Origin of the sequence: Nitriliruptor sp. (genome assembly GCF_040882075.1) — a bacterium.
Classification (GTDB): domain Bacteria; phylum Actinomycetota; class Nitriliruptoria; order Nitriliruptorales; family Nitriliruptoraceae; genus Nitriliruptor.
The window spans coordinates 60716-114518 of sequence record NZ_JBBEBZ010000092.1; the positions used below are offsets into that span (position 1 = coordinate 60716).

Here is a 53803-nt window from a genome sequence, read left to right on the forward strand (position 1 = left end):
CGAGGCGTGCGAACGCCATCCGGGTCAGCTCGTCGCGGGTGCGGGGGTGTCGCCGGGCCTCGTTGTCGCGGAGCCACCCGACACCGCCGGGTTGGCCGATCAGCAGCTCGCCGGCGACCTTCGAGGTACCGAGGAGCCGTCCGATGAGCTCCGCGGACGGGGGGTGGTCACGGAGGTGGCCCAGCAGCTCCGCCCGGTCGCCTTGCGCATCCACCAGGTCGCGGAAGGAACGCAGACCACCGTCGGGATCGGGGGTGTCCTGCAGCGCGTGCAGGACCGCGGGCAGGACGGCACGGACGGTCCGGGCTCGGCGTGACACCCCCGCCGTCAGGTGACGGACGTCGCGCATCGCGGCGGCACCGTCCGCGAACCCGAGGGCCGCGAGACGCTCACGGGCAGCGTCCTCACCGATGATCCGGACCTCGGTCGGGATCGACACCCCCGTGGCCGCCGCCGTGACCTCGGCGTAGGTCTCGAGCAGCGGGCGGAAGAACAGCTTCGCGTGCAGCTCGCTGACCCGGGACTGGGCGCGCTTCAGATCACGCTGGAAGGTGGTGCGGGCGGTCTCGCCCTCGCTGGGGCGGTAGCCCATGGCGCGGGCCAACCACTCCTGCCGGTCCTCGTCGTCGGGGATGGTGTGGGTCCGACGCTCGTGTGCGAGCTGGAGCCGGTGCTCGGCGGTGCGCAGCAGCCGGTAGGCGTCGGCGAAGGCCTCGGCGTCCTCGTCAGCCACGTAGCCGCCCCGGGCGAGCGCACGCAGCGCCGGCAGGGTGCCGGTCGAACGCAGGCTCCGATCGCCGCGTCCGTGCACGATCTGCAGCAGTTGGACGGCGAACTCGACGTCCCGGATCCCGCCCGGGCCGAGCTTGAGCTGGCGACCGCCGTGCCGTTGCACCTCGGGCTTGGTCGCGATGCGCGCCTTCATAGCACGCACCTCCGCGACCACCTCCGGGTCGAGCTGGTCGGGCCAGACGAACGGTTCGGCCGCGCGCATCAGCTCGGCGCCGAGCTGCCGATCCCCCGCGACCGGCCGCGCCTTGAGCATCGCCTGGAACTCCCAGGTCTTGGCCCACCGCTCCCAGTACGCGACGTAGGAGGCCACCCGTCGCGACAGCGGTCCCGACCGGCCCTCGGGCCGCAGGGTCGGATCGACCTCGTAGGCGCGCCCCATCGTCGTCGACGCGTTCAGAAGCTCGAGCAACCGCGACAGGACCGCCCTGGCCTCGCGCGCGGCGGCCTCGTCCGCGTCCGAGCCACCGTCGGGATCGACCGGTTCGTGCACGAAGACGACGTCCACGTCCGAGACGTAGTTCAGCTCGCGTCCACCGAGCTTGCCCATGCCGATGACGGCGATCCGAGCGGCGGGGTCACCGTCGGCGTGCTGCTGGTGGAGCGCGGCGAGCGTGCCGGTGAGCACCGCCTCGGCCAGGTTGGCGAGCTCGCCGGCCACCGCCTCGATGTCGTCGACCCCCGTCAGATCACGACCGGCGATGTCCGCCGTCGCGGCCCGTCGGATGGCGGCGACCCCGGCGGCCTCCTGTTCCGGTGTCTCGCCCTCGAGGACCGCCCGTTCGACGGCCGCCGCGGTGGTGTCGACGTCGACCCCGTCGAGCGTTCGCAGCGCCTCGACCGCGTCCTCGAAGCGTCCGAGGAGGTCACCGAGCGGTTGGGAGGTGCCACCGACGGCGATCACCCGCTGCAGCCAGGCGTCGTCGGCGCGGACCTGTTCGAGCAGGCCGGGCTGGTTCGTGGCGATGTCGGCGACGCAGCGCAGCGCGTCCTGCGGATCCGCCGCGCGCGACACCAGCGACAGCAACCGTTCGTCGATGTCGTCGTCCGTGGTGAGACCGGCCTCCTCGAGCCACGGGAAGGCCTGGTCCGGGTCGAGACCCGCCTTGGCGAGCCGCGCTCGGAGCGAGACGGGCCGGGAGACCACGGGCGCCCCCTACAGCAGCGGGAGGTAGCGCTCGAGCTCGAACTGGGTGACGTGCGCGGCGTACTCGTCCCACTCCTGGCGCTTGTTGGCCAGGAAGTGGGAGAAGAGGTGTTCGCCGAGCGTCTCGGCCACCAGCTCGGAGGACTCCATGATCCGCAACGCCTCGCCGAGCGAGGTGGGCAGCCGCTCGATGCTGTGGGCGGCACGCTCCGCGGGGGTCAGCTCGAAGGTGTTCTCCTCGAACTCGTCGGGCAGCTCGTAGCCCTCCTCGATGCCCTTGAGCCCCGCCGCCAGCAGCAACGCGAACGCGAGGTAGGGGTTGCACGCCGGGTCCGGTGCACGGTACTCGAGTCGGGTCGAGGCACCCTTGCGCGGCTTGTACATCGGCACACGGATGAGCGCGCTGCGGTTCGAGTGCCCCCACGACACGAAGATGGGCGCCTCGCCGGTCGGCAGCGGACCATGGAGCCGCGCCGTGAGCCGCTTGTAGGAGTTGACCCACTGGTTGGTGACCGCGGTGATCTCGCGGGCGTGCCGCATGAGCCCGGCGAGGAACTGCTTGGCGATCGGGGACAGCCGGTAGGGGTCGGAGGCGTCGTGGAAGGCGTTGTTGTCGCCCTCGAACAGCGACAGGTGCAGGTGCATCGAGCTGCCGAACTCGCCCTCGAGGGGCTTGGGCATGAACGAGGCGTAGACACCGCGCATGAGCGCGGTCTCCTTGACCACCAACCGGAAGGTCATGATGTTGTCGGCCATCGTCAGCGCATCGGCGTAGCGCAGGTCGATCTCGTGCTGCGACGGTGCAACCTCGTGGTGGCTGAACTCGACCGAGATGCCCATCTTCTCGAGCATGTTGATGGCCTGGCGGCGGAAGTCCTGCTGGACGTCGAGCGGCGTCATGTCGAAGTACGAGCCGTTGTCGAGCGGCACCGCGTGTTCGGCGTCCTCGAAGAGGAAGAACTCCATCTCGGGGTGGACGTAGAAGGTGAAGCCCATGTCGGCCGCACGTTCGAGGGTGCGCTTGAGCACCAACCGCGGGTCAGCGGCGAAGGGCTGGCCATCGGGGGTCACGATGTCGCAGAACATCCTGGCCACGCCCTGGGACTCGGGCCGCCACGGCAGGACCTGGAAGGTCGAGGCGTCCGGGACGGCCAGCATGTCGGCCTCCTGGACGCGGGCGAACCCGTCGATGGCCGCCCCGTCGAAGCCGATGCCCTCGCTGAAAGCGTTCTCGAGCTCGGCGGCGGTGATCGCCACCGACTTGAGGAACCCGAGCACGTCGGTGAACCACAGCCGGATGAAGCGGACGTCCCGCTCCTCGACGGTGCGGAGGACGTACTCCTGTTGCTTGTCCACGGGGGCGCTCCTCGGGAGGTGGGGCCGGCGACGTGAGGCACCGCGCCTCGGCAGCGTAGTGAGCGGGACGCGGGTGATCCCCGACCGGAGCTCGTGCTCCGGTCGGGGATCTGGAGGTCCGGGGACGGTGACCGACGTGACCGGCCCCGGACCGGTCGCTCCGCGGTCAGTCGGTGGCGGCCACCGGTCGCGTCCGCGGTGCCGGCGCCGTGCCGGAGGAACCGGGTACGAACCCGCTCGGCGAGGACCCCGACCCGTACACCAGCTCCGGGTAGCCGGGGACGCCGTGCTCGTGGATGTCGAGCCCCTCGATCTCCTCCTGCTCGGGTACCCGCAGGAACCCGGCGGCCTTCAGGGCGACGAAGAGGACGCCGCTGGTGATGGCCACCCACGCGACCGTGGCCACGACCCCAGCCACCTGGTAGCCGAGCTGCGCCGCGCCGCCGCCGTAGAACAGGCCGTTCTCGACGTGGGCGAGCCCGACCCAGACGGTGCCGAGGATGCCGCACACACCGTGGACGGCGCTCGCGCCGACCACGTCGTCGATACCGATCCGGTCGATGGCCGCGACCGCCACCGCGACGAGGACACCGGCGATGAGGCCGACCAGCAGGGCCATCAGGTGGGAGGTGACGTCCGCCCCGGCGGTGATGCCGACCAGGCCCGCCAGGATGCCGTTGGCGGTCATGGCGACGTCGAACTTGCCGTTCTTGAGGCGGGTGTAGAACGCCGCGGTGATCCCGCCACCGGCGCCGGCCAGCGACGTGGTGACGATCACGTGGGCGAGCACGGGACCGTCCAGGGCGAGGACCGAGCCACCGTTGAAGCCGAACCAGCCGAAGAACAGCAGCAGGGTGCCGAGCGCCACGAACGCGATGTTGTGCCCGGGGATGGCGCGCGGCTTGCCGTCCTTGCCGTACTTGCCGATGCGTGGGCCCAGGATCGCGGCACCGACGAGGGCCGCCACACCACCGGTGAGGTGGACGATCGTGGAGCCGGCGAAGTCGTGGAACCCGAGCGCGGACAGCCAGCCGCCACCCCACTGCCAGGCACCCACGACCGGGTAGATGAACCCGGTCAGGACGATGGCGATCACGACGTAGGCACCGAACTTGATGCGCTCGGCGACGGCACCGGAGACGATGGTCGCCGCGGTGGCCGCGAACATCGCCTGGAAGGCGAAGTCGATCTCGGTGGTGATGAGCTCACCCGCACCGCCGGTGGCTCCCGACAGGAAGAACCCGGAGGTCCCGATGAACCCGCCGACGAGGTCGCCGTACATCACGGCGTACCCGACGATGTAGTACACGGTGATACCGAGCGCGATCGTCATCAGGTTCTTGCCGATGATGTTCGCGGTGTTCTTCTGACGCGTCAGGCCGGCCTCCAGCATGGAGAAACCGGCGTGCATCAGGAAGACCAGACCGGTCGCGAAGACGAGGTACAGCGTCATCGCGAAGACGTTGAGCGTCTCGAGATCGACGGTGCCCTCGATCTGCGCGATCGCGGGGACGGCGGACCCGGCCAGGATGGCCGCGGTCATCACCCCCAGCTTGAGTGCTCGCTTCACGGGTTCCTCCAGGTTCTTCGTCCAGGTGACCGACGCGTCGGTACGCCGGCCCACGCACCGGGTGGCGGTTGCACCGTCCGGGCGGTGCGAGGAACGTCGCAGCCACCTGTGTCCCGCTCGTCGCCCGATCGTTTCGAGCACGTGTCGGACCCCACGGCGTGTGTGAACACTCCGTTTCATCGCGTCCGGTGAACCCCGCCCACGTGGGCGGGCGGGACGCTCGGCGCCGCCGCTAGCGTCCGACGCGACCCATCTCCCGCTCCCGGAGGGCCCTGGCCGTGACGCTCCGCATCGCGCTCGCGCAGATCGCCGCCCGTGTGGGCGACATCGACGGCAACGTCGATCGTGTGCTCGACGCCTGGCGCCGCGCGGCCGACCAGGGCGCTGACCTCGTGGTCTTCACCGAGCTGACCACCACCGGGTACCCGCCCGAGGATCTGCTACTGAAGCCGGAGTTCGTGGCGGCGAACCTCGACGCGGTCCACCGGATGGCGGCCGAGGGGCCCCGCGGCACCGCGGCGATCGTCGGGTACGTCGGCACCGCGGAGGGCGACCTGGTCCACGAGGATCCGGCCGTCTCCGCGGGACCGGCGGTCGCGTCGGCCGCGGACCAGGAGCTGACCAACAGCGCCGCGGTCCTGTGCGACGGTGAGGTGGTCGCGACCTACGACAAGCTGCGGCTCCCCAACTACGGCGTGTTCGACGAGGCGCGCTACTTCACGCCCGTCGACCGGCCCCTGGTGGTGTCCATCGCCGGGGTGCCCGTCGGGGTCACCGTGTGCGAGGACCTGTGGATCGAACCTGGGCCGCTCGGTCGGGCCGCCGACGCCGGCGCCCGCGTCATCGCCAACCTCAACGCCTCGCCCTACCACCGCGGCAAGCGCGCCGATCGGGAACGGTGGGCCGCGACCCACGCCGAACGTGACGGCACGTGGGTGGCGTACGTCAACGTCGTCGGCGGACAGGACGACGTCGTCTTCGACGGTGACTCATTCCTGATCGGACCCGATGGGCGGGTCCGGGCCCGCGCAGCGCAGTTCCGCGAGGACCTCGTCGTCGTGGACGTCCCCGTCGACCCCATCGAGGTCGACGCCGAGGTCGCGGTCCGCGGCGCCGGCGATGCGTCGCGCCCGGTGGTCCGCCACGAGGATCTCCCGCGGCTCGACCCGGTCGGCGAGGTCTGGCACGCCCTGGTCCGCGCCACGCGCGACTACTGCCACGAGAACGGGTTCCGGGACGCCCTGATCGGGCTCTCCGGCGGGATCGACTCCGCCGTGGTCGCTGCCGTGGCCGCGGACGCGCTCGGAGCCGATCACGTCACGGGCGTCCTGATGCCGTCGCCGTACTCGTCCGACCACTCCGTGAGCGACGCCGAAGCGCTCGCCGGAGCGCTCGGGATGCCGACCGAGACGCTGCACATCGGACGACCGCTCGAGGCCGTCGGGGACGTGCTCGGCGACCTCGTCATCACCGGCTTCGACCGCGAGGACGGCCAGCAGCCAGGGGTCGCGTACGAGAACCTGCAGGCCCGGCTGCGTGGCCTGCTCCTGATGGCGCTGTCCAACGAGACCGGCGCGATCGTGCTCACGACGGGGAACAAGTCCGAGTACGCCGTCGGGTACGCGACGCTGTACGGCGACATGGCCGGCGGTTTCGCACCGCTCAAGGACGTCCCGAAGCTCCTGGTCTACGAGCTCGCCAGGTGGCGCAACGCCAACCCCGCGCCCTTCGACGGCGACGCCGACGGTGAGGTCATCCCCGTCTCGACGATCGACAAGCCGCCGTCGGCCGAGCTGCGACCGGACCAGCGCGACGACGACTCCCTGCCCCCCTACGAGGTGCTCGACGCCATCGTCGAGGGGTACGTCGAACAGCTGCGCTCCATCGCCGACATCGTGGCCGAGGGCATCGCCGACGAGGACGTGGTCCGTCGGATCGTCCAGCTCATCGAGCGTGCCGAGTTCAAGCGGCGGCAGGCCGCTCCCGGCCCGAAGGTGACGACCCGAGCGTTCGGCCGCGACCGCCGCGTCCCGATGACCTCCGGCTGGAACAACTGACGGCGCGTCAGCCGTCGGCACCCGCTTCCACCTCGGTGACCAGGTCACGCACGTGCCGAGCGACGCGCTCCGGGTGGGTCCGCGGGAGCCAGTGCCCACCATCGACCTCGGTGACCGTGACGTGGGGCAGCGACGCGAGGTCATCGAAGACGCGCGGGGACACGAACGGGTCACGGCGGCCGGCGATGATCCGCACGGGCAGCCCCGTGGGGACCGGCGCCCGTGTGGCCTCCCCGCTCCGGTTGGCGCGGTAGAGGCCGAGACCCCGCACGGCGTCCTCCACACCTCCCGTGCCGATGGGCAGGTCACCCATCGTCCGCAGCGCCAGCTCGGGGAGCACGGGCACCTGGAACGCGGCGAGGTACCACGACCGCCCCAGCTGGCCCGCGAGCTCCACGAGGTGGCGCGGTGACGGCTCGGCGAGCCGGCGCGCCACCCACGCGCGCGCCGTCCCGAGCCCCGGCGCGGCGATCGCGGTGAACGAGGCCAACCGTGGGCTCAGCGACTCGTCGGAGGCGGCCGCGAAGCCCTGGATGGCGCCCCAGTCGTGACCGACGAGGTGCACGCGTCGGGTCGGTGCGACCGCGTCGAGGACCGCGCGGAGGTCGTCGAGGAGGTGGCTCATCGCGTACCCGGACCGGTCGGCGGGCGCGGTGGAACGCCCCGCTCCGCGGACGTCGTAGACGACGACGCGGAGCTCGTCGGCGAGCACCGCGACCACGTCGTCCCACAGCTGCAAGGTGTCGGGGTAGCCGTGCACGAGCACGACGGTCGGCGCGTCAGCCGGACCACGTTCGCTCAACTGCAACCGCACGCCCGACGAACCGACCTGCGTGCTCGTCACCGGGGCTCCTCACCGGGCCTCCTCGCCGTCACGGCCCGTCGAGGAGCGTCGCACGGCGCCGCCGGGTCGGGTTCCCTCCCCTCGGCCGTCGGCACCCCGTCCGGTCCGAGGAGTCGCCCGTGGGTCTGCGCACCGGTCTCCCCGACCTCGTGGTCGTCCACGCCGACGCCCGCGGGGCCCGCCGGTGCATCGAGCGGCTGTCCCGAGCCGGGGTCGATGGTGGGGCCATCGAGCTGCTCGGTCGCATCGAGGTCACCACCGCCGGCCGGGCCGGCGACCGCCAGACCGACCGTGGTAGCTCGCTCGCCGTCGGGGGGCGAGCGCTGCGGGGCGCGCTCTGGGGCGTGCCGCCGGGAGCGGTCTTCGGGGCCGCGCTGCTCGTCGTGACCTCGGGGCAGGGCATCGCCGTGCTCGCGGCGGGGCTCGCCGGGGGCGCCGCCTTCGGGGCTGGCGTCGGGGTGCTGACGGCGCTCCTGACGCTGCCGACGATGGCCAGCTCGTGGGAGCGCACCTTCGCGCCGCTCGTCCCGGGCGGGGTGGCCGTCGGCGTCCGCGGGCTCGACGCCCGGACGCTGCGACGCGCGCGTCGGGTGCTCCGTGGGCTCGACGCCCGCACCGTCCACGAGGTCGCCGATCTCGACGATCTGCCCGACGGGTCGGTGGCCGAGCTCGAGCACCCCGAGCCCGCAGGTGGGGACGGGCCCGTCGACGATCCGATCTGACCCGGTCACCATCCACCGATGTGCACGCCACCGGAACGCTGCCGTACCCTCCCTCCGTCACACCGATCCGGTCGACCGCTGGACCCCAGTTCGTGACCCGACGTGAGAGCGTCGGGACGACCGCGGGCCGGCAGGAGGAGCCCCACGGTGTCCGTTCACGCTGCCGATCAACACGGCGCGGCCAGCCCGGCGCGTCCCGTCTCGATCCACGACCTGCGCGCGTCCAAGGAGCGTGGTGAGCGCTTCGCGATGCTCACCGCCTACGACGCGTCGTCCGCTGCCCTGCTCGACGAGCTCGGCGTCCCGGTCCTGCTCGTCGGTGACTCGCTCGGCATGGTCGCGCTCGGCTACGACTCGACCGTGCCGGTCACCCTCGAGGAGATGCTCCACCACACCGCCGCGGTGTCGCGCGGCGCACCGAACAGCCTGGTCGTCGGGGACCTGCCGTTCGGGACCTACCAGGACGGCCCCTCGCAGGCGTTCGCGTCGGCGGTCCGGATGCTGAAGGAGGGCGGCGCGAACGCCGTCAAGCTCGAGGGTGGCGGTCCGATGGTCGAGGTCACCGCGCACCTCGTGCGCGCCGGGATCCCCGTGATGGGCCACCTCGGACTCACCCCACAGTCGGTGAACCAGTTCGGCGGCTTCAAGGTCCAGGGGCGCGACGACGCAGCGGCGGATGCGCTCGTCGCGGACGCCATCGCGCTCGCCGATGCCGGCGCCTTCGCGATCGTCCTCGAGTGCATCCCCGAGGAGCTGGCCCGTCGGGTCACCGATGCGATCGCGGTGCCCACGATCGGGATCGGAGCCGGCCTGCACTGCGACGCGCAGGTCCTCGTGTGGCACGACCTGCTCGGCCTCACCACCGGCCGGCTCCCGCGGTTCGTCAAGCAGTACGTCGACCTGCGCAGCGAGATGGCCGGTGCGATCAAGGCGTACGTGAGCGAGGTCGCCGACGGTGAGTACCCGGGTCCGGAACACACCTACCGCTGAACGCTCCTCAGGGCACCGCGCGCGCCTGGCGTGGTGTTCCTACCCGCGCCTATCCCTGACGATCGCTGACGCCGACCATCGAACGGGGTGATCGCTTCGCCCTGAACCCCGGACCCCCGGCGGCGGTCGAGGCTGCGCTTGCGAGCCACACCTGCAGGACCGAACATCGGTGGGGCCCGCCGTTCGCTCAGCCAGCACGCTGCCGTCCTCGGTGCCTTCGACGCGTGGATCGACCGCTCCGAGCCGGGGACGACTACCTGGCGGCGTACGACGTCGCGGCGGACGATCCGGACACCGCCGCGATCGGCGATGGTCTGCGTGCCGTGCTCGGCGGTGATCGGGAGGACTTCCACCACGAGTACCCCTGTCGGACGTCGGGAGCCGAACGGTGGTGCGAGCTGACCGTTCGACGTTTCCCCCTGGACGGCGCGACCGGGCTCCTCGTGATCCACGCCGACATCACCGCTCGCCGCACGGGGATCGAGGAGGGTCGGATCCGCGGTCGCCTGCTCGACGAGGTGGATGCCGCCGTGACCGCGACCGACCTGCGGGGCGTGGTCACCTGGTGGAGCCACGGCGCCGAACGCCTCTACGGCACGCCGGCCGCGGCGGAGATCGGCCGGCCGATCTCCGATCTGGTCGTCGCGCCGGACGTCAGGGAGCAGGCTGCTTCGTTCGTCGCGCACCTCACGACGGGCGACGGGTGGGAGGGCGACTTCACCGCGACGCGACCCGACGGCACCACCGTCCCCGTCCACCTCCGCAGCTCGATCGTGGTGGGGCCGGATGGACGCCCCGTTGCGATGGTCGCCATCGCCGTCGATCGCACCCACGACATCGCGTTGGAGGGCCGCTTGCAGGCGATCGCCGACAGCATCGGTGACGGCCTCTGCACCCTGGACCCGGCGGGCTACATCACCTACGTCAACCCCCGGGACGGCGGATGCTCCGTGCCTCGCTCACCGAACCCATCGGGGGGTCCTTCCTCCGCTGGGTCCACGGTGCCGAGGGGGTCGGACCGTTCGCGGACTCGGTCACGCACGCCTCCGGTAGCACCCACCCGGTCGCCTGCGAGCTGGTCCGGCGGGACGGGAGCGAGCTGCCCATCGAGTACGTGGCGACGCCGCTGCGCTCCGACCTGACCGCCGCTGCCACCGGGTACGTGATCGTCTTCCGCGACGTCAGCTACCGACGGGACGCCGAGGACCGGCTCGCCGAGGGGGTCGCGGAGGTCGAGTGCCTGCAACGGATCCGCGGGGCGCTCGACCACGACGGTCTGGTCCTGTACGCCCAGCCGATCGTGCGGTTCCCGCTCGACTTCCTGAAGATCGACATCGAGTTCGTGCGCGACGCCCTCCACGACGCGTCGAGCCGGGCCGTCATCGAGGCGGTCGTGAGCCTCGCAGGGGCCTTCGACCTACGGACGGTCGCCGAGGGCGTCGAGGACGACGCGACCCTCGCGCTGCTCGGCGAGCTCGGCGTGGATCTCGCAACCGGGCCATCTCCGACCTCGGGCAGGCGGTCGCCGACCGTGATCAGCAGTCGAGCGACCTCGAGCAGGACCGCACCGACCGCATCCGCGACGAGCTCGGGTCGGACCCGGACGACGGGCGGGGAGGACGGACGCTCGACGGGTCGGCCATCCGGGCCGCCCAGGAGCGCCGGGACGCGCACCAGGAGCTGCTCGACGACGCGCAGGACGCCCGAGATCGGGAGCAATCCACGTTCGACGACCAACAGGACGAACTCGATGCCAGGGCGGACGCCGGGGTCATCGCGACGGCTGAGCGGCGCTTCCGGACGGCCGAGATCCGAGCGGCGGCAGCCGAGGAACGCGCCCTCGCGGCGTTGCAGCGGGCTCGGCTGGCTCGCGAACGCGCCGCGGCCATCGCGCGCCTGGACGCCGCTCCCGACTGACGCGCCGGGGGCTGCCGCAGCCGGTCAGCCTCGCCGGATCGCCCGGTGCAGGTGGCGAGCGAGGCGACGGAGGTCGGCGACCGTCGCCGGAGTGCGCGGCCCCCACCAGAACAGCCCGGTGCCGTCCACCGCGCGGACCCGGAACCCCGGTAGGTCGGCGCGATCCACCTCCCCGAAGGCGTAGGGCTCATCGGTGAGCAGCACGGCATCGAGGTCGGCCGCGAGGACGTCGTCGAACCCGACCGTCGGGTAGCGCTCCCCCGGCGTGTCCGGCCAGACGGCGAAACCCGCTGACGCCAGCACGTCCGCGGCGATGGTCGCCGATCCGACCGCCATCCAGGTCTCATCGTCGCGACCGCCCACGGGCGGGAGGCCGCGCCAGATCGGCACGAAGACCCGGAGCGGCGGGCCGGCCGGGGCGCTCGCCTGCAGGCGTGCCAACGCATCGGTGGTGTCCCGTTCGGCACCCGGCACCCCGAGGGCGGCGGCGAGCCGTTCGAGGCTCGCGGTTGCATCGCTGAGGGTGCGGACCCGCGTCACCCAGACGGCGACACCGGCGTCACGGAGCCGCGCGACGTCGATCTCGCGGTTCTCCTCCTCGTTGGCGATGACCAGGTCCGGCGCCAGGTCGACGATCGTGGCGACGTCCGGGTTCTTGGTCCCCCGCACGACGGTGGCGTCCGGGAAGGCTCCGGGTGGGGCGGTGCACCACTGCGTCCGTCCGACGACGTGGTCGGCCAGGTGCCACCACCACAGGGTCTCGGTGAGGTTCGGCACGAGCGAGACGATCCGCGACGGGGCGCCGCCGGCGGGCGCGACCTCGGTGCCGAGGTCGTCGACGTGCACGGCCGGCGCGACGATCAGGCGTCCTCGCGCGACGCGAGGTGGGTGCCCTCGACCTCACGGGCGAGCACGTAGAGCTCGTCGGCGACGCGGTTCAGGTAGCGCAGCGGTGCCTCGTCGGGCAGCAGACCGGCGCGCTGCATCGCGACGACCTCGCGTTCGGCGCGTCGGCACACCGTCCGGGCCAGGTCCAGCGCCGCTGCCGCCCGGTTGCCGCCCGGCACCACGAAGTGCTGCGGCAGCGGGTGCCGTGCGACGCACGCGTCGATCCGGACATCGATGGCGTCGACCATCGCGTCGTCCACCTTGGAGATGCCGACCTCGAGCTTGGCCCAGTGCTCCTCGAGCGTGGCCAGCTGCGCGCCGACCACGAACAGCTCGCGCTGGATGGTGAGCACCTGCTGGTGGAGGTGGGCGCCGTCGCCTTCGGCGGGGAGCTCGGCGCGCGCCAGACCGAGCGCGCTGCAGGTCTCGTCCACGGTGCCGTAGGCGTGCGTCCGCAGGTCGTCCTTCGGCACCCGCCCGCCGTACAGCAGCCCGGTCGTGCCGTCGTCACCGCGCTTGGTGTAGACCTTCACGGGACAGACGCCTCCTCGGGCCGGAGCCCGGGCTCGGTGGACGTTGCGAAGCCCGCGGACGGGACCGCACGAGCCTACCGGCGCGTTGCTGCCCTCCCCGGTGCGCCGGTACCGTCCGGCTCCGCGCCAGCGCGCGGTCCCCCATCCACACCTCTCGAGGTCCCGCGTGCCCGACCGCACCCCCCGCCAAGACTTCCGGGTCCTCACCCGCCGGCGTGGCGGGTACGACGGCGCGGTCATGTACGACGTCCAGCTGCAGGTCGCGGCGACCGGCGCGCTCGTGTGGGCCCAGACGTTCTCCGACGAGGACCAGGCGGACGCGTTCGAGTCCCAGCTCGATACCGATCTCGATGAGCTCGACGACGGGGACTTCCGCCGCAAGTACGGCGTGCCTGCGAGCGTCTGAGCCGGTGGACGGCGCGAGCACAGCGCCGACCCCGGACCAGGATCGCTCCTCGGCCCCGGTCCGGATCACACCGCTGACCGATCTCCCCCGGGCACCGGACGGCCGCATCGACGTCGACGGCCTCGCCGCCGCCCTCGCCCCGGTCGACGTGCTCGAGACGGCGACCGGTGCGGCCGGCTGGAGCTACCTGGTGCCGACGATCGGTGCCCGGATCGTCGATGACGGCCACCGGACCGTGCTCGACCACGGGGGTGGGCGTCGCACCGATCTCGGCGCCGATCCGTTCGCAGCGATCGAGGGGTGGTGCTCCCGTGCGGGGGTCACCCCCGACGCTCCCCGCGATCCGCGACTGCCGCCGTTCACCGGCGGGTTGGTCGGGGCCTTCGCGTACGACCTCGGGCGACGCATCGAGCGGCTGCCGACGCTGGCGGTCGACGACCGGCAGCAGGCCCACCTCTCGCTCCGCATCGCGGAGGTGGTCGTGGCGGTGTCGCCCACGCGGTCCAGCGCCACGGTGCTCGGCCGGCCGCTCGTGAACGACCGAGCGGTCGTCCGCCGCCTGATGGCCGAGGTGACGAGGCGGTGCGCTGCGGCCACGCGGGCTCCGGCGGTGCCCGCGCCGGACCGACGGTCCGTGACGACCTCCCTGCCGCGGGACGAGTACCTGGCCGCCGTCCGATCGGTCCTCGAGCACATCGCGGCGGGCGACTGCTTCCAGGTCAACCTCGCCCAGCGTCTGACGACGACCTGGACGGGCACGCTGAGCGACCTGTACCGCCGGCTCCGCGCCGCATCACCCGCTCCGCACGCCGCGATGCTGGCCGACGTCGGGGTCGCGTCCATCTCGCCGGAGACCTTCCTCGAGGTCGACGGGCACGACGTCACCGTGCGTCCCATCAAGGGCACCCGGCCGCGCCACGCCGACCCCACCATCGATGCCGCCAACGCCGACGATCTGGCCACGAGCGCCAAGGACCGTGCCGAGAACGTGATGATCGTCGACCTCGAGCGCAACGACCTCGGGCGGGTCTGCGTCCCCGGCTCGGTCAGCGTCCCGCAGCTGTGCGTCATCGAGCCCCACCCGACGGTGTGGCACCTGGTCTCGGAGGTGATCGGGGAGCTGCGACCCGGCACGGGGTACGGCGAGCTGCTCCGGGCGACGTTCCCGTGCGGGTCCATCACGGGCGCCCCGAAGGTGCGGGCGATGGAGGTGATCGAAGCGCTGGAGCCCGTCCGTCGTGGGTGGTACTGCGGGGCGCTCGGGTTCCTGTCCCCCGGGGCCGCGTCCCTGTCCGTCGCGATCCGCACCGCCACCCGCCACCCGGACGGGACCGTCGATCACGGCGCCGGCGGCGGGATCGTCGCGGCGTCCGACCCGGCGCTCGAACACGAGGAGAGCCTCGCGAAGGCTGCGGCCTTCCTGAGCGCCGTCGCCGGCGAGCTGCGCTGAGTCGCCGTCACAGCCCGGTGACGCGCAGACCGGCGTGGGCTCGGTGCCGACGGTTGGTCGAGATCAGCACCGCGGTCGACGCCTCGAGCGCCACCGCGAGCCGGAGCGGCCCGACCACGACCGCCCGGGCCCCCTCGAGGTGGTCGTCGACGAGCGCAGCCACCTCGGCCAGTGCGTCCTCGTCGTCCCCGCACAGCAGCACGTCCTCGTCGAGCGCCCGCCCCAGGTCGGCGAGCGTCACCGCCGAGACGGTGTGGAAGCCCGCCACGACCCGCGCCGACGGTGCCGCAGCGGCGAGCAGCTCCGCTGCCGACCCGGCCTCGACACGACCCGGGCGAGGTCCGTCCGCGTCGAACTCGAGGGGCGAGAGCGTGCTCACGAGCACACCGCCGGCGAGCTGCTCGGACAGCGGAGCGACCAGCTCCCCAGCGCCCTCGGTCGGGATGGCCGCGACGACCACGGGAGCCGTGGCGGCATCGGCGTTGCTGCCACCGGTGAGCGATCCCGCCTCCGAGGGCAGATCCTGGCGGAGCTCGGCCGCGCGTGTCACCGCCCGCTCCGGGTCGCGTGACCCGATGACCACCCGCAGGCCAGCGCTCGACCAGCGCTGCGCGAGGGCGGCGCCGAGGTTGCCGGTGCCGCCGAGGATCCCGACGTCCGGCGTGTCCGCCGTGGTCGTGCTCTCGGTCACGCTGATCTCCTCGTCGTCGGGGTGGGGACGTCAGGCTGCCACGTCCGGAGCGTCGGGACGCCCGGTCGTCCTCGATCGGGGTCGGCCGGGGGCTGCGCGGTACCCTCACGGGTCGACGCGACCGCCGACCGGAGCTCCCCCGTGCCGAGACCCGCTGACGCGCGGTTGCGCTGGCACCGGACCACCCTGGACGGCCGGACCGTGGTCTACGGCGAAGCGGGCGACGGGCCGCCCGTGGTCTTCGTGCACGGCTGGGGCCTGTCGGCGAGGTCGTACGCCGACGCGTTGCCGCTGATCGCCGCCTCCGGCCACCGCGTCATCGCCCCGGCGCTGCCCGGCTTCGGACGCAGCGACCCGCTGCCGGGCGAGTACACCTTCGAGAAGCTCGCCAACTGGCTCGACACCCTGCTCGATCACCTCGGGGTCGACGAACCCGCGGCCCTCGTCGGCCACTCCTTCGGCGGTGGGGTGTCGACCGCGACCGCCTGGTACCACCCGGGCCGCGCTCGTTCGCTGACGCTGGTGAACTCGATCGGTGGTTCGGTGTGGAAGGACAGCACCAAGGGGCCACGCTCGCTGGCGGACCGACCGCTGTGGGACTGGGGCCTGCACCTGCCCGCGGAGTTCCGTCCGGCGGGTCTCGGTGGTCGCCTGCCGTGGCGCCAGAGCCGCACCCTCCCGGTGGTCGTGCGTGACGTGCTGACCAACGCGCTGACCAACCCGCGTGCCGTGTGGCGTGCGGCCGACCTCGCCCGGCGCGCTGACCTGCGCGACGAGTTGGCCGAGCTCGCCGAACGCGGTCTGCCGGTCTCGATCGTCTGGGGAGCGGAGGACACCGTGGTCCCCGAAGCGACGTTCCTGGCGATGTGCGACGCGGCGGGCGCGCAGGGCGACATCATCGAGGACGCCGGCCACTCCTGGTTGCTGCTCGACCCCGTCGGCTTCGGCGAGGTCGTCACCAACTCGATCGCGGTCCGCGACACCGTCGCCGACCGCACGCCCCGACCGGTCGACACCCGGACCTCGACCCTCGACCGGCCAGCGTGAACGCCCCATCGATCGGCGGACCTCCGCCGGCACCCCCGATCGACGGTGGGCGCGCCACCTGCGACGTCCTCATCATCGGCGCGGGGCTCGCCGGGCTGTACGCCGCGGTGTCGTTGCCCGACCACCTCGACGTGATCGTCGTGGACAAGGGGGTGCCCGGAGGCGATTCCGGGTCCTCGCCGTGGGCCCAGGGAGGGTTGGCCGCAGCGCTCGGCCCGGACGACTCCCCCGCCGCGCACGCCGAGGACACCATCATCGCCGGCGACGGCCTGTGCGACCCCGTCGCGGTCGACGTGCTGACCCGTGAGGCCCCGCAGCACGTGCTGCGGCTGCTCGAGCTCGGCGCGGTGCTCGACCGCCACCACGGCGGCGACGTCGGTGGCGTCCCGGTCGGGACCGAGGCGGCCGAGCTGTTGCCGACCCTCTCGCTCGCACGCGAGGGTGGCCAGCGGGTCGCCAGGTCGGTCCGCCGGGCCGACGCCACCGGAGCCGAGCTGATGCGTGTCCTGCGGCTCGCCGCCGCCCCACGCGTCAGCCGTCTGGCCGGCATCGTCCGGTCCCTGGCGCGGGACCCCGCCGGCTCGGTCACCGGAGCCCACGTCCTGACGCCGGACGGCCCGGTCGCGGTCCACGCTCGCGCGACCGTGCTCGCGACCGGCGGCTGCGGCGGGCTGTTCGCCGCGACGACCAACCCGGACAACGCCACGGGGGATGGACTCGCGCTCGCCGTCGCGGCCGGCGCCGCCGTCCGCGACGTCGAGTTCGTCCAGTTCCACCCGACCGGTCTGGCGGTCAGCGGCACCTGGCGCTTCCTGCTGACCGAAGCGCTGCGCGGCGCCGGCGCCACCCTCCACGCCGAGGACGGCACCCGGTTCCTGGTCGGTCGCCACCCCGACGCCGAGCTCGCACCGCGGCACGTGGTCGCCAAGGCGATCCTGGAACAGCCGGACGGGACCGCCTGGCTCGACGCCACCGGTCTCGGTCACGACGTGCTCGTCCACGAGTTCCCCACCGTGCTCGGCGGGGCCCGCCAGCACGGCTTCGACCTCGCGACCGAACGTGTCCCCGTCACGCCTGCGGCCCACTACCACGTCGGCGGGGTGCGCACGGACCTGCACGGCCGCACGTCGGTCCTCGGTCTCTACGCCTGTGGCGAGGTCGCGTCCACCGGTCTGCACGGCGCCAACCGCATGGCGTCGAACTCGCTCAGCGAGGCGGTGGTCTTCGGTGCTCGGACGGCCCGGGCACTCGCGGAAGAGCTGCCCGACGCGGTCGGTGACCTCGGTCCCGCGCCGCCGGTCGGCACCGGGTCGCGCTCCGATGTCGCCGAGCTCCGGCGGCAGCTCCGCGCGCTGATGTCGACCGGGGCTGGACCGGTGCGCGACGGCGCGGCGCTGGCGGCGACCGCGTCCCAGCTGGCCGCCTGGCGGACCGAGCTCGGCCACCCGGGCGAGAGCCCCGAGGAGATCGAGCTCCACCACGGCATCCGCACCTCGGAGCTGATCGTCGGGTCGGCGCGCCTACGGACCGAATCACGCGGGGGGCACTGGCGCGAGGACCACCCGCACCGCGATCCGGCCTGGGACGGCGTCCACCTCGAACGGACGCCCGCCACGCCGTAGTGCCGTCGGCCTAGAGCTCGTCGAGGTCCTCGAGGCCGAGCTCCACCATCCGCCGGCGGTGGCCGGACAGGACGGTGATGGCCAGCTCCTTGACGCGAGCCTCGCCGGACACGCCCTCCTCCTCGGCGTCGTGCTCGAGCAGGACCTTCAGGGCATCGGTGTCGGCGATGATCCCCTGGAAGACCGTCAGCGCCCGGCCCAGCACGTCGGCGGCGACGCGACCGGCCCGTTGCGTGGCCGCGTCGTCGGTGAGCAGCGCCCCGAGCCGGTCGATGGCGAACCGCTCGAAGGGGGCGCGGTCCGCGAGTGCGCCGACGACCACCACCGCGGTCTCGGGCGTCAACACGGGTGCGAGGCCGCGACCGAAGTCGGCCGCCATCGGCAACCCGACGGCGAAGAAGACGCAGGCGCCGAACCAGTCGTCGAGCGGCACGCGGTCGAAGTACGCGTCGAAGTGCGGCTTCTGGCGATCCATCACCGCCGTCGCGAGGTCGGTGCGTTCGGCGAGGTGGTCGCGCAGCGCCGCGTAGGCGGCGTGTTCCCGCACGGCGAGCTCCGCGAGCACGTCAGCTGTGCCGGCGTCCGGCGCGTGCCGGACGGCGCGGGCTGCCGACTCGAAGGAGCGCAGCTGTCCGTACGCGAGGGCGCCGAGCACCTCGACCGTCGCCAGCTCGAGCTCGCTCGCCACCGCACCTCCGACCCGCTCGTGTGGGACCAGCGTAGTGGTCCTCGGGTGGGTCGCCGGGCCGGCTCAGTCCTGCCAGCTGGCCCAGTAGTCACCGAGCTCGACGCCGCTGCCCGCAGGTGTGACCGCGAGGGGGTGGCGGGTGTCGAGCATGACCGCGATCTCGTCGGTGAAGTCCTTGGTCCCGGCGTTCGCGACCGCCTTCGGGTGCGGACCGTGGTGGATGCCCTGGGGGTGCCAGGTGAGCATCCCGGGCTCGATCCCGGCACGGCTGAAGAAGTCGCCGTGGTGGTAGAAGATGACCTCGTCGTAGTCGATGTTGCGGTGGTAGAACGGCACCTTCAGGGCGTCGGGGGCGGTCTCGAGCGGCCGCGGCACGAAGGTGCAGATGACGGCGCTGCCGGCCACGAAGGTGGTGTGGGCGCTCGGTGGCAGGTGGTAGCTGAACGAGCTGACCGGCTTGAGGTCGAGGACGTTCAGGGCGAAGGCCGTGAGGTCACCCTTCCACCCCACCACGTCCAGCGGGTGGAACGGGTAGCGGACGCTGGTCAGCTCGCCCTGCTGGCGGATGACCACCTCGAAGTCGCCCGCCTCATCGTGCGGGTCGATGTCCGGGATGCGGACGACCGACTCGTCCCACAGCGCGTGGCGTCCGAGCAGGCCCTTGTCGGGTGGCTCGATCTGGGCGGTCGTGGCGATGGTGAGCAGGAACGTCGGCGCCGAGGGGACCAAGCGGAAGGTCGTGCCGCGCGGCAGCACGACGTAGTCGCCCTCGCCGTAGGTGAGGGGCCCGAAGTCGGTCTCGACCACGCCCTCGCCGCGGTGGACGAACAGGGTCAGGTCACCGTCCCCGTCGCGGAGGAAGAACGGCAGCTCGGTGGTGCGGCTCCACACGCCGAGGGCCACGTCGTCGTTGACGAGCACGTCGGTCCACAGCACCCGATCGTCTCCCGGTTCGGGAAGCGAGCGCAGGTCCATCGCGTGTGGCCGCAGCGGCCCGTCGATGCTGGTCCAACCGGTGGGCGGGTGCAGGCGGTAGAGGTGGGTGGCCTGCCCGTAGAAGCCGCGGCGGCCGAACTCCTCCTCGACCGTGCCGTCGGGCAACCCGACGTGCGCCTGCTTCGTCGCTCGGCCCCGGACGTGCTGCGCCACCTCTGACCTCCCGGATCGTGTCCCGAGAGGCACTCTCGCAGCGCTTCGCGCGCGCCGCGCAGCTTCCGGCGCTCAGCGCACGCTGACGGCCTGACCGCTCAGGTGGCGCGGCGGGGACGCCAACCGAGCCGCTCGGAGATCTCACGGGCCGACCGCAGGACGCGGAGGGCGATGGCCTCGGGCTCGGGCAGCCGCGCGGTCGGCGCGACGATGCCGACGGCGGCGACGGCCTTGCCGGTGTGGTCGAAGACGGGTGCCGCGACACCGGACGCGCCGGGCTCGAGCTCGTCGCGGGTGTAGGCCACCCCGCGCTGACGGACGGCCTGCAGCGACGGGTCGCGCGCACCGTCCGGCAGGAAGGCCAGCAACGCCTTGCCGTGCGCGGCGACCCCGAGAGGGTGACGGAACCCGATGCGGTAGTTGACCTGCACGAAGCGATCGCCGGGCTCGATGACCTCGACGACCACGAGGTCGTCACGGTCACGCACGGCCAGGCACGCGGTCTCGTTGGTGTCCTCGGACAGCGCCCGGAGCGGCGGTCCGGCGAGCCGCCGGACCTCGAGCCCCTGGGCCGCGCGCACACCGAGCTCGAGCATCGACAGCCCGAGGCGGTACTTGCGGGTCTCCGGGTCACGGGTGACGAAGCCCTCGGCCGTCAGCGTGTCGAGCAGGCGGTAGAGCACCGCCCGGTCCAGGCCCGTCGCCTCGGCGAGCCCCGACACGGTCGCCCCGTCCCCGTGCTCCCCGAGCGCGGTCAGGAGGGCGAGCCCCCGCGACAGCGTCCGCGAGCCACTGGAGCGCCGACCTCGCTTGTCCTCGTCTGCGTCCGCCACGTCCCGAGCTCCCTGTTCGACCGGCGGGCGGAGTGTGCTGCGCGACCCGCGCACGGTCAAGCGCTGCTCCGGGCCGGCCGGCCGGGACCGGGACCGGCAGCGTGACCGTCACCACCCCGCCCCCCGGTCGTTGAGGTGAGCAGACCTGCCGTGCGCCCGCCCTCGTGGAGAGCGGGGGGACCGACGTCCCGAGGCCGGTGCTACGCCGATCGATCACCGCCCCGGCCGCGCAGACCGGACGGATGTGACCGGACGACGGGGTCCCGGTCTATCCTCCCGCGGCTGACCTTGGGAGAGGAAAGCTCCGTGCCGTCCGTTCGAGCCAGCGTCGCCCAGCTCGGTGGCGTGGCATCGATGGGCATCGACGGGACCCTCTCCATCCGCAAGGGCTTCCCCTTCGGCGAGTTCATCCAGCAGTGCTGGTTCATCGCCAAGGTGACCGCCATCCCGGTCGTGCTCATCTCGATCCCGTTCGGGGTCATCATCGCGCTGCACGTCGGCTCGTTCGCCCAGCAGCTCGGCGCGGAGTCCTCGATCGGCGCCGCGATGGTCCTCGCCATCGTGCGCGAATCGGCGCCGGTCGCCACGGCCCTGCTCATCGCGGGCGCCGGTGGGTCGGCGATGACCGCCGACCTCGGCTCGCGGCGCATCCGCAACGAGCTCGACGCGATGGAGGTCATGGGGATCGACCCGATCCACCGCCTGGTCCTGCCGCGGCTCGCCGCCGCCTCGCTCGTGGCGGTGCTGCTGAACGGTCTGGTCTCGGTCGCCGGTATCGCCGGCGGCTGGGTCATGGCGGTCCCGGTCCAGGACGGCACCTCCGGGGCCTACTTCGCCTCGTTCACCGAGCTGGCCCACCTCCCCGACCTCTGGTCGGCGATGATCAAGGCCACCCTGTTCGGCTTCCTCGCCGCATCGATCTCGTGCTGGTACGGCTACTCGGTCGTCGGTGGCCCGAAGTCGGTCGGCGACGCCGTCAACCGCGCCGTCGTCCTGACCTTCATCATCCTCTTCTTCACCAACTTCATCGGGACCGCCCTGTACTTCAACCTCGTGCCCCCGAAGTTCTGACGATGACCACCCAGGACGTCACCCGGCCGAGCGTCGAGACCCGAGCGCTGCGCACCGTCTCGCGGCCGCTGAAGCCGTTCGAGGAACTCGCCGACCAGATGAAGTTCTGGGGCGAGGCCGTCGGCGCCATGCCCTACAGCCTCAAGTGGTGGCGATCGGTCATCCTCCCGCAGATCTCCGACGTGGTGGTCGGTGCCGGCAGTCTCATCGTCGGCGGCGGCATGCTGTTCGTCATCGCGGCGCTGGCGTTCTTCACCGGCACCCAGGTCGGCCTCCAGGGCGTCGCGGCGCTCGACCAGATCGGGGCTCAGGCCTACGTCGGCCTGATCAGCTCGTTCGCCAACGTGCGTGAGATCACCCCGCTGATCGCCGGCATCGCGATCGCGGCCAAGATCGGCGCCGGGTACACCGCCGAGCTCGGCGCCATGCGCATCTCCGAGGAGATCGACGCGGCCGAGGTCATCGGGGTCCGCCCGATCCCCTACCTGGTGTCGACCCGCCTGTGGGCGGCGCTCATCCCCACCATCCCCCTGTACCTGCTGGCGCTCTTCAGCGCCTTCTTCGCCACACGACTGATCGTGACGGGCTTCTACACCGTCTCGCCCGGTGCCTACGACACCCGCCTCGACCTCTTCCTCCCACCGATCGACATCTTCTACTCGGTGATGAAGGCGGTCATCTTCGTGATCGTGGTCGTCCTCATCCACACCTACTACGGCTTCTACGCCAGGGGTGGACCCGCCGGCGTGGGCGTCGCCGTGGGGCGCGCCATCCGCGCGTCCATCACCGCGGTCGTCATCCTGAACATGGTCCTGTCGTTGGCGTTCTGGGCAGCTGGCGGCGAGACCATCAAGATCGCGGGGTGAGCGTGAAGACCATGGATCCGACGCTCGTCCGCCGCATCGTCGGCACGGCGACCGCCGTGCTGGTGATCGCGGTGTCGGCGGTCGTCCTCGAGGCGCGGTACGCGCCGCCTGCCGGCAGCTACGAGGTCGTGGCCGAGCTCGGCCGGGCCGGCTCCGGCGTCCGCCAGGGCACCGACGTCAAGGTCCGCGGCGTGGCGGTCGGCAAGGTGGCCGAGACGATGTACGAGGACGGCGTGGCGCTCGCCCGTCTGACCCTCGATCCCGAGCCGCGGCTGCCGGTCGCCGATCAGATCGACCTCGTGGTGACGCCGAAGACCCTCCTCGGCGAGAAACAGATCGACCTGTCCTTCCCGGAAGGCTCCCTCGGGGAGGGTCCCTACCTCGAGGCGGGCGACCACCTGGTGGCGTCGCGAGCACCGACCGAGATCACCGAGGCCATCGCCGCGCTGCAGCCGTTCCTCGAGTCGATCGACCCCGAGGACCTCGCCACGATCGTCGACACGCTCGGTGACCAGCGCGGCGAGGGCGAGGTCATCGCCGAGAACATCGAGCTCGGCCAGGAGCTCGCCGAGTTCGGGGCGCGGACGGCCCCCGACACCCTGGCTCGGCTCCGCGCGTTCACCGACGTCAGCGACGCGTTGACGCTGGCCGTCCCGGACCTGACCCGGATGAACACCGCCCTGCCCGAAGCCACCGCGGTGCTCGTCGAGCGGCAGGCGGACCTGCGCCGCAACCTCGACACCGTGTCGCGCTTCTCACGGAACTTCTCCGCGTTCCTCCAGGTCGAGGAGCCGGTCATCTCGCGCTTCTTGCGGACCTCGCAGCCCGTCGGTGACGTGCTGCAGCGCCAGCAGGACAACATCGGTAGCCTGGTCGACGGGATCTTCATGTACAGCCGGGCGCTGGGCTCCGGCGGTCTGCTGCTCGACGACGGCTCCGAGTGGGCACCGTTCCGCATCTTCATCACCGAGGATTCCTTCGACCCGGTCTACTTCCTGTGCCACGAGGCCGAGGTGGTCGGGCTGCCCGAGATCCCCGAGCTGTGCGCGGAGGGAGCCTCGTGAACGAGCGCTTCACGCTGCTGAAGTTCGGGCTCTTCGCGCTCGTCTGCCTGGCGTTCACCGGGCTGCTCGTGGTCGTGATCGGCAACATCTCCTTCGCGGACCGCGTCGAGTACGCCGCCACCTTCGAGGACATCGAAGGTCTGCTCGTCAACGACGACGTGAAGATCGCTGGCGTCACCCTCGGTCGCGTCGAGGACATCGCCCACCAGCCCGGAGGCGCCGTCCACGTCGACTTCTCCCTGGCCGAGGACATCGCGGTCCCCGAGGACTCGACCATCGCGATCCGGTGGCGCAACGTGACGGGGCTCCGCTACCTCTACGTCGAACCCGGCGAGGGCGCCCCGGTCGACCCTGACCACACCTTCCCGCGCGATCAGACCCGCTCCCCCGCCGACCTCGGCTCGCTGTTGCAGCGGCTGACACCGTTCATCGACGCCCTCGACCCGTCCCAGCAGAACGAGATCCTCGAGGCGCTGTCGACCGCGCTCGTCGGACGCGAGGGCGAGGTCCGCGACCTCATCCGTCAGGGTGGCGAACTGACCCAGACGATCGCATCCCGCGACACCGAGATCGAGCGGTTGCTGACGAACTCGGTGACCGTCCTCGACGCCTACGCGGCGCGTGAGGAGCAGCTGCGGGGGCTCATCGACTCGTTCGCCGAGGTCGCCTCGACGCTGCGTGAACGCAACGACGAGCTCGATTCAGCGATCATCTCGATCGCCGACGGCCAGGAGGAGCTGCGGCGCCTCGTCGAGGCCAACGACGACGAGATCCGCCTGACGCTCGACGCGCTCGAGGACGTCACCGCCGTCCTCAACGCCCAGCACGACGACCTCCAACGCGTGCTCGAGACCTCCCCCCGTGGCCTCGTCGGCTACCACCTGATCTCGCGGACCGGCCAGTGGTTCAACATCCGTGCCGTCGGCATGTCGGTCGGTGGCGAGGTCATCACCACCGAGCGAGGGGCCGCCAAGCCCAACGCCAGCGGCGGCTCGGACGGCGGCGGCGCCAGTTCCGACGCCCTCGCGGAGCTCTTCGGCGGAGGGGGTCGCTGATGCTGCTCGAACGCAACCAGGCCGTCATCGGGGTCATCGTCGCGGCGGTCGTGGCCGCCGGCACCGCCTTCGCGGTGCTCGCCACCGCGGGGTTGTTCGTCGACGGTGAACCCATGCAGGCCGCCTTCACCGACGCGGCCGGCCTCGAGGACGGCGACTTCGTCTACGTCGGCGGCCACCGGGCGGGCACCGTCACCGGGGTCGAGATCGACGGGGACCACGTGCTCGTCGACTTCACCCTCACGGTGCCCGAGATGCCCGCCGACTCGATGGCTGCGGTGACCTTGAACACCGCCCTCGGCCGCCGCGGGCTGACCGTCGTGCCCGGCACGTCGTCGCAGATGCTCGAAGCCGGCAGCCTCATCCCGCTCGACCGCACCACGACCCCGGTGGACCTGCCCGAGCTCGGGGACCGGTCCGCCGAGCTGCTCGGTGAGCTCGACGTGCCAGCCCTTCGCGAGCTGACCACCGCGCTCGCCGACGTCACCGACGACAGTCGCGAGGACGTCGAAGCCCTCCTCGAGGGTGTCGAAGCGGTGACCACCATCGTCTCGGACCGCCGCGATGAGATCGAGGACGTCCTCGACCGGGCCACGGTCGTCGTCGACGCCGTCGCCTCCAAGGACACCGAGCTGGTGGCGATCATCGACGACTTCGGGTCCGTGCTCGACCGCCTCGTCGACCGCCGTGCCGACATCACCCGGCTCCTGCGTGAGACCTCGCGGACCTCGACCCTCACCGCCGATCTGGTCGCCGAACGCCGAGCGCAGATCGACCGGGTCGTCGAATCCTTCAGCGAGGACCTCGCGGTGATCGACCGCCACCAGGTCGACCTCGCGCACACCCTGACCTACCTCGCGTCCGGGCTCGATGGCTTCTCGTCGATCGGCTACTCCGGTGGCGCCGCCCAGGTCGACAACCCGAGCTGGGGCAACGTCTTCGCCACCAACCTCGGCAGCATCGGCATCGGCTCGCTCCTCGAGTGTGGCGGCGCGCTCGACCAGCTCTTCACCGAGGTGCTCGCACCGGACCCACGCTGTGGTGAGGAGGGCGTCCCGTCCCAGGGCTCGGAGGACGGACCGCCAGCCGACGACGGCGGCCAGGACCAGGGCGGTCCCGCGCCGCTCATCGGGGACCTCGGCCGCGGGCTGACCGGTACCGACGCCGTCAGCCGCTTCCTCGGCGTCCCCACCACGCTCCAGGGAGGTGGCCAGTGATGACCACCGGACCCCGGCGACGCACCATCGCGGCGCTGCTCGTCCTCGCGCTCGCCACGTCGGCGTGTGGGATCTTCGGCAACAACGGCGCCTACACCGTGAGCGCCGAACTGACCCGCTCGTTCAACCTCTTCCCGGGCTCCCCCGTCAAGGTGCTCGGGGTGAACGTCGGCCAGATCACCGACATCGTCGTCCCCGACGGGGCCGAGGTGGTCGAGGTCATCATGCGTATCGACGGGGACGTCGACCTGCCCGCGGACTCGTCCGCGACGGTGGTCCCCGCCTCGCTGCTCGGCGAGCGCTACGTGCAGCTGCAGGCCTACACCGACGGCCCCCGGATGGCGGCGGACACCGTCATCCCGGTCGAGCGGACCCTCGTGCCCTTCGAGTTCGACGAGGTGCTGACCGGCCTCGAGAACTTCGTGGGGGGCCTCGAGGGGCCCGAGGTCGCCCGGTTCGTGACCAACCTGGCCGACACCCTCGATGGCCAGGGTGCCCAGCTCGGCCGCACCATCGACTCGGCCAGCGACGCGATCGGCGTGCTGCGCGACAACGATCAGGAGCTGATCGATCTCGCGGCACGGCTCGCCGACCTCAACCAGACCCTGTCGTCCCGGGATCAGGAGCTCGCGGCGATCCTCCAGGACTTCGACACCGTCGCCGCCTCGCTGGTCAACGACCGGGGCGACATCGACGCGGCGTTGACGGGGCTCGTGCGGGTGACCGCCGAGCTCGATGGGCTGCTCGCCGTCAACCGCACCCGCCTCGAGGACGACATCGCGGTCCTCACCCGCGTCGGGCGGACCGTCCAACGCAACCTGGACAACGTCTCGAACGCCATCCTGTCGTCGGCCGAGCTGTTCCGGCACGCGGAACGGGTCGTCGACCGCGAGCGCGGGTACCTGCCCCTGCAGGACCAGCTGTTCGCGCTCGGTGAGCCGCTGACCGAGGGGATCATCTTCCGCATCGGGGGCCTGTGCCTGCAAGCCGGCCTGCCGGGGGACCTGTGCGAGAACGCGGTCATCGCCGACCTGCTCGGCGGCGTCGTCTGCGCCGCGCCGATCGTCCCCTGCCGTGGTGACGCCGTCCCGATCGAGGAAGCGCTGCTGAACCTCGCGACCGCCTCGCCCGAGCTCGGTGAGGTCGTGATCGGTGAGATGCTCGAGAACCAGCAGGACGGCTCCGACGCCCCGAGCGACGCCGGTGGACCCGCGCCATCCGACGAGGATGCGCCCTCCGACGACGCCGGCTTGCTCGATGGACTCGGCGGGCTGACCGGCGGAGGTGACCGGTGAACACCTCCACGCGCACCTCACGTCGACGTCGGTGGTCGATCATGGCTCCCGTCGTCGCGCTGGCGACCCTCCTGGCGGCCTGCTCGCCCGCCGGGTCGGACCCCATCACCCTGACCGCGACCTTCGACGATGTCGGTGGCCTCGTCACCGACGCCCACGTCCGCGCCGGTGACGTTCCCGTCGGCGTCATCAAGGGCATCGAGCTGACCGACGACATGCGTGCCGAGGTCACCATGGAGGTCCAGAACGACCTCGGTCTGCCCGATGGCACCGAAGCCGTCCTCGGCCGCACCGCCCTGCTCGGCGAGATGTTCATCGACCTGCGCCCCATCGAGGACGGCGGGTCGCTGCAGGACGGCGACGTGATCGAGGACACGCGCGTCGTGACCGAGTTCGAGGAGCTGGTCGCCTCCGGTGACAACGCGCTCTCGGTCATCGCGTCCGATCAGCTCGCCGCAGCGGTCGAGACCGGTGCCATCGCCTTCGGTGGACGCGGCGGGTTGCTCGGCCGCTTCATCGACGACGTCAACGGCTTCGTCGGCACCTACAACGACAGCTCCGATGACCTGCTCGCGCTGATCGACTCGCTCGACGGCCTCGCCGCGGCGATGGCCCCCGATGCGGAGGTCAACGCCGGATCCCTGGCCGTCCTCGAGCGAGCGTCGCAGGTGCTCGAGGAGGAGGACGACCGCCTCCTCGACGCGCTCGCCGACCTCGACGAGCTGTCCACGGTCGGCAGCCGCATCCTGCGCGACCACCGCTCCGAGATCGACGACTCCATCCGGACCCTGCGGATCGTGCTCGCCCAGCTCACGCGCGTCGACGGTGCACTCAGCAACGTCCTGACGTGGTTGCCGCGTCACAACCTGCACGTCCCGAACGGCGTGGTCCTCGAGCAGGGCTCGGGGAGCCACTTCGGGCAGGTCTGGCTCGATTTCATCGTCTGCGGCGTCAACGACGATCCGAACAACCCGGCCGAGTCCTGCGACCTGCAGCACCCGGAGCCGGGCGAACCGATCGACAAGTCCCCGCGCAGCGAGGAGTGCTACGACGACCTCGAGGTGTGCCGCCAGGAGACCGACGAAGCGAACGCCCGATGACCGGTGACGTGCGGGAGGGTGGATCGTGAGAGGGCTATCGGCACGCGTCTCGACCAACGTCCTCGTGGTCGTCGGCCTGAGCATCCTGCTCGTCGCCGGTGCGTTCGCGACCTACGCCAGCGGCGTGGTGTTCGACGACAGCTACCCGCTCCGGGTGGCGCTGCCCGAGGCGGGCGGCATCCTGCCGGACCAGCAGGTCACCGTCATGGGCCGTGCGGTCGGGCAGGTGGATGACGTCGAGGTGACCGAGAACGGGGTGCTGCTCAGCCTGAGCATCCAGGGCGACCAGCAGATCCCCGACCCCGCACGGACCACGGTGCTACGTCGCTCCCCCATCGGTGAGCAGGCCATCGACCTGGCCCCGACGGAGGCCGACTGGACCGCGGCGGAGCCGGACTCGGAGGTCACCACCGAGGACATCACCATCGCTCCGGAGGTCGCCGGGCTGCTCGAGGAGACCGTCGAGCTGTTCTCGGCGCTCGAGGTCGACGACGTCACCATCGTGGTCGAGGAGCTCGCGCTCGCGCTCGACGGGCGCGGCGAACGACTGCGCCGGCTCGGTCGCGACAGCCTCGACCTGCAGCGCACGTTGGTCGGCGGTATCCCCGAGTTCGAGCGCCTGCTCGACGCCTCGGAGGCCACGCTCGCGGTCCTCCAAGAGCAGCGGGACACGCTGCGCTCCGCCATCCGCAACGGCGCGGACCTGACCGAGGTGTTCGCCGAGCAGCGACCGAACGTCGACGCGTTGCTCGACAACGCCACCCCGGCGCTCGACCAGCTCGACGCGTTCGTGCTGAACACCCGGCCGAACCTCGGCTGCCTCATGGGCGACCTGACGTCGCTGAACGACCTGCTGCTCGGACCGTCGACCTACGACGGCGCCAACGGACCGGGTCTGTACTCCTCCAAGCTCGACGAGTTCGAGCGCGGGCTCGTGCTCCACCGCTTCTTCTTCCAGCAGGGTTTCGCCCTCTTCGCGCAGCCGGACAGCAACACCGGGCTGCTCTGGCTCCGCGTCCAGCTCGTCGGCGACGAGCCGATGACGGCCGAGTTCTACCCCGAGTTCCGCCCGACGTACGCCACCACCCCTGGTGCCGCGTGTGTCAGCGAGGAGTTCGGCCGCGGCACCGACGCCGTCCGTCAACCGGGTGTGCAGGACGCCCACCCCACCTCACCAGGGATCGACTACGCGCCCCGCGTCGCCGCGTCCAACCCCCGGGTGGACCCGGACGGCAGCAGCTCGCGCCGCGAGGGTGACGAGGTGTCGCCCGTCCCCGCCTCCTCCGACCGTCCGGTGGGCGGGACCACGGTCGAGGGTCAAGACGGGTCGACCGAGCTCGTGGCCCGCGGCGACGACGACCTCGCACGCACGGGGACCCACATCGGCATCCTCATCGCGACGGGGATCGCCCTCATCGGCCTGCCTCTGCTTGGCTGGGCCGGCTGGCGGCTCCGCCGACGTGGGAGCGACACCTGATGGTGCAGGACGGCAGCACGACCGAGGCCCTCGACGCTCCGGGTGGCCCGGACGCCCCCGCTCCCGGGGATGACCTCGCCCCCGCGATGGGCGACGCTCGCCGCGGGTCGATGCTGCCCTGGATCATCGCTGCGATCGCCACGCTGGCCGCCATCGCGGCCGTGGTGTGGGCGGTGCTGACCATCCAGGAGGCGGACGCGCGGACCGCCGAGCTCGAACGCATCGAGACCGCAGCGGGCAGCTTCGCGCTCGAGCTGACCACCTGGGACGCCTCCGACGGGATGGCCGACACCCGCGAGTCGCTGCGTGCTGCCGGGACCGAGACCTTCGCCACGGACGTCGACCAGCTCTTCGGCGGCACCGATGACCTCGCCACGCTCGAGGAGATCGGCGCTCGCTCGCGGGGCGAGGTCGAGGACGTCCTCGTCCAGTCGCTCGACGGGGATCAGGCCGTCGCGCTGGCCGTCGTGGTCCAGGAGGTGACGACCGACATCACCGAGGGCACCGAGGTGTCGCTCCGGTACGCCCGGCTCGGGCTGGTCGACGACGGAGGCGAGTGGCGTATCGACTCCGTCGAGCTCGTGGTCGACGCCCTGCAGGAGACCGCCGACCGCACCGACGTGGTACCGCCGTCGGACGCCGGCGCCACCGTCGACGGAGAGGACGAGGGGTGAGCTACAGCCACGTGCTGGTCGGGACCGACGGGTCCGCCACGGCGGGTCGCGCCGTCGAGGTCGCCGCACGCGTCGCATCGGGCGTGGGCGCTCCCCTCGTGGTCATCACCGCCTGGCAGCGCCACCAGAGCGATCCCCCGGCGCTGTCCGAGGAAGCGAAGTTCCCGGGTGGCAGCGCCGCGGCGATGGACGCGCAGTGGGCGATCGAGACCACCTCCGACGCCGCCGGGACCGCCAGGCGCCTCGAGGTCGAGGACGTCCGGCAGATCCAGGCCATCGGCGCCCCGGTCGAGTCTCTGCTCGAGTCGGCTGGCACCCACCCCGACGGGCTGCTGGTGGTGGGGACCGTGGGGTTGACCCACCGCTCCGAGCGGCTGGTCGGCAACGTCCCCCACCAGCTCACCCACCACTCCCCCGTCGACCTGCTGCTGTGCACGCAGCGCGACACGGGGTGGGAACGGATCGCGCTCGCGACCGACGGGTCGCGGACCGCGGCACGCGCGGTGGAACGGGGTCTCGCCCTCGCCGACGCCATCGGCGCCGAGGCCACCCTCGTGACCGTCGCGCGCACGCAGGAGCGCGGGGAGGCCGTCCTCGACGACGCGGCGTCCCGAACCGAGGGACTCGCGGACCGACCGCGTCAGGTGATCGTCGACGGTGACGCCGTCAGCGGCCTCACCCGCGGTGGGCGGGACTACGACCTGCTCGTCATCGGTAACAAGGGCATGAGCGGACCCTCGCGCCTGCTCGGCTCGGTCTCCAACCGCATCACCCACGAGGTCCCGACGGACCTCCTGCTGGTCAACACCACCCGCTGAGCGGAGGCTCCACGTGAGCGAGGTCGTCAACTACGTCTCGAACTTCGAACCGGTCGGTGCCGGGATCGGCTTCGGTGGCAACCACCTGCACGGGCCGCCGGACGACTACGACAAGCTCGACGACCCGGTCTACCCGGGCAACACCGTCATCGATGATCCGGTCATCTCCGTGCGCAACCTGAGCAAGTCGTTCGGGAAGAACCAGGTCCTCGAGGACATCTCGATCGACTTCCCGCGCGGGAAGATCACCACGGTCATCGGCCCGTCCGGCACCGGCAAGTCGGTGTTCATGCGCAACCTCATCGGCCTGCTCACCCCCGACAGCGGTGAGGTCTGGGTCGGCGATGAGAACATCCCGACGCTCAGCCGCAAGCGCCTGCTCGAGGTCCGTAAGAAGTTCGGCGTGCTGTTCCAGGACGGCGCGCTGTTCGGGTCGATGACGGTGTACGACAACGCCGCGTTCCCCCTGCGTGAGCACACCAGCAAGGGTGAGAAGGAGATCCGCTCCATCGTCATGGAGAAGCTCGAGCTGGTGGGGCTCGAGGGTGCCGGGGACATGATGCCGGACGAGATCTCGGGTGGGATGCGCAAGCGCTGCGGGTTGGCCCGGGCCCTCGTCATGGAACCCGAGATCCTGCTCTTCGACGAACCGGACTCGGGGCTCGACCCGGTGCGTACCGCCTACCTCAACGACCTCGCCAAGGACATCGTCGCCGAGATCGGGTCGACGATCATCATCGTCACCCACCACATCCCGTCGGCGCAGCAGGTCGCCGACTACGTGGGGATGCTGTTCCGGCGCAACCTCGTCGCGTTCGGCAAGGTCGAGGACATGTTCAACTCCTGGTACGCGCCGTGCCAGCAGTTCCTGCACGGGATCACCGAGGGACCGATCGGTATGTCGGAGGAACGCGACCGTCCCGAGCTGCTCTGACACGCACCGACCGCACGATCGGATGCCGGTCTGAGTCGCCCTGACGCACGGGCGCTTGCCTACCGGAGGCCATCGCTACCATCGGCCGCCCGTCCACCGGCGGGCACCGTCCCCGAGTCGCCCACGCGAGGCGAGGAAGGCCCCACCGTGGCCGACGATCTCGAGCAGCTCATCGGCCAGTCGCGCCGCGCGACCGACCGTCTCTTCGAACAGCGCATCCTGTTCATGAACGGTCCGGTCGAGGACGACTCCTCGGACCGCCTCATCGCGCAGCTGCTGGCGCTCGACGCGGACGGGCACGACGACATCACGATGTACATCAACTCCCCCGGCGGGATCATCACCGGGATGTTCGCGATCTTCGACACCATCCAGCTGCTCAAGAGCGACGTGAACGTGCGCTGCATCGGCCTGGCCGCGTCCGCCGCTGCCTTCCTGTTGTGCACCGGCACGGGCACGCGCTCGGCCACCCAGAACGCCCGGATCATGATCCACCAGCCGCTCGGCGGCGCCCGGGGCACGGCCAAGGACATCGAGATCCAGGCCAAGAACATCGTCTGGATGCGCGAGCGCATCAACGAGATCATGGCCGCGCGCACCGGCAAGAGCGTCGAGCAGATCGCCGAGGACACCGACCGCGACTTCTGGATGACCGGCGAGGAGGCCGTCGAGTACGGGCTCATCGACGAGGTCGTCGAAAGCAGCCGCGGCGTCTGATTCCGCTGGGACGCCGGGGCGTCGTCCGCGTCAGCTCGCGGGGGCCTCGTCCTCGACGTAGAGGTAGTACTCCCCGTCGCCTTCCTCCCAGTCCATCTCGACGGCGTTCTTGGTGACCGCCGCCTTGCAGAACTGCAGGAACCCCGAGTAGCCGAGGTCCTTCTCGGAGAAGCCCTCTTCACGCTTGCGGAGCTGGTCTTTGAGGCCGGACAGCGGCGGGTCGCCGCCGAGTTCGACCATCAGCTCCTTGACGGTGCGGCGCAGCAACGCGAAGGCGGCATCCTCGCCGAGCCCCTCGGACGGCAGCTCCACCTCGGGATCGCCGGGCGCCGACCCCTCGGTCAGGGTGATCACACCGGCACCTTCGAGGTGACGCAGCAGCTCGCGGAACCCGCGGAAGCCCACGTCCTGCTCCGAGAAGGTGGGGTCCTTGCGGAGCAGAGCGCGCTTGAGGTTCGAGGCCTGGATCGAGCCCCCAGCCGAGGAGGACTGCAGGCCGGCCAGCGTGCGGGTGATCTGGCGCTCGAGCGCGCGCAGGTCCTGCTTCTGCGACTTCGAAGCGGGTGCGTCCGGCGTCGCCGACGTGTCGTCCGCAAGCTTCGACGGTCCGGTGGTCTTGGTCGACGTGGACCCGCGCCCACCGCCACGGCCGCCCTTGTGCGAGCCCTTCTTCTTGCTGCGCGAGGGACCGGGTGACGACGATCCGGAGCGGAGCGGGACCCCGTCGAGCCGATCGTAGAAGATGAACTCGTCGCACGCCGGCGGCAGCATCGCGGAGGTCGACCCCTTGAGGCCGACACCGATCACGCGCTTGTTCAGCTCGCGGAGCTTGCCGACGAGCGGGGTGAAGTCGCTGTCACCCGAGACGATGACGTACGTCGACACGAAGTCGCGGGTGAAGGCGAGCTCCATGGCGTCGACGGCCATCTGGATGTCCGCGGCGTTCTTGCGCACCGAATCGGAGCGCTGCGGGATCTCGATGAGCTCGACGTTGCCGTCGACCATCCCGCGCCGGTCCTCACGGAACAGGTTCCAGTCCGCGTAGGCCCGCCGGACCACGAGACGGCCGCGTTCGGCCAGCGCCTCGGTCAGCGGTGCGATGTCGAAGCGGTAGCCGATGTCCCGTGCGCCGATCGACACGTTCTCGTGGTCGATGAACAGCGCGAGACGTTCCTCGGTGGGGTCTGTGTTCGTCATGGTGCCACCCTAGCGGCCGTGGGAGCGCCCCTCGCGGCCGTCGACGCTGCAGCCGTCAGCGGCCGGCCTCGGTGGCAGCATCCGCCGCGCGTTCCGCGAGCTCGATGACGAGGCGACCGAAGGCCTCGAAACCCTCCGCGTCGCCGTACGCCCCCGCCGAGTAGCGCGTGAACACGCCCTCGAGGATGCACGCCAGCTTCCAGTACCCGAACGCCACGTAGTACGGCAGCTCCGACAGGTCCCGACCCGACACCGACGCGTAGCGCTCGGCGACCTCCGCGCGGGAGGGGAACCCCTCGACCAGCGTCGGGGCGTCGGGCAGCGGCACCGTGGCGTCGCCCGGCTGGGACCAGTAGACCTGCAGGAGCCCGGCGTCGGCCAGCGGATCACCGAGGGTCGCCAGCTCCCAGTCGAGCACCGCCTGCACCGCCCCGGTGGCCGGGTCCACGATGACGTTGTCCAGCCGGTAGTCGCCGTGCACGATCGTGGCTGGTCCCTGGTCAGGGATCGCCGCAGCGAGCCGAGCGTGGACCTCGTCGAGCACCGGCAGATCGCGGGTGCGGGCGGTGGTGAGCTGTCGGTGCCACCGCGACAGTTGCCGGGCGAGGTAGTCCTCCTTGCGCCCGAGCTCGCCGAGACCGACGTCGTCCGGATCGATCGCGTGCAGCCGGGCGAGCACGTCGACGACGTCCTCGCCCGTCGCGCGACGGACGTCGTGCGTGAGCGTGCGAGCGGCACCGGCGTCACGGACCACGAGGCCGTCCACGAACGCCATGACGTAGAACGGCGCCCCCGTGACGGACTCGTCGGGCTCGAGGCCGACCAGCGGAGGGACCGGGACGTCCGAGCCCGCGAGCGCAGCGACGATCCGGTGCTCGCGAGCCACGTCGTGCGCCGACTGGAGCACGCCGTGCAGCGGTGGGCGACGCAGGATGACGCGGCGACCGGTGGCGTCCGTGACGGTGTAGGTCAGGTTCGACCGGCCCCCCTCGATGACCTCGAAGGTGAGCGGAGGTTCGAGTTCGGTGCGCTCCCGTAGCCACGCGGTCACGCGGGCCGTGTCGATGCCGTCCGGGGTCGTCACGCAGGTCCTCGTCCGCCGTGGAGGGCCGGGACCCTAGCCTCGCCCCGTCCGCAGCTGACGAGGAGGACCGCGTGGAGCGCGACCCGACGCGCGGCCGGGCGACCCGCCTGAGGGGGCGGGTGCGGTCGCTGTTCGAGACCGGTGGGCTCGGCTTCCGGGACCTCGCGCTCACGCAGGTGGCGTCGACGGCGGCGGACACGCTCGTGGCCATCGCCCTCGCGGGGACGCTGTTCTTCGGCGTGCCGACCGCCGAGGCGCGCGGGAACGTCGCGCTCTACCTGCTGCTGACGGTCGCCCCCTTCGCCGTCATCGGCCCGCTGCTCGGTCGGATCCTCGACCGCACCCCGGTCGCGACCCGAGGTGCGCTGGTGGTCGCCGCGATCGGACGGGCGGTCCTGGCCGTGCTGCTGCTCGGCCGGGTGGACTCGTTGTGGCTGTTCCCGGTGGCCTTCGGCCTGCTCGTCCTCTCCCGCGTCCACGGCATCACCCGCAACGCGCTGCTCCCCCTCGCGCTCGATCGTCCGACCGACCTCGTGGCTGCCAACGCACGGCTCGCGACCATCGGGGTCGCCGGTGGGGCGATCGCGGTGCCGCTCGGGCTGCTGGCCACCTGGGTGGGGGGCCCAGGAGGCGCGCTGGCGCTGTCGGCGCTCGCCGCGCTCGCCGCCGCGACCATCGGGCGGCGGCTGCCCGAACCGGACGCGCCGAGCCGACGCATCGTGACGGGCGGCGCGGTCCGGCTCCACCTCCCGCGGAAGGTGAGGACCGCCCAGATCGCGACCGCCGTCGTCCGGCTGCTGAACGGTTTCCTGCTGCTGCTGCTCGCGTTCGCGTTCCGCGAGAGCGGGGCCGGCGTCTTCGACTTCGGTGCGGTCCTCGCCGCGGCGGGCGGTGGCTTCGCGATCGCCGCTCTCACGACGCCCCGGCTCGAGCGCAGGTTACGGGAGGAGCCGATGGTGGTGGCTGCCCTGGCGGTCGAGGCCGGTGCGGCGTTCTCCGCTGGGCAGTGGTTCGGGCTGCCTGCGGCGGCCGGGCTCGCGTTCGCTGCGGGGTTCGCGTGGGGCGTGGCGAAGCTGTCCTTCGACGGCCTGCTGCAGGGCAGCGTGCCGGCGAGCCGCCGCGGTGCGGCGTTCACGCGGTCCGAGACGGTCTTCTCGTTGGCGTGGGTCCTCGGTGCGATCGTGCCGACCGCCCTCCCGCTGCCGGTCGGCTTGGGGCTCCCGTTGGCCGGGTTCGCGGCGCTCGCCGCGCAGATCGTCTACGTGGGCGTGCTGCTCACGCCGCCCGAGGGCCGTCCCTCGGGCTGATCGCGCGACCGCCGGTCAGCCGACGACGTCCCACACGTTGCCGCTGGCGAGCAGCTCCTCGAGCCTGCCCTGCCCCTTCTCCTGCGTCGCCTGCGCGACCTGCTCGCGGGCGAGGTCGTCGTACACGGGTGCCTCGACGTTCCGGAACACCCCGAACGGCGTCGGACCGGTCGGGCTGTGCGCGAGCCGCGACAGCGCGAACGCGGTCGTCGGTTCCGTGCGGTGCGCGTCGTGGATGACGACCCGGTCCCCCGCCTCCTGCGTCGGGACGATCCGCATCGATCCATCCTCGAGCGCGATCACGGCGGACCCGCCATCGGGTCCGAAGACGATCGGCTCGCCCTGGGTGAGCAGGATCTGGTTGAGGTGCTTGGTCTCCTTGTCGCGGACGGCCGCGAAGGCGCCATCGTTGAAGACGTTGCAGTTCTGGTAGATCTCGACGAACGAGGCGCCCCGGTGCGCGTTGGCGGCCCGGAGCACGTCGGTCAGGTGTTGGCGGTCGGTGTCGAGCGTGCGCGCCACGAAGCTGGCCTCGGCACCGAGCGCCAGGCTCACCGGGTTCACCGGCCGGTCGATCGAACCCATCGGGGTCGACTTGTGCCGCGACCCGAGCGGGGAGGTCGGTGAGTACTGGCCCTTGGTCAGCCCGTAGATCTCGTTGTTGAACAGCAGGATCTTGAGGTTGACGTTGCGGCGCAGCGCGTGGATCAGGTGGTTGCCACCGATCGACAGCCCGTCCCCGTCACCGGTGACGACCCACACGTCGAGGTCCGGGCGGGTCACGGCGATCCCGGTCGCCACGGCGGGAGCGCGGCCGTGGATCGTGTGGAACCCGTAGGTGTCGAGGTAGTACGGGAACCGCGACGAGCACCCGATCCCGGAGACGAAGACGGTCGTCTCGGGGCGGGCGCCGAGCTCGGGCAGGAGGCCCTGGATGGCGGCGAGGATGGCGTAGTCACCGCAACCGGGACACCAGCGGACCTCCTGGTCGGAGGTGAAGTCCTTGCGGGTGAGCTTGCTGTCGTTGTCGGTCACGAACGTCCCTCCGCTGGTCCACCTGCGTGGACCGTCTCGCGCGTCCCAGCGACGCGCGCGAACCCCAACCGATCGATGGCGTCGACCAGCTCGGCCGAGCCGAACGGTTGGCCGCTGACCTTCGAGTAGGGCTGCACGTCGACCAGCGTGCGCGACCGGAGCAGCATCGCCAGCTGTCCGAGGTTGTTCTCGGGCAGCACGACCGCTCGGTAGGAACGCAGCAGGTCCGGTAGGTCCCGCGGCAGCGGGTTGACGTGCCGCAGGTGGACGCGGGCGACCTTGCGACCGCCGCGCCGGATCTGGTCGCACGCGGCGTGGATCGGCCCTTGGGTCGACCCCCAGCCGACGACCAGCACCTCGGCGTCGCCGTCGGGGTCGTCCACCTCGAGCGGCGGGATGCCGGCGGCGACCGCTTCGACCTTGTCCCGCCGCAGCTCGACCATGTGGTGGTGGTTGCCGGCTTCGTAGCTGATGTGCCCGGTGACGTCGGCCTTCTCGATGCCGCCGAGCCGGTGCTCGAGCCCCGGCGTCCCGGGGACCACCCACGGCCGCGCCAGGGTGTCGGGGTCGCGCAGGTACGGCAGGTAGGTCCCATCCGGCCCGTTCGGTTCGGTCGTGAAGTCCGGAGAGAACACGGGCAGGTCGTCGACCTCGGGCAACCGCCACGGTTCGGCGGAGTTGGCCAGGTACCCGTCGGAGAGGAGCACGACCGGGGTGCGGTAGGTGACCGCGATCCTGCAGGCCTCGATGGCGGCGTCGAAGCAGTCGGCTGGCGACGCTGCGGCGACCACCGGGAGCGGCGATTCACCGTTCCGCCCGAACAGCACCTGCAGCAGGTCGGACTGCTCGGTCTTGGTCGGCAACCCCGTCGAGGGACCGCCACGCATGACGTCGACCACGACCATGGGCAGCTCGGTCACGAGGCCGAGCCCCATCGCTTCGGCCTTCAGCGCGATGCCGGGGCCGGAGGACGCGGTCACCGCCAGCGACCCACCGAAGGCCGCACCGACCACCGAGCCCATCGCGGCGATCTCGTCCTCGGCCTGGAAGGTCACGACCCCGAAGTGCTTCAGCCGCGCCAGCTCGTGGAGGATGTCCGACGCCGGGGTGATCGGGTAGCTGCCGTAGAACAGCGGCAGGCCGCTGCGGTCCGCCGCCGCCACCAGGCCGTACGCGAGCGCCTGGTTGCCGGTGATGTTGCGGTACCGGCCCGGTGCGAGCGGGGCGGGCTTGACCTCGTAGGTGAACCGGAACGCCTCGGTGGTGTCGCCGTAGTTCCAGCCGGCGTACAGCGCGGTGAGGTTGGCCTCGGCGATCTCGGGGCGGGTGCGGAACTTGGTGCGCAGCCACTCCTCGGTGCCGGTGATGGGGCGGTGGAACATCCAGGAGACCAGCCCGAGCGCCAGCATGTTCTTGCAGCGTTCGGCCTCCTTCTTGTTCAGCTCGCCCCGCTCGATGAACGGTTCGAGGGCCCGCAGGGTCAGCTCGCTGATCCGCACCTCGTGCACCTGGTAGTCGGTGAGGGTGCCGTCCTCGCGGGGGTCGGTCTCGTAGCCCGCCTTCTGGAGGTTCCTGGTCGAGAACGCGTCGACGTTGACGATCAGGGTGCCCTGGTTCTTGAGCGCTTCGAGGTGCTTCATGAGCGCCGCGGGGTTCATCGCGACCAGCACGTCGGGCGCGTCACCCGGCGTGTGCACGTCCGAGTCGGAGAAGTGCAGCTGGAACGAGCTCACCCCCGCGAGCGTGCCGGCGGGAGCGCGGATCTCGGCGGGGAAGTCCGGCAGCGTGGCGATGTCGTTGCCGGCGAGGGCCGACTGGGTGGTGAAGCGATCCCCCGTCAGCTGCATCCCATCACCGGAGTCGCCGGCGAAACGGACCACCGCCGACGCGAGCACGATCCGCTCCCTCGGTCCTGCTCGATCCCCTGCCGCTGCGTGCCCGTTGGTCCCGACCGGCTCGTCGCTCACCCTGCACTCCCTGTCGCCGCCCCGTCGTCCCGAGCCCGGTGCGAGCACGGTGAGGGCCTGCGGTCGCAACCCAGGGTAGGCACCAGCGCCGTAGGCGGAGGGTGAAGGTGGGTGATCGGCTCACCCATCCGGCTGGTCGTGCCCCTGCCGCCCACGTCGACGTCGACGGCTAGCAGACGGCGCGGAGCGTCGGGTAGGGGTTGATGGCACTCCCCCCACCGGGGTGGAGCTCGAAGTGGACGTGCGGCGTGCCGCGGGCGTTGCCCGTGTCCCCGTTGGTCGCCGTCTGCTGCCCCGCGGAGACCCGGGCGCCGTTCGAGACGGTGTGGCTCTGCAGGTGCAGGTACCAGTACTGGTTGCCGTCGCTGCCGCGCAGGATGGCCCAGAGCCCGGCCGAGGGCCCCGGCGACTGGATCGACCAGGTCCCGCTGACGATCGCGTACACCGGTGTGCCGTACGGCGCCAGGATGTCGGTACCGCGGTGCGAGCGTCCGCCGGAACGCGGCGCGCCCCACGTGTCGCTGAACGAGTGTGGCCGTCCGACGGGGCAGGCCTTCCCCGACGAGCTGACCGCGGTGCTGCCACCGCCCGAGCCGGACCTCGCGGTCGGCCCGGACGAGCTGGACGCGGGGGCGTCGGATCGGGAGGCCCGGGCCGCAGCGTCGCGTTCCGCGGCTGCCCGCTCGGCGGCCTCCCGACGCCGCTGCTCCTCACGCCGCTGCCGCTCGCGCTCCTCGGCCTCGAGGCGCCGTTGGAGCTCGGCTGCGCGTGCGAGGTCACGTTGGAGGGTCGCCTGCAGCTCCGCCTGATCGGCGCGGGCCGCTTCGACCTCCCGGCGTTGTTCGGCCAGGCGCGTCTCGACGGCGGCCAACCGCCGCCGGTCGGCGCCGAGCGACTCGACCTCGCCGAGGTCGGCGACGACGAGGCGCTCCAGGGTCTGCGCCCGCAGCAGCGCCTCGTTCGGATCGTCGGAGGTCAGGAACACCGTGAGCGGGTCGCGGACCGAACCTCGCTTGAACAGCGCGACCACCTGCGCCTGCATGCCCTCCCGGAGCTCGTCGACCGCGATGGCGAGCGACCCGGCCTCCGACTCGAGCCGTTCGGCTTCGGCGCCGAGGGTCGCCACGCGCTCCTCGACGGCACCGAGCGCGGCGGTGGCCCGGTCGAGCCGGGACTGGATCTGCTCGCGTTCGGCCCGGACCTCCTGCAGCGACTGCGCCGACGACGACAGGGCAGGACCGACGACCAACGCCGTGAGGAGCGCGGCGAGGAGGGGGACGTGCCGGTGCGATCGCACGAGCGAGCTTCGTCCGGGGGCCGGGATCGGGCTGTGCGAGGTCGGTGACCACCGCCGCGCGGAGGGTACCGCCGGGACACCCGCGCACGTCGCCCGGACCTCGGCGGTCCGTGGGCCACGCGTGGAGCCCGGTACAGAGCGATCCGTCACGGCCGACCGGACGCTCCGCGCTAGTGTCCGCGCACGATGGACACGGCGTGCGGGCGCCGCCGTGCGAGGCCCCACGCTGCAACGGAGACCACCATGCGCAGGACCCGCCGGTCGGCCACGCTCTCCGCAGGCTCGCTCCTCCTCGCCTCCCTCACCGCCTGCAGCGGCGGTGGCGCCGACGTCGAGAACGATCCGGAGCAGGCGCTGTCCGACGCCATCGAGGCCCTCGCGGACTACGACGGTATCGAGCTCGTGGTGGCGATCGACGGTGACCGCGAAGCCATCATCGCGGCCTCCGAGGGGGATCTGGACGGGTCCGAGGTGTCGTTGCTCCTCGACAGCTCGATCCAGATCCGCGCCGCCGGTGAGGACGAGACCGATGCGCAGGCCGAGGTGATCGTCGACCTGGCCGGACAGCCGGCCTTCGAGCTGCGCTACCTGCCGGAGAGCGAGCTGTTCCTGCGGCTCGACCTCGATGCCATCAGCGACGCGGTCGACGACCCCTCGTTCGGCGAGAGCATCGAGGAGGCGGTCGACGCGGCCGGGCAGTTCGGGCTCGGCGAGGTCGCCGCGGCGGTCCGCGACGGCAGCTGGATCAAGCTCACCGGTGTCGAGCAGTTCGCCGAGTTCGCGCGCAGCCCGCGGACCGAGGAGCCGAGCGAGGAGGAGGTCGAGGACGTCCAAGAACGGATCGTCGGAGCGATGCAGGACTTCCTCGAGAGCGACGTCACCGTGGCCTACCAGGGCGAGGAGGAGGCGGGCGAGCGGGTGACCGCCACCACGACGCAGGCCGCGCTGGCGGGGCTGCTCGACGAGATCTCCACCATCGCCAGCGACCTCAGCGGCGTCGACGGCGACCAGTTCGGCCTGGACAGCACCGCGGGTGAGGGCAGCGACGAACCGGTCGAGATCGACCTCTGGATCGCGGACGGACGCCTCAGCCAGCTGGGGTTCGACCTCTCCGCGCTCGCCGAGGATGAGGGTGAGGGCGCCCCGGAGGGCACGTTCCTGCTGGTCGCGATCGACGAGTTCGACGGGTCGGTCACCGCGCCGGACGAGTCGACCGAGGTGGACCTGTTCGCGATCTTCGGGACCCTGATGGGTGGCGGGCTCGGCGGGATGGACGCCGGTGCGCTCGAGATCGAACGAGGGCCAGGACAGCTCGACGACGAGGGCGCGCTCGACGAGGGCGAGCCCGCGGACGGCGGCGACCCGCTCGGTGGGGACTGCATCCCGCAGGAGCAGATCGACCAGCTCACCGGAGGCGACCCCGACGCTGAAGCCGAGCTGCAGGGCGCGATCGACGCGGGCCTGATCGAGGTCTGCTGACCACGCCAGCCGTCCACCGAGGGAGCCGCCGTGGCCGTCCAGCTCGACCGCACCGCCGACGGGGTCGCCGTCCTGACCCTCGACGATCCGGAGCGTCGCAACGCCATGACCGAGGCGATGGGCGACGCCCTCACCGAGGTGTGCTCGGAGCTGGCCGACGACGGTGACGTCCGGGCGGTCGTGCTGACCGGCACCCCGCCCGCCTTCTCCGCCGGTGGCGACCTCGCGATGCTCGAGGAGCTCGGCCGGCGCGCCCGCGAGGACGGGTTCGACGCGACCGACCACATGCGGGCCTTCTACCGCCGCTTCCTCGCGGTCCGCGAGCTCCCCCAGCCGGTGGTCGCCGCGGTCAACGGCCACGCCGTCGGCGCCGGGCTGTGCGTGGCGCTGGCCTGCGACCTACGCCTGGTCGCACGCGAGGCCAAGGTCGGGTTGAACTTCGCCCGGCTCGGCCTCCACCCAGGGATGGGTGGGTCGTGGCTGCTGCCACGAGCGCTCGGCGACCAGCGCGCCAAGCTGTGGCTCTACACCGGTCGGCTCTTCGACGGGGCTGAGGCAGCTGCCGCCGGACTCGCGCTCGACGCCCTCCCCGCCGACGAGGTCCTGCCGGCCGCGATCGAGCTCGCGACCGAGATCGCGTCCGCGTCACCGGTGGTGGTCCGCCAGCTGAAGTCCACGCTCGCCGACCTGCCGACCGACCTGGGTGACGCGCTCGACCGCGAAGCGGCAGCCCAAGCGGTCAACTACGCCAGCGACGACCTGGCCGAGGGGCTCGCCGCGGGCCGCGACCGACGGGCACCTCGCTTCCCCGGCCGCTGACCCTCGAGCGCGGGCGTCCCAGACCGCTCAGCCGTCGGTCGCCGGTCCGTCCAGGTGCGCGTGGGCGTGGTTGTGCGCCTGGCGGCGGCGGAGCGCGAGCAGGCTGGCCGCCGCGCCGAGCAGCAGCGCGCCCGCGCCACCCGGGCCGCCACCCGTGGCCGGGAGCGCACCGTGGTCCGGGCCGCCCGCGGCCGCCACGCGCCCCGCGGGGGTGTCGATGCGAGGCCGACCGGGCTCCGACGGTTCGCGGCCGCGTCGAGGCGGAGGCCGATCTGGTCGGTGGCGAAGAACCGGCGCTCGAGCATCGCGGTCCGCACCCCGTCGCGGCTGAGCCCGGCGTCCAGCATCGATCCGAACGCCGCGGCGGGGTCGCCGGCTCCGTCGGACATCAGCGTGTGGTTGTGCAGGTCCGCGTGGGCCACCCAGTGCCCGGGAACAGGCGCGAGGCACGGGCGGTGCTACTCGCGCGCACCGCGCCAGGCGTCACGCAGCCGCACGCGTGCCCCGGCACGGAGGATGGAACCCTCGTACAAGCGCGCCGCGAGCAGCGTCAGCAACACCCCGGTCACGACGACCCCGATCGCCGCGACCCCGGCCTGCCAGAGCGGGAGATCGATCAACGCGATCCGGGCGGGCACCACGAACGGGGCCGTGAACGGCACGAACGTCACGACCTTGGCCAAGGTGCCGTCCGGCGCGTGCAGGACCGGGAAGGAGGTCGCGAACGCGGCGACGAGGATGGCGTAGAGGGGGAACAGCGCCACCTGCGAATCCTCGACGCGGGACACCAGGGCAGCCAGGCCAGCGGTCACGCCCGCGTAGAGGCCGTACCCGAGGACGAAGGCGATCAGCACGGCCGCGAAGGAGGTCCCGAGCCTCGGCGGTAACCGGTCACCACCGGTGACCTGCAGCACGATCAGGGCGGGGGTGAGCATCGCCGCCGCCTGCAGCGTCCCGACGGTCCCGAGCCCGAGGACCTTGCCGCCCATCAGCTGACGGGGGGCCACCGCCGGCAGCAGCAACTCGACGACGCGCGACCCCTTCTCCTCGATCACCCCGGTCACGATCAGGTTCGCGAAGAAGACCAACACGAAGTACAGCACCAGCGACCCGGCGTAGGCGACGGCGAACCGGCCCTCGGCCGTGACCGGATCGACGCCCGAGCCGGTGATCACCACCTCGACCGGGACGGGAGGCGTCCCGAGCACGGTGGTGAGCGCGTCCGGTGGGGCGCCGACCTCCTCGAGGGACCGGGCCAACGCGATGGTCTCCGACACCCCTGGCGGTACGGGGGACCCGAAGGGACCGGCGGCTCCCGCGGCGAGCAGGCGCGCGCCTCCGTCGACGACGACCAGCGCGACGCTGCCACGCTCGAGCGCCGCCCGCGCCGCGTCCCGGTCGGCGAGCTCCTCGAGCTCCGGTGGGACGCCGAGCGCCGCGGTCAGCCCGGCCAAGGCCGACTCGTCGACCTCACCGACGACCCCGACGGACGTGGGCTCCGGCGCGACCTCCTCGGCGGGTGCACGGTCGGCGAACACCGCCGGTGCAGCCGCGATGACCGCGAGCACCGCTGCGAACAGGACGGTGGTCACCTGGAAGGCCCGGGTCCGCACACGCTGGCGCACCTCGCGTCCTGCGACCAACAGCACCGTCCGTGCCGGCGTCACGGCGCACCCCGCTCGGAGGATGCAGCGGTCGGTCCGGAGGGCGGATCGAGGCGGTGGGATCCGACGGCGTCGCGGAACAGCTCCGACAGCCGGGGTCGGGTGAGCGAGACCGCCGTCACGCTCGTGGTCCGACGCACCCCGTCGAGGACGCCAACCGGGTCGGCGTCGGGGGTGAGCACGAAGGTGGCCTCGTGATCCGAGGCGTGGGCGAGCAGCGCATCGTCCGCGGCCAGCGAGCGCCAGTCGACGGGCATCGCGGCCCCGACGTGGAGCCGCCGCTCCCCCGCGGCGCGCAACGCATCGACCTCGCCGGACAGCACGACGCGACCGGCAGCGGCGACCGCCACGGTTCGGCACAGGTCCTCGACGAGGTCGAGCTGATGGGAGCTGAACACGACGGCCGCGCCCGCCGCTGCCCGTTCCCGCAACATCGCCGACATGGTGTCGACCGCGATCGGATCGAGACCGGAGAACGGTTCGTCGAGGACGAGCAGATCCGGGTCGTGGACGAGCGCGGCGGCGAGCTGCACGCGCTGCTGGTTGCCGAGGCTGAGCGACTCGATCTCGGTCCCCGCGCGGTCGCTGAGGCCGAGCTCGTCGAGCAGCCGCTGGCTGCGCTGCTCGGCGTCGGCAGCGGTCAGGCCGTGCAGGCGACCGAGGTAGACCAGGTGCTCGGTGACGCGCATCTTCGGGTACAGGCCCCGCTCCTCGGGCAGGTACCCGGTGCGCCGTCGGACCGCCCGGTCCACCGGCTGGCCGTCCCAGCGCACCTCGCCGTCGTCGAGCCGGGTCACGCCGAGGACGGCACGCATCGCGGTGGTCTTGCCCGCGCCGTTGGGGCCGAGGAAGCCGCACAGCTCCCCACGCGCCACCGAGAAGCTCAGCCCGTCGAGCGCGAGGACGTCACCGAAGCGTCGGTGCAACCGATCGAGCTCGAGCAACGGCAGGCTCCGGGTGGCGGGGCCGGGAGCCTACGCGGCGTCGGACCCCGATCCGCCGAGCGCGTCGGTGAGGATCTGCTTGGCGATGACCTTGAGCGCGAGGACCTCGTCGGCCCCCTCGAAGATCGACAGCACCCGGGCGTCGACGAACAGCCGCGACACCGTGTACTCCTCGGCGTACCCGTACCCGCCGTGGATCTGGAGCGCTTCCCGCGTGACCCACTCGGCGACGCGACACGACAGCTGCTTGAGCTGCGAGGCCTCGAGCCCGGCCGTCGCCTCGCCCCGCGCCAGCGAGCGCGCGACGGCGAAGGAGGTGACGCGGCACGCGGCCAGCAGCGCGGCCATACGCGCGATCTTGGTCCGGGTCAGCTCGTAGCCGGCCAGCGGCGAGCCGAAGACGCTGCGCTGCTTGGCGTACCCGCAGGCCTCCTCGAGCGCCGCCTGCATCACGCCCTGGGCGCGCGCAGCGGTCTGCAACCGGGCGTTCGAGAACGCCTGCATCTGGAGGTAGAACCCGCGGCCGAGACCTTGCGTCTCGCCGATCAGGTTCGCGTGTGGGACCCGCCAGCCGTCGAAGCTGACCTCGAACGAGTGCATCCCCCGGTACCCGATGGTGGGGATCGCCTTGCCCTCGATCCGTCCCCCGTCGTCCTGGGAGTGGGCGAACTCGTGGCCGGGGAAGGACGGCTTGTCGATCACGAACAGCGACAGGCCCCTGTGCCCGAGGCTGCGGTCAGGGTCGGTGCGGGCGAGCACCAGGAGGTACTCGGCCTTGCCCGCGAACGTGCACCAGGTCTTGACCCCGCTGATCACCCAGTCGTCACCGTCGCGGGTCGCGGTGCACTTGACCCCAGCCACGTCCGAGCCGAAGTCCGGTTCGGTCACGGCGACACCGCACATCTTCTCGCCCGAGGCGATCGCCGGCAGCCAGCGCCCCTTCTGCTCGTCGGTGCCACCCTTCAGGATCGCGGTGCCGATGATCTCCGGGCGCGTGATCAACGACCCGGCGGCGCCGAGCGAACCGCGCGAGAGCTCCTCGGTCACGAGCACCATGTTCAGCAGCTCGTCGTCCCCGCCCTCGGCGAAGCCGCCGTGCTCCGACGGGATCGACAGCGCGAAGCACCCGAGCTCGGCCAGACCGGAGATGATCTCGTCGGGGATGTCCTGGTCGTGGCGGTGGATCTCCTCCGCCCGTGGCATCACCTGCTCCTCGGCGAACCGACGGAAGGTCTGGCGGACCATCTCGAGGTCCTCGGGCAGGTGACGAGGACCGGCCTCGCCGGTGCGGAGGACACCCTCGGCCAGCTCCGACAGGAAGCCCGTGTCGCGGCCCGCGGCGATGGCGTCGGCGACCTCGTCGAGCACACCGACCTCGAGGCCCCACTCCTGCTCACGGCCGAGCACGCGCCCGCGCAGGTCAGCCGCGGTGTCCGCCGCGAACGCCAGCGCCAGCGCCGCCTCGGTGTCGCCCTTGTCCCCCCACGCGGTGAGCTCCTCGGCGGCGACCACCGCGGACGAGACCGACGCGAGGTCGTAGGCCACGGTCTGGTGCTCGTCGACGAGCCCCGCGCTGATCCGGCCGTCCTTCTCGCACCGGCCGGCGAGGTCGGCCGTGGACCGGTCGACGACCGCCCGCATCGCCTCGACGAGTGCGGACGCGTGCTCGAGGTGGGACACGGGGCGTCTCCTGGTCCGGGGCGCACGTCGCGCGGCGCGACGACAGCGGGGGCGGGAGCGTGCCACCCCGCTACGGCAGCCACCAACCCGGCGAGGTGGTCCAACGGTCGCCGATCCGCTACCGCACCGGTGCGCGGGCGGGTCCGGAGCGTCCCGCGATCACCACCCCGGCCGACAGCGCGACGACGCCGGCGGCGCCGACCCAGGTGGTCCGTTCACCGACGAGCGTGAAGGCCAGCGCTGCTGCGGTGAGCGGTTCGAGCAGGGACAGGGTCGTGGCCGTCGGAGCGTCGACCCGGACCAGGCCGCGGAGGAACAGCACGTAGGCGACCACGGTGGTCCCCACGGCCAACCACAGCAGACCGCCCACCTCCTCCACCGTGGTGCCCACCCCGACCGATCCGAGGGCTGCGGGCAGGAGCAGGAGCCCACACGTGGTGAAGACGACGGCCACCACCGACACCCGATCGGGCACCGTCAGCCGGGCCGATGCGGTGGCGTAGAGGGCGTAGGCGGCGCCGGCCGTGGCCGCGAGCGCGACGCCACCGACGGTGACGCCGCTCGCGTCGGCGCCGACGAGCGCCGCGAGGCCGGCGACCGCGACGAGCGTCGCGACCAGCCACCGGCCACCCGGCCTGCGCCCGGACAGCAGCGCCAGGAACCCCGCCCAGGCTGGCGCGCTCCCGAGCGCCACCAGGGTCCCGATCGCCACCCCTGCCGTGCGGATGCCGAGCAGGTAGGTCGCCTGGAAGACCGTCATCGCCAGGGGCGCGGTGGTGAGCGGCCACCCTCCGCCCCGGACCGTGGCCACCAGGGAGTCGCGTCGCGGGGCTCGCAGCACCCAGGCGAGCAGCACCCCACCCCCGAGCAGGCACCGGTAGGCGGCCACGGCGACGGGCGCGGCCGTGGGAAGCAGCAGCTCCTGGGTGGCGCCGGCCGTCCCCCAGAGCACCGCGGCGGCCGCGATGTCGAGCGGTCCGCGACCGGAACCTGCGGCCCGGGTCACCCCCGCAGATCGGCGGCGACGCGCGCCCACTCGGACTCGGAGAAGGTGTACGCCGTGGCGAGGCTCACGCGGTCGACGATGTCACCGAACCGTTCCCGGACGGCGAGCCCGACGCGCTCGGGTTCGGCGACGACGGTGAACGCCGCCACCACCTCGTCGTCGACCATGTCGGCCATCCGGTCCCACTCGCCCCGCACCGAGGCGGCGTGCAGCTGCTCGTGCAGCTCGCCCCACCCGTGGGCGTCGAGCACGCCCCGGTAGGCAGGTGTCGAGCCGTAGAAGGCGATCTGGCTGCGCGCTGCGGCCGCCACGGCGTCCCGCTCCTGCTCGTCCCGACCGGTGACCACCGTGACGGGCAGCGACACCTCGATGTCCGCGAGCGAGCGTCCGGCGGTCTCGGCCCCCTCGGCGACGGCGGGCAGGGTGGTGCCGCGCAGGTAGCGCTCGCTGGTGAACACGTGGCACACGAGCCCGTCGGCGACCTCGCCGGTCACGCGGGTCATCCGCGGCCCCACGGCGGCGAGCCAGACCGGAGGGGGGCGAAACCGTGGGCCGGCGGGGTGAAGAACGGCGTCATCAGCGTGTGGCGGTAGTGCTCGCCCTCGAACCGCAGCCGCTCGCCGGTCTCCCACGCGTGCCAGATCGCGCGGAGCGCCAGCACGTACTCGCGCAGACGCGCCGCCGGGGCCCGCCAGATCGCGCTGAAACGCTTCTCGATGTGCGCCTGGACCTGCGACCCGAGACCGAGCACGAACCGGCCGTCGGCGAGGGCCGGCAGGTCGTGCGCCTGGTGGGCGACGTGCATCGGCGAGCGCGGGAACGCGACCGCGATGGCCGTCCCGACCGCGATCTGACGGGCGTGGTCGGCGGCGATCGCGCACGCGAGCAACGGGTCGTGCGCGACCTCGGACACGAGCCACGCGTCCTAGCCGCGCGTCTCGGCCGCTCGGACGGCGTCGGGGACCGCCGCGAGCGGCCCGCCGTAGGTGATGGCGTCGAGCTTCAACCCGGTCTCCTGTGCCGGCGGTCAGCTGCGGATCAGCCGCCGATCTGCGTGGCGTCGATGTTCTGCAGCCTGACCTGGCCGTGCGCGACCAGCTTGCCGTCGCTGGCGCGCGTGATCTCGACCTGCCACAGCTGCTGGAGCCGACCGACGTGCAACGGGGTGGCCACCGCGTCGACCCGCCCCTCCCGGTGCGAGCGCAGGAAGTCGGTCGTGTTCGACACCCCGACGGTGAGCTGTCCCCGCGACGCGACCCGCAGAGCGCCAGCGATCGATGCGACGGTCTCGACGATCGAGCACCAGACGCCCCCGTGCACGAGGCCGTACGGCTGGTGGTGGGGGGGCCCGCAGTCGACGTGTGCCTCGACACGGTCGGCGGCGAAACGGTCCCACGTGAGGCCGATCGCGGTGGCGTCGAAGCCGCCGGCGGACAGCTCCACGTCGTCGGCCGGCACGGTCTCGCCGGCCGCCAGCCGCGCCAGCAGGTCGGGCGGCATCGCCTCAGCCACGGGGGCTCCTCCTCGTCTGCGGTCAGCGACGCTAGCCCGCGACCCGCGCGGGTTCGCTCGCAGGCGCCGGGTGTGGTCGGATGCGGTGTCCCGACCGCACAGCGAGGAGGCCCCCGTGGCCGACATCAAGCCCGTCAGCCGCGACGTCACCGATGGGTACGAGCGTGCCCCCGCCCGCGCCATGCTGCGAGCCATCGGGATGACCGACGACGACTGGGGCAAGCCCCAGGTCGGCGTGGTGTCGTCGTGGAACGAGGTCACGCCCTGCAACACCCCGCTCGACCGGCTGGCCAAGCAGGCCAAGCTCGGTGTCCGCGACGCGGGTGGGTTCCCGATCGAGTTCACCACCATCGCGGTGTCGGACGGCATCTCGATGGGCCACGAGGGCATGCGTGCCTCCCTCGTCAGCCGCGAGGTCATCGCGGACTCGGTCGAGACCGTGATGCACGCCGAACGGTTCGACGGGATGGTGACCTTCGCGGGGTGCGACAAGTCGCTGCCCGGCATGGTGATGGCCGCCGCGCGGCTCGATCTGCCCGCGGTCTTCCTCTACGGCGGGACCATCCTCCCGGGCCACCACGACGGTCGCGACATCTCCATCCAGGACGTGTTCGAGGCGGTCGGCGCTCGGGGGCGTGGCGCCATCGACGACGCCGAGCTCGACCGCATCGAACGCGCCGCCTGCCCGTCCGAGGGCGCCTGCGCCGGGATGTTCACGGCCAACACGATGGCCTCCGCGGTCGAGGCGCTCGGCCTGGCGCTGCCCGGTTCCTCGGCCGCCCCCGCCCCGGACCCGCGTCGCGACGAGTTCGCACGGGCGTCGGGCGAAGCGGTCGTCCACCTGCTCGAGCAGGGCATCACCGCGCGCCGCATCCTCACGCGCGAGGCGCTGGAGAACGCCACGGCCGTCGTGATGGCCGTCGGCGGCTCGACCAACGCGGTGCTGCACCTGATCGCCATCGCCCGCGAGGCCGAGGTCGAGTTCGGGCTCGACGACCTCGACCGGATCGGGCGGCGCGTCCCCCACATCGCCGACACCAAGCCCGGCGGGCGCTACTTCATGAGCGACCTCGACCGCGTCGGCGGGGTGCCCGTGGTCCTCAAGGAACTGCTCGACGCGGGCCTGCTCCACGGCGACGCCCTCACCGTCACGGGTCGCAGCCTCGGCGAGGAGCTCGAGGCCATGGACGTCCCCGCCCCCGACGGCGAGGTCGTCCACCCGCTCGACCGTCCGATCCACGTCGACGGTGGGCTCGCGATCCTGCGCGGATCGCTCGCCCCCGAGGGTGCGGTCGTGAAGGTCGCCGGCATCCCGCCGGAGCAGCACGAGTTCGAGGGGCCCGCCCGCGTCTTCGACGGTGAGGCCGCGGCGATGGAGGCGGTGTTGACCGGCCGCATCGTGGACGGTGACGTGATCATCATCCGCTACGAGGGCCCGAAGGGTGGGCCGGGGATGCGCGAGATGCTCGCCGTCACCGCGGCGGTGAAGGGCGCCGGGCTCGGCGGCACGGTGGCGCTACTCACCGACGGCCGGTTCTCGGGCGCCACCCACGGCTTCTGCATCGGGCACGTCTCTCCGGAGGCGACCGACGGCGGGCCGATCGCGTTCGTGCAGGACGGCGACACGGTCCGGATCGACGTCCCGAGCAGGTCCATGGACCTGCTGGTCGACGAGGACGAGCTCGCCAGGCGGCGCGAGGGGTGGCAGCCGCTGCCGCCCCGCTACACCCGCGGTGTGCTCGCCAAGTACGCCCGGACCGTCTCCAGCGCCTCCCTGGGGGCGACCACGTCGGTCTAGCCGGCCGAGGTCGGCCGGAGGAGCTGAGGGTGTCGTGACCGGGCGGCGGGCGGTCAGCGCGGCAACCCGGACGCGCCGCGCCGCCGAACCTCACCCATGAGCACACCCGACACCGTCCGCCCGCCCGCCACCGACGACGCCAGCCGCGAGGGCACGGCACCCGCCCCCGCGGCGCTCGCGGGGATGCTCGCCGCTGCCCTCGGCCTCGGCGTCGGGGAGCTGATCGCTGCCGCGGTGACCGGATGGCCCTCACCGATCGTGGCGGTCGGTGACCGGGTGATCGAAACCACCCCGCCGCCGGTCACCCGGTTCGCCATCGACACGTTCGGCACCGCCGACAAGCCGGTGCTCGTCGCGGGGACGCTGGTGCTGCTCGCCCTCGCCGCCGCCGGGCTCGGCATCCTCGGCCGGCGACGTCCCGGGCTCGCCCTCGCCGGTATCGCGGCGTTCGGCGCGATCAGCGCGGCCGCGACGCTGGCCGGCCCCGGGGTCGCACCTGCGGCGATCACCCCGTCGGTCGCGACCGCCATCACGGCAGCGCTCGCCCTCCTCGTGCTGTTGTCCGGGCTCGCCCAGCGACCAGCCATCACCAGCTCGGCGATCGCCGAGCGGACGTTGGCACCGCTCAGCCGACGGCGCTTCCTGACGCTGGCATCGCTCGTCACGGCCGGTGCCGCGGCGACCATGGGCGCGGGGCGTCTGCTCGTCGGCGGTTTCGACGTCGACGCCGCCCGCTCGGCCCTCCAGCTCCCCTCCCCCACCCGGTCGCAGGACCTGCCGATCCCAGCCTCCGCGACCCTCGACGTGGACGGCCTGACGCCCCTCGTGACGCCGAACGCGGACTTCTACCGGATCGACATCAACCTGGCCCTACCGCGCATCGACCCCGACGCCCACGTGCTGCGCATCCACGGCCTCGTCGACCGGGAACGGAGGATCGCGCTGGCGGACCTCTTCGCCCGCGACCTCGTCGAGGTACCGATCACCATGACCTGCGTCAGCAACGAGGTCGGCGGCTCGCTCGTCGGGACCGCGGTGTGGCTCGGTCTCCCCCTGCGCGACCTGCTCGACGAAGCCGGGGTCCAGCCGGAGGCCGACCAGCTCATCGGACGATCGGTCGACGGGTACACCGGCGGCTTCCCGGTGAGCGCCGCCTACGACCGCGACACCCTGGTCGTGGTCGGGATGAACGGCGAGCCGCTGCCGATCGAACACGGCTTCCCGCTGCGGCTCGTGACGCCCGGTCTGTACGGCTACGTCGGCTCGACCAAGTGGCTCTCGGAGATCGAGGTCACCCGGTTCGACGCCTTCGATCAGTACTGGGTCCCCCGGGGCTACGCGGCGCAGGCTCCGGTCAAGACCCAGTCCCGCATCGATACCCCGCGGAGCCTGGCGACCGTCGCCCCCGGCACCGTGCCGATCGCCGGCGTGGCGTGGGCGCAGACGCGCGGCATCGCCCGCGTCGAGGTGCGTGTCGACGACGGCGACTGGCAGGAGGCCGAGCTCGCCACCGCCGTCTCCGACGCGACCTGGGTGACGTGGCGGCTGCTCCACGACGCCGCGCCCGGTCGACACACGGTGACGGTCCGCGCGACGGACGCGACCGGTGAGGTCCAACCGGAGACCCGCACACGCGTCGCTCCGGACGGTGCATCGGGCTGGCACACGACGGTGTTCACCGCGCGCGACGCCTGATCGGTCACACGTGTCTCGCTGAGCTGTGCCGAGCCGCGACGCGAAGCGGGACGCACGCCGTGCCTCGCGCGTGCAGCCGCCCCGTTGTCCACAGCCGACGGGGATAGGTTCTTGCATCGAACGTATGTACGAGTACACTGGACTCATCCAGACCATCGAACAGGGACCGCATGCGCAGCAGCCAGGGCTACCGGCACACCAGCCGCCCGGCCCTGCCTGCCCTCGCACGCGAACACCACCCCAGCTACTCCACCGACGTCGCGGGTGCGGTGTCCACGATCCTGGCCGGCGATGAGGGTGCAGTCCTGCCTGATGGGGAACTCGCCGAGCTG

At 72.2% G+C, this 53803-nt stretch carries 48 protein-coding genes and 1 pseudogene (1 of these 49 only partly in view); 26 read left to right on the top strand and 23 right to left on the bottom strand.

Annotation, left to right across the window (positions count from 1 at the left end; translation table 11 throughout):
• From WEB03_RS05235 to WEB03_RS05245, 3 genes are all read right to left on the bottom strand, one after another.
• Window positions 1–1936 carry the 5' portion of a bifunctional [glutamine synthetase] adenylyltransferase/[glutamine synthetase]-adenylyl-L-tyrosine phosphorylase gene (locus WEB03_RS05235; RefSeq protein ID WP_368069896.1) on the bottom strand. 1085 nt of this gene lie to the left of the window's left edge, so the window shows 1936 of its 3021 coding nt (coding positions 1–1936); its start codon is at window positions 1934–1936; its stop codon lies off the left edge, out of view.
• A gap of 9 nt (window positions 1937–1945) precedes the next feature.
• Window positions 1946–3292: a type I glutamate--ammonia ligase gene (gene glnA / locus WEB03_RS05240; RefSeq protein ID WP_368069897.1), complete on the bottom strand. Its 1347-nt coding sequence runs from the start codon at window positions 3290–3292 to the stop codon at window positions 1946–1948.
• Window positions 3293–3458: 166 nt separating this feature from the next.
• Window positions 3459–4862, bottom strand: a complete 1404-nt coding sequence (locus WEB03_RS05245; RefSeq protein WP_368069898.1) for an ammonium transporter — start codon at window positions 4860–4862, stop codon at window positions 3459–3461.
• Between the two features lie 278 nt (window positions 4863–5140).
• Between WEB03_RS05245 and WEB03_RS05250 the strand changes: the two genes are divergently transcribed.
• Entirely contained in the window at window positions 5141–6919 is a 1779-nt protein-coding gene (locus WEB03_RS05250; protein WP_368069899.1) for an NAD+ synthase, read from the top strand.
• Between the two features lie 7 nt (window positions 6920–6926).
• Here the strand turns inward: WEB03_RS05250 and WEB03_RS05255 are convergent, their stop codons facing one another.
• Window positions 6927–7763 carry an alpha/beta fold hydrolase gene (locus tag WEB03_RS05255; protein ID WP_368069900.1) on the bottom strand — a complete coding sequence of 279 codons (837 nt, stop codon included), beginning with the start codon at window positions 7761–7763 and terminating at the stop codon, window positions 6927–6929.
• 119 nt (window positions 7764–7882) lie between these two features.
• Between WEB03_RS05255 and WEB03_RS05260 the strand changes: the two genes are divergently transcribed.
• The 4 genes and pseudogenes from WEB03_RS05260 to WEB03_RS05275 all read left to right on the top strand — a co-directional run.
• Window positions 7883–8485: a hypothetical protein gene (locus WEB03_RS05260; protein ID WP_368069901.1), complete on the top strand. Its 603-nt coding sequence runs from the start codon at window positions 7883–7885 to the stop codon at window positions 8483–8485.
• A 147-nt stretch (window positions 8486–8632) separates the two neighbouring features.
• The gene (gene panB, locus WEB03_RS05265; protein ID WP_368069902.1) at window positions 8633–9475 is read left to right on the top strand and encodes a 3-methyl-2-oxobutanoate hydroxymethyltransferase; all 843 of its coding nucleotides are present in this window, start codon (window positions 8633–8635) and stop codon (window positions 9473–9475) included.
• Window positions 9476–9699: 224 nt separating this feature from the next.
• Window positions 9700–10617: a PAS domain-containing protein gene (locus tag WEB03_RS05270; protein ID WP_368069903.1), complete on the top strand. Its 918-nt coding sequence runs from the start codon at window positions 9700–9702 to the stop codon at window positions 10615–10617.
• Between the two features lie 158 nt (window positions 10618–10775).
• Window positions 10776–10961: pseudogene (locus WEB03_RS05275) on the top strand (EAL domain-containing protein); the annotation flags it as partial.
• Window positions 10962–11416: 455 nt separating this feature from the next.
• Here the strand turns inward: WEB03_RS05275 and WEB03_RS05280 are convergent.
• Both WEB03_RS05280 and WEB03_RS05285 read right to left on the bottom strand, forming a co-directional pair.
• Window positions 11417–12238: a helical backbone metal receptor gene (locus tag WEB03_RS05280; protein WP_368069904.1), complete on the bottom strand. Its 822-nt coding sequence runs from the start codon at window positions 12236–12238 to the stop codon at window positions 11417–11419.
• A 14-nt stretch (window positions 12239–12252) separates the two neighbouring features.
• Entirely contained in the window at window positions 12253–12813 is a 561-nt protein-coding gene (locus WEB03_RS05285; RefSeq protein ID WP_368069905.1) for a cob(I)yrinic acid a,c-diamide adenosyltransferase, read from the bottom strand.
• Between the two features lie 166 nt (window positions 12814–12979).
• Between WEB03_RS05285 and WEB03_RS05290 the strand changes: the two genes are divergently transcribed.
• Together WEB03_RS05290 and pabB are read left to right on the top strand one after the other, a co-directional pair.
• Window positions 12980–13219, top strand: a complete 240-nt coding sequence (locus tag WEB03_RS05290) for a hypothetical protein (RefSeq protein ID WP_368069906.1) — start codon at window positions 12980–12982, stop codon at window positions 13217–13219.
• A 4-nt stretch (window positions 13220–13223) separates the two neighbouring features.
• On the top strand, window positions 13224–14669 hold the full coding sequence (gene pabB / locus WEB03_RS05295) for an aminodeoxychorismate synthase component I (RefSeq protein ID WP_368069907.1): 1446 nt from the start codon (window positions 13224–13226) through the stop codon (window positions 14667–14669).
• 7 nt (window positions 14670–14676) lie between these two features.
• Here the strand turns inward: pabB and npdG are convergent, their stop codons facing one another.
• Window positions 14677–15360 (bottom strand): NADPH-dependent F420 reductase, encoded by a 684-nt coding sequence (npdG, locus tag WEB03_RS05300; protein ID WP_368069908.1) that lies wholly within the window; start codon window positions 15358–15360, stop codon window positions 14677–14679.
• Between the two features lie 141 nt (window positions 15361–15501).
• Between npdG and WEB03_RS05305 the strand changes: the two genes are divergently transcribed.
• On the top strand, window positions 15502–16407 hold the full coding sequence (locus WEB03_RS05305) for an alpha/beta fold hydrolase (RefSeq protein ID WP_368069909.1): 906 nt from the start codon (window positions 15502–15504) through the stop codon (window positions 16405–16407).
• The gene (locus WEB03_RS05310; protein ID WP_368069910.1) at window positions 16404–18029 is read left to right on the top strand and encodes an L-aspartate oxidase; all 1626 of its coding nucleotides are present in this window, start codon (window positions 16404–16406) and stop codon (window positions 18027–18029) included. Before WEB03_RS05305 ends, WEB03_RS05310 begins: the two co-directional genes overlap by 4 nt.
• Window positions 18030–18039: 10 nt before the next feature.
• Here the strand turns inward: WEB03_RS05310 and WEB03_RS05315 are convergent, their stop codons facing one another.
• The 3 genes from WEB03_RS05315 to WEB03_RS05325 form a co-directional block, all read right to left on the bottom strand.
• A complete protein-coding gene (locus tag WEB03_RS05315) occupies window positions 18040–18717 on the bottom strand; it encodes a ferritin-like fold-containing protein (protein WP_368069911.1) in 678 nt (225 codons plus the stop codon).
• A 63-nt stretch (window positions 18718–18780) separates the two neighbouring features.
• Complete coding sequence (locus tag WEB03_RS05320) at window positions 18781–19866, bottom strand: homogentisate 1,2-dioxygenase (protein ID WP_368069912.1); 1086 nt, start codon at window positions 19864–19866, stop codon at window positions 18781–18783.
• A gap of 98 nt (window positions 19867–19964) precedes the next feature.
• Window positions 19965–20699 carry an IclR family transcriptional regulator gene (locus tag WEB03_RS05325; protein WP_368069913.1) on the bottom strand — a complete coding sequence of 245 codons (735 nt, stop codon included), beginning with the start codon at window positions 20697–20699 and terminating at the stop codon, window positions 19965–19967.
• Between the two features lie 354 nt (window positions 20700–21053).
• Here WEB03_RS05325 and WEB03_RS05330 point away from each other — a divergent pair, with 354 nt between their 5' ends.
• The 12 genes from WEB03_RS05330 to WEB03_RS05385 all read left to right on the top strand — a co-directional run bounded on the left by WEB03_RS05330 (window position 21054) and on the right by WEB03_RS05385 (window position 32987).
• Entirely contained in the window at window positions 21054–21770 is a 717-nt protein-coding gene (locus tag WEB03_RS05330; protein WP_368069943.1) for an MlaE family ABC transporter permease, read from the top strand.
• A 2-nt stretch (window positions 21771–21772) separates the two neighbouring features.
• Complete coding sequence (locus WEB03_RS05335) at window positions 21773–22636, top strand: ABC transporter permease (protein WP_368069914.1); 864 nt, start codon at window positions 21773–21775, stop codon at window positions 22634–22636.
• On the top strand, window positions 22633–23700 hold the full coding sequence (locus tag WEB03_RS05340) for an MlaD family protein (RefSeq protein ID WP_368069915.1): 1068 nt from the start codon (window positions 22633–22635) through the stop codon (window positions 23698–23700). Before WEB03_RS05335 ends, WEB03_RS05340 begins: the two co-directional genes overlap by 4 nt.
• Window positions 23697–24755 (top strand): MCE family protein, encoded by a 1059-nt coding sequence (locus tag WEB03_RS05345; RefSeq protein WP_368069916.1) that lies wholly within the window; start codon window positions 23697–23699, stop codon window positions 24753–24755. The genes WEB03_RS05340 and WEB03_RS05345 overlap by 4 nt, the downstream gene beginning before the upstream one ends.
• Complete coding sequence (locus WEB03_RS05350) at window positions 24755–25972, top strand: MCE family protein (protein WP_368069917.1); 1218 nt, start codon at window positions 24755–24757, stop codon at window positions 25970–25972. Before WEB03_RS05345 ends, WEB03_RS05350 begins: the two co-directional genes overlap by 1 nt.
• On the top strand, window positions 25972–27267 hold the full coding sequence (locus tag WEB03_RS05355) for an MCE family protein (protein ID WP_368069918.1): 1296 nt from the start codon (window positions 25972–25974) through the stop codon (window positions 27265–27267). The genes WEB03_RS05350 and WEB03_RS05355 overlap by 1 nt, the downstream gene beginning before the upstream one ends.
• Window positions 27264–28367 (top strand): MlaD family protein, encoded by a 1104-nt coding sequence (locus tag WEB03_RS05360; protein ID WP_368069919.1) that lies wholly within the window; start codon window positions 27264–27266, stop codon window positions 28365–28367. The genes WEB03_RS05355 and WEB03_RS05360 overlap by 4 nt, the downstream gene beginning before the upstream one ends.
• 25 nt (window positions 28368–28392) lie before the next feature.
• Window positions 28393–29844: an MlaD family protein gene (locus tag WEB03_RS05365; protein ID WP_368069920.1), complete on the top strand. Its 1452-nt coding sequence runs from the start codon at window positions 28393–28395 to the stop codon at window positions 29842–29844.
• Window positions 29844–30518 (top strand): hypothetical protein, encoded by a 675-nt coding sequence (locus WEB03_RS05370; RefSeq protein ID WP_368069921.1) that lies wholly within the window; start codon window positions 29844–29846, stop codon window positions 30516–30518. Before WEB03_RS05365 ends, WEB03_RS05370 begins: the two co-directional genes overlap by 1 nt.
• Entirely contained in the window at window positions 30515–31336 is an 822-nt protein-coding gene (locus WEB03_RS05375; protein WP_368069922.1) for a universal stress protein, read from the top strand. The genes WEB03_RS05370 and WEB03_RS05375 overlap by 4 nt, the downstream gene beginning before the upstream one ends.
• A gap of 13 nt (window positions 31337–31349) precedes the next feature.
• Window positions 31350–32270, top strand: a complete 921-nt coding sequence (locus WEB03_RS05380) for an ABC transporter ATP-binding protein (RefSeq protein ID WP_368069923.1) — start codon at window positions 31350–31352, stop codon at window positions 32268–32270.
• 147 nt (window positions 32271–32417) lie between these two features.
• Window positions 32418–32987: a ClpP family protease gene (locus WEB03_RS05385; protein ID WP_368069924.1), complete on the top strand. Its 570-nt coding sequence runs from the start codon at window positions 32418–32420 to the stop codon at window positions 32985–32987.
• A gap of 30 nt (window positions 32988–33017) precedes the next feature.
• Here WEB03_RS05385 and WEB03_RS05390 read toward each other — a convergent pair whose 3' ends face one another.
• Both WEB03_RS05390 and WEB03_RS05395 read right to left on the bottom strand, forming a co-directional pair.
• A complete protein-coding gene (locus WEB03_RS05390) occupies window positions 33018–34184 on the bottom strand; it encodes an NYN domain-containing protein (RefSeq protein ID WP_368069925.1) in 1167 nt (388 codons plus the stop codon).
• Window positions 34185–34239: 55 nt separating this feature from the next.
• A complete protein-coding gene (locus WEB03_RS05395) occupies window positions 34240–35268 on the bottom strand; it encodes a phosphotransferase family protein (RefSeq protein WP_368069926.1) in 1029 nt (342 codons plus the stop codon).
• Window positions 35269–35339: 71 nt separating this feature from the next.
• Between WEB03_RS05395 and WEB03_RS05400 the strand changes: the two genes are divergently transcribed.
• Window positions 35340–36575: a hypothetical protein gene (locus tag WEB03_RS05400; RefSeq protein ID WP_368069927.1), complete on the top strand. Its 1236-nt coding sequence runs from the start codon at window positions 35340–35342 to the stop codon at window positions 36573–36575.
• A gap of 15 nt (window positions 36576–36590) precedes the next feature.
• Here WEB03_RS05400 and WEB03_RS05405 read toward each other — a convergent pair whose 3' ends face one another.
• From WEB03_RS05405 to WEB03_RS05415, 3 genes are all read right to left on the bottom strand, one after another.
• Window positions 36591–37610 (bottom strand): 2-oxoacid:ferredoxin oxidoreductase subunit beta, encoded by a 1020-nt coding sequence (locus tag WEB03_RS05405; protein WP_368069928.1) that lies wholly within the window; start codon window positions 37608–37610, stop codon window positions 36591–36593.
• Complete coding sequence (locus tag WEB03_RS05410) at window positions 37607–39505, bottom strand: 2-oxoacid:acceptor oxidoreductase subunit alpha (RefSeq protein WP_368069944.1); 1899 nt, start codon at window positions 39503–39505, stop codon at window positions 37607–37609. The genes WEB03_RS05405 and WEB03_RS05410 overlap by 4 nt, the downstream gene beginning before the upstream one ends.
• A 241-nt stretch (window positions 39506–39746) precedes the next feature.
• Window positions 39747–40874 (bottom strand): murein hydrolase activator EnvC, encoded by a 1128-nt coding sequence (locus WEB03_RS05415; protein WP_368069929.1) that lies wholly within the window; start codon window positions 40872–40874, stop codon window positions 39747–39749.
• 243 nt (window positions 40875–41117) lie between these two features.
• Between WEB03_RS05415 and WEB03_RS05420 the strand changes: the two genes are divergently transcribed.
• Both WEB03_RS05420 and WEB03_RS05425 read left to right on the top strand, forming a co-directional pair.
• The gene (locus WEB03_RS05420) at window positions 41118–42353 is read left to right on the top strand and encodes a hypothetical protein (RefSeq protein WP_368069930.1); all 1236 of its coding nucleotides are present in this window, start codon (window positions 41118–41120) and stop codon (window positions 42351–42353) included.
• Between the two features lie 30 nt (window positions 42354–42383).
• Window positions 42384–43172 carry an enoyl-CoA hydratase/isomerase family protein gene (locus tag WEB03_RS05425; protein WP_368069931.1) on the top strand — a complete coding sequence of 263 codons (789 nt, stop codon included), beginning with the start codon at window positions 42384–42386 and terminating at the stop codon, window positions 43170–43172.
• 27 nt (window positions 43173–43199) lie between these two features.
• On the opposite strand, the gene WEB03_RS05430 is transcribed toward WEB03_RS05425, so the two are convergent.
• From WEB03_RS05430 to WEB03_RS05465, 8 genes are all read right to left on the bottom strand, one after another.
• Window positions 43200–43370, bottom strand: coding sequence for a hypothetical protein (locus WEB03_RS05430; protein WP_368069932.1), 171 nt, complete (start codon window positions 43368–43370; stop codon window positions 43200–43202).
• Between the two features lie 260 nt (window positions 43371–43630).
• Window positions 43631–44797, bottom strand: a complete 1167-nt coding sequence (locus WEB03_RS05435; RefSeq protein ID WP_368069933.1) for an ABC transporter permease — start codon at window positions 44795–44797, stop codon at window positions 43631–43633.
• 38 nt (window positions 44798–44835) lie between these two features.
• Window positions 44836–45780: an ABC transporter ATP-binding protein gene (locus WEB03_RS05440; protein WP_368069934.1), complete on the bottom strand. Its 945-nt coding sequence runs from the start codon at window positions 45778–45780 to the stop codon at window positions 44836–44838.
• A 30-nt stretch (window positions 45781–45810) separates the two neighbouring features.
• A complete protein-coding gene (locus tag WEB03_RS05445; RefSeq protein WP_368069935.1) occupies window positions 45811–47460 on the bottom strand; it encodes an acyl-CoA dehydrogenase family protein in 1650 nt (549 codons plus the stop codon).
• Between the two features lie 118 nt (window positions 47461–47578).
• A complete protein-coding gene (locus tag WEB03_RS05450) occupies window positions 47579–48466 on the bottom strand; it encodes a DMT family transporter (RefSeq protein ID WP_368069936.1) in 888 nt (295 codons plus the stop codon).
• Window positions 48463–48960, bottom strand: coding sequence for an LLM class flavin-dependent oxidoreductase (locus WEB03_RS05455; RefSeq protein ID WP_368069937.1), 498 nt, complete (start codon window positions 48958–48960; stop codon window positions 48463–48465). Before WEB03_RS05455 ends, WEB03_RS05450 begins: the two co-directional genes overlap by 4 nt.
• Window positions 48961–48965: 5 nt before the next feature.
• Window positions 48966–49379, bottom strand: a complete 414-nt coding sequence (locus WEB03_RS05460; protein WP_368069938.1) for an LLM class flavin-dependent oxidoreductase — start codon at window positions 49377–49379, stop codon at window positions 48966–48968.
• 125 nt (window positions 49380–49504) lie between these two features.
• Window positions 49505–49966, bottom strand: coding sequence for a PaaI family thioesterase (locus WEB03_RS05465; protein WP_368069945.1), 462 nt, complete (start codon window positions 49964–49966; stop codon window positions 49505–49507).
• A 127-nt stretch (window positions 49967–50093) separates the two neighbouring features.
• Here WEB03_RS05465 and ilvD point away from each other — a divergent pair, with 127 nt between their 5' ends.
• Window positions 50094–51776 (top strand): dihydroxy-acid dehydratase, encoded by a 1683-nt coding sequence (gene ilvD, locus WEB03_RS05470; RefSeq protein ID WP_368069939.1) that lies wholly within the window; start codon window positions 50094–50096, stop codon window positions 51774–51776.
• A gap of 183 nt (window positions 51777–51959) precedes the next feature.
• Entirely contained in the window at window positions 51960–53471 is a 1512-nt protein-coding gene (locus WEB03_RS05475; RefSeq protein WP_368069946.1) for a molybdopterin-dependent oxidoreductase, read from the top strand.
• Window positions 53472–53803: the final 332 nt, after the last annotated feature.

Bases quoted from the DNA above. Each gene is read 5' to 3' on its own strand.
- WEB03_RS05475 (WP_368069946.1), top strand. From the start codon at position 51,960: ATGCTCGCCGCTGCCCTCGGCCTCGGCGTCGGGGAGCTGATCGCTGCC.
- WEB03_RS05390 (WP_368069925.1), bottom strand. From the start codon at position 34,184: ATGACGAACACAGACCCCACCGAGGAACGTCTCGCGCTGTTCATCGAC.
- WEB03_RS05370 (WP_368069921.1), top strand. From the start codon at position 29,844: ATGGTGCAGGACGGCAGCACGACCGAGGCCCTCGACGCTCCGGGTGGC.
- WEB03_RS05355 (WP_368069918.1), top strand. From the start codon at position 25,972: ATGACCACCGGACCCCGGCGACGCACCATCGCGGCGCTGCTCGTCCTC.
- WEB03_RS05335 (WP_368069914.1), top strand. From the start codon at position 21,773: ATGACCACCCAGGACGTCACCCGGCCGAGCGTCGAGACCCGAGCGCTG.
- WEB03_RS05420 (WP_368069930.1), top strand. From the start codon at position 41,118: ATGCGCAGGACCCGCCGGTCGGCCACGCTCTCCGCAGGCTCGCTCCTC.
- WEB03_RS05465 (WP_368069945.1), bottom strand. From the start codon at position 49,966: ATGCCGCCCGACCTGCTGGCGCGGCTGGCGGCCGGCGAGACCGTGCCG.
- WEB03_RS05330 (WP_368069943.1), top strand. From the start codon at position 21,054: ATGGGCATCGACGGGACCCTCTCCATCCGCAAGGGCTTCCCCTTCGGC.
- WEB03_RS05350 (WP_368069917.1), top strand. From the start codon at position 24,755: ATGCTGCTCGAACGCAACCAGGCCGTCATCGGGGTCATCGTCGCGGCG.